Source organism: Pseudorhizobium banfieldiae (assembly GCF_000967425.1).
Lineage (GTDB): Bacteria > Pseudomonadota > Alphaproteobacteria > Rhizobiales > Rhizobiaceae > Neorhizobium > Neorhizobium banfieldiae.
In genome coordinates this window covers 3,895,172-3,951,257 of record NZ_FO082820.1, presented here as the reverse complement: position 1 = coordinate 3,951,257, position 56,086 = coordinate 3,895,172, and the positions used below count along the sequence as shown (strand labels likewise).

Below are 56,086 nucleotides of genomic sequence, written 5' to 3'. Positions count from 1 at the left end.
GGGCGGTTTGTCCTGGGCTACAACATCCTCGGTTCCTATGCGGCCGACTGGGCCTCCCGACATCCGAATGTCGGCATCGTGCTTCCGAAGGACTATACCGTCGTCATGTCGCGGATCGGTCTCGTTCCCCAGGCCGCCGCCGCTCCCGAACTCGGGCGCCGCTACCTCTCGTTCTTCATGTCTCGCGAGGGCCAGACGATCATGGCGCGTGAACTGCAGATCCCAGCCGTCAGCCCGGAGGTCTCGGGCAACAATACCGCCACCACCATGCGGGAGATGCTGGGCGGGCAGCTCAAGCCCGTACCGGTCAGCCTCGGATTGATGGTCTATCTCGACCAGGTGAAGCGGGCGAGGCTCATTTCACGCTGGAACGAGGTGCTCCGGCTGCAGTGAACTCCCCTTGCCATTTACGCAGGAGAGGCGGAATGTCAGGTAGATGTCAGCTTGATATGATCGCTTATGGGCATTCGGCGCTCCTGGAGGGGACTGCCGATGCGGATGGGAGGAGCGCCCGGCGGCATGTGCCGCCAGCACGCCGTCCTCCTTGCCCAAACAAGATGATCGCGCCAGACGGCGCTTGTTGGAGGACAGACCCTTGAAACACTTCGTTCTTGCTTCGATTCTCGCCGGAGTTCTCGCTCTGCCGGCCGCAGCCGCCGACTACACCATCATGGCGCCTGCAGCGCCCGGCGGCGGCTGGGACCAAACCGCACGCTCGCTCCAGACGGCCCTTCAGGAAGAGGGCATCTCCGGCAACGTGCAGGTCGTCAACGTTCCGGGCGCCGGCGGCACGATTGGCCTCGCACAGTTCGCCAGCCAGCAGAAGGGCAACGCGAACGCCCTGATCGTCGGCGGCTATGTCATGGTCGGCGCCATCTTGACGAACCAGTCGCCGGTGACCCTGAAGGACGTCACGCCTATCGCCCGCCTGACCGGGGAATATGAGGCAATCGTCGTACCAGCGTCCTCCGACATTCAGTCGATCGACCAGCTCGTCGAGAAGCTGAAGGCGGATCCGGGTTCGGTTTCCTGGGCAGGCGGCTCTGCCGGCGGTACCGACCATATTGCCGTGGGGCTCCTCGCGAAGGCAGCCGGCGTCGATCCTACCAAGATCAACTACATCGCCTATTCGGGCGGCGGCGAGGCACTCGCAGCCATCCTCGGCAGCCAGGTAACTGCCGGCGTTTCCAGCTATGGCGAGTTCCAGTCGCAGGTCGAGGCCGGTACGCTGCGCCTGCTCGCCGTTTCCAGCGATGAGCGCATCGAGGGCGTTGACGCTCCGACACTGAAGGAGGCCGGCTATGACGTCGTGCTGCAGAACTGGCGCATGGTAGCGGCAGCTCCCGGCCTGTCCGACGAGCAGAAGGCTGCCGTGCTCGCCGACATCGAGAAGCTCGCCAAGTCGGCAACCTGGCAGGAGACGCTGAAGACCAAGGGCTGGGCCGATACCTACCTTGCAGGCGATGAGTTCGATGCGCAGCTCGAGAAGGACATCAGCGCGACGGAAACCGTGCTGAAGGATATCGGGCTGGTGAAATGAGCCTCGACCAAACGACTCCCGCAAACGAGCAGCGCCGCCCCGATTGGGCGGCGCTTGCCATCGCCGTCGTCCTCGTCGCGATTGCGGCAGTGATCTTCTTCGACGTCGCCCGCGTGAAGGGTGCCGCCGGCTATTCGCAGGTCGGGCCAGCAACAGTTCCGGAATGGATCTCCTTCGGCTTGATCGGGCTGGCGATCTGGACTGCCATCGAGGCGTTTCGCGGCGATTTTCCGCAGCGGGAGAAACAAGAGCTCGGCCCGGTATTCTGGGTGGTGGGCGGTCTTGCGGCGCAGATGCTGCTCCTCAACCGCACAGGCTTTTCGATCGCTACGGGCGTGCTCTTCGGATTTGTCGCTGCCGGCTTCGGTCGCAGAAAGCTGTGGCTTACCATCCCCGTCGGCATCGCCATCTGCCTCGGAATCTACCTGATCTTCGCCGGACTGCTCCAGCTGTCCCTACCCGCCGGGCCACTGGAACAGCTGTTCCTCTGACGAGAGCACCGGATACCCTCATGACCACATTCGAGTTTCTCTTGCAGGGGTTGCTTTCGGCCATGGAGCCGATGAACCTCCTTTACGCCCTGATCGGCGTGACGCTCGGCACGGCCGTCGGCGTTCTGCCTGGAATTGGCCCTGCGCTGACCGTCGCTCTGCTACTGCCGGTCACTTACCGGCTTGACCCGACCGGTTCCCTCATCATGTTTGCCGGCATCTACTACGGTGGCATGTACGGCGGCTCGACCACGTCCATCCTCCTCAATACACCCGGGGAAAGCGCGTCCATCGTCACTGCGCTGGAGGGCAACAAGATGGCCAAGGCGGGCCGTGGCGGACCTGCACTGGCGACCTCTGCCATAGGCTCCTTCGTTGCCGGTCTTGTCGCCACGCTGCTGCTGGCCTTCCTCGCACCCTACGTCGTCCAGATCGCCATCCAGTTCGGGCCGCGGGAATACTTCGCGCTGATGGTGCTCGCCTTCGTCACCGTTTCCTCAGCCTTCGGGGATTCCGCGCTTCGTGGCCTGACCGCGCTTTTCGTGGGTCTGGCCTTTTCGATCGTCGGCATCGACCAGTTGACCGGCCAGACCCGCCTTTCGTTTGGCGTTCCAGACTTGCTGGACGGCATCGAAGTGACCACGATGGCGGTCGCCATGTTCGCCATCGGCGAAACGCTCTTCGTCGCCGCGCAGGGGATGCGGGGGCCGGAGACGGTCGAGGCAGTTAAGGGCTCCGTTTGGATGAGCGCGCAGGACTGGGCCCGCTCCTGGAAGCCTTGGCTTCGCGGCACCGTGATCGGCTTCCCGATCGGCGCCATGCCCGCCGGCGGTGCGGAGATCGGCACCTTCCTCTCCTATGCGACGGAAAAACGACTGACGAAGCATCCGGAGGAATTCGGCAACGGCGCCATCGAAGGCGTCGCAGGACCTGAGGCAGCCAACAACGCATCGGCCGCCGGCACGCTCGTGCCGCTCCTGACGCTCGGCCTGCCGACCACCGCGACGGCGGCGATCATGCTTGCCGGCTTCCAGCAATATGGCCTGCAACCAGGCCCGTTGCTGTTCGCCACCAATCCGCAGCTCGTCTGGGGCCTGATCGCTTCGCTCCTCATTGCAAATGCCATGCTGCTCGTTCTCAACCTGCCGCTGATCGGCCTGTGGGTGAAGCTGCTGACCATCCCCAAGCCCTGGCTCTATGCCGGTATCCTGGTCTTCGCGACGCTCGGAACGATCGGGGCAAACCCTTCCGTGTTTGAACTCGGCATGCTCCTGACCTTCGGGCTGCTCGGCTATGTCATGCGGGTCTTCGGCTACCCGATTGCACCGGTCGTGGTCGGCCTTATCCTCGGGCCGCTGGCTGAACAGCAACTACGTCGCGCTCTGGCGATCAGCCAGGGCGACGTCACCTATCTCTTCACTTCGCCCATCGCAGCCGTGCTCTTGGTGGTGGCGGCGCTCGCCTTCATCGTTCCGCTGATCCTTCGGATCCGCGGCCGGGGTGCGATGCTGTCGCAGATGGCCGCGAACGAAGACTGAGCTAGTCCTCCCAGGACGGAGGGGGTGCGGCTTCGCTGCGCCCCCTTTTTTGCCTATCAGGGTCCGAAGACGGACCAGCCGGTGCGATGCGCCAGCATTTCCAGCGCGAGCGAGCCGACCAGCGAATTTCCGTTGTGGTTGAGGCCGGGAGACCAGACGGCGATGGACGCCTTGCCCGGCGCAACGGCAAGAATGCCGCCACCCACTCCGCTCTTCCCCGGAAGGCCCACGCGGTAGGCGAAATCGCCCGAGCCGTCGTAGTGGCCACAGGTCAGCATCAGCGCGTTGATCCTCCGAGCCCGTTGGCGTGATACCACCGTATGGCCCGTCAGCGGGTTGCGCCCGGCTGCCGCAAGGAAAAGTCCGGAATGCGCGAGTTGCGTGCAGGTCATGGCCAGCGCGCAGTGGTGGAAGTAGACGCCGAGGACGTGGTCGACCGGATGGTCGAGCTTCCCGAAGCCCCGCATGAAGTTGGCGAGAGCGATGTTGCGATACCCTGTCGCCGCCTCGGACTTGGCAACGGCAGGGTCTATCGCGATGCCATCATCGTCCGCGAGGTACTGGACGAAGCGAACAATCTCGCCGATCGCCTCCCTTGGCGTATGGCCGGCGAGGATCAGGTCACTGACCGCGATTGCGCCCGCATTGATGAACGGATTGCGCGGCTTGCCTTCCTCGTGCTCCAGCTGGACAATGGAATTGAAGGCCGATCCGGACGGCTCCCGCCCCACCCGCTTCCAGACGTTTTCACCGTGCTTGCCGAGTGCCAGCGTCAGGGTGAAGACCTTGGATATGCTCTGGATCGAGAAGGGCTCATCGCAATCGCCCGCCTTGGCGACCACCCCATCCACGTCCGTCACGGCGATCCCGAACTTTTTCGGATCGATATGAGCCAGTTGCGGGATGTAATCCGCGACCTTGCCTTCCCCAAGCCGCGGCAGGAGAGCGTGATGGATCTCGTCCACGATGGACTGCAGGTTTTCCATGGGGGCCGCTATTCGAATTCAGAGCCGGAGAGATGGTTGCGGACCGAAGTCTTGACCTTGCCGATATCCGACCACAGTTCGGCGACCATGGCGCGGTCGACATCGGCCATCAGGTCACGAAGCCACGCCTCGTGGGCGACGGCCATGGCCGCGAAGAGTTTTGCCCCCGCTGGCGTCAGCTGCGCGACCGTAACCCGCCGGTCACGATCCGGCGTGACGCGTTTGACCAGTCCGTCGGATTCAAGCCGCTCCACCAGCCCGGTTACATTGCCGTTGGTGACCATTGTCCGGCGGGACAGCTCCCCAAGACGCAGGCCGTTCTTCTCGCGGTAGAGCTGCGCCATGAGGTCGAATTGCGGCAGCGTCGCGCCGAACTCCGTTCTCAGCCGACGGCGGATTTCGGTGGTGATCAGCTTGGTGGTCGAGAGCATGCGAAGCCACAGCCTCGTCTCGGGCTTGGCCGCGCCCGCGGGACCATGCACGATCAGCTCCAGGTCCGCGCTCGCGGCATCGTTTTCCATGGTGTCCATCCGCGCCACATCCCCCTGTCTGAACAGTTACGAAGCGATATTTGAATTGTCAAAGGCTCCCTTGGTCGGGGTCTCCGTCCCGAAAGCGCTTGACGATCGCCTCACGCCACATATAGTTTAAACTTAAAATAATAAAGCGGAACATCAGGAGGAACAGCTTCATGCGCATCGTCTGCATCGGCGGCGGCCCGGCGGGGCTCTATTTCGCGCTCCTGATGAAGAAGCAGAACCCTGCGCACGAGATTTCGGTCGTCGAGCGCAATCGTCCCTATGACACGTTCGGCTGGGGTGTCGTGTTTTCCGATGCAACCATGGAGGCGATGCGCGCGTGGGATCCGGAGAGTGCGGCCGAGATCGAGGATGCCTTCAACCACTGGGACGACATCGAGGTCTGGTTCAAGGGTACCCGCCAGCGCACCTCCGGCCATGGCTTCGTTGGCATTGGCCGCAAGAAGCTCCTCAACATCCTGCAGCGCCGCTGCGAAGCGCTCGGCGTCGAACTGGTGTTCGAGACGGAGGTCGCGAGCGACCTCGACTATGCGGATGCGGATCTCATCATCGCCTCGGACGGCTTCAATTCGAAGATCCGCAACCGGTATCAGGAGGTTTTCGAACCCGACCTCGTGACACGGCCGAACCGCTATATCTGGCTCGGCACCAACAAGCTCTACGATGCCTTCACCTTCGATTTCCGCAAGACGGATCACGGCTGGTTCCAGGCGCACATCTACAAGTTCGACGACAAGACTTCGACCTTCATCGTCGAGACCACCGAGGATGCCTACGAAAAGCATGGTCTCGGCCAGATGGACCAGCAGGGGTCGATCGACTTCTGCCAGGATCTGTTTTCCGAGGTTCTGGACGGCGCCGAACTGATGACCAATGCCCGCCACCTGCGGGGTTCCGCGTGGTTGAACTTCAACCGCCTGATCTGCGGCAAGTGGAGCCACTTCAACGGCCACTCGCACGTCGTGCTGATGGGCGACGCCGCCCATACCGCCCACTTCGCCATAGGGTCGGGGACGAAGCTCGCCATCGATGATGCGATCGAGCTCACAAATCAGTTCAACCGGCACGGCCATGCGAAGGAGCATATCCCGGCGGTTCTGGAGGACTACGAGGAGATCCGCCGCGTCGACGTCGCCCGCATCCAGAACGCCGCGCGCAATGCAATGGAATGGTTCGAGGTCGTGGGCAGGCGCTATGCCGATACGCTGCCGCCCGAACAGTTCATGTATTCTATGCTGACCCGGTCGCAGCGCATCAGCCATGAGAACCTGCGGCTGCGCGACAAGGCCTGGCTCGAGGGCTACGAGCGCTGGTTCGCCGGTCAGGCAGGTGTCGAACCGTCAGCCGATGGCCGGGTGCCACCTCCGATGTTCACGCCTTATACGATGCGCGGGGTGACGCTGAAGAACCGCATCGTCATGTCGCCGATGGCGATGTATTCGGCCAAGGACGGCGTGTTCGACGATTTCCATCTCGTGCATCTGGGCGCCCGCGCGCTCGGCGGCGCAGCACTCGTCTTCGGCGAAATGACCTGCGTGTCGCCGGACGCCCGAATCACCCCCGGCTGCCTCGGCCTGTGGAACGACAAGCAGGCGGAGGGTTGGAAGCGATTTGTGGATTTCGTCCATGGCAACAGCACCGCGAAGGTGGGCATCCAGCTTGGCCATGCCGGGCGGAAGGGTGCCACGAAGCTGGCATGGGAAGGGATCGACCAGCCGCTTCAGACGGGCGACTGGCCGCTGATCTCCGCCTCCGCCCTGCCCTACCTGCAGAACAGCCAGGTTCCGAAAGCCATGGACCGTGCGGACATGGATCGGGTCAAGGCAGATTTCGTGCGCGCCACCGAGCTTGCCGTGACAACCGGCGCCGACTGGCTGGAGCTTCACTGCGCCCACGGCTACCTGCTCTCAAGCTTCCTGTCGCCGCTGACCAACCGTCGAGCCGACGAATATGGCGGCAGCCACGAGAACCGCGCCCGCTACCCGCTGGAGATCTTCAATGCCATTCGCGCCGTCTGGCCTGAGGATAAGCCAATCTCGGTGCGCCTCTCCTGCCACGACTGGTTCGAGGGCGGCAATACGCCAGACGACGCGGCAATCTTCGCGCAGATGTTCAAGGACGCCGGAGCCGACATGATCGACTGCTCGTCCGGCCAAGTCTGGAAGGAAGAAAAGCCGGTCTACGGCCGCCTTTTCCAGACGCCGTTCTCCGACAAGATCCGCAACGAGGTCGGCATTCCCACCATTGCCGTCGGCGCGATCTCGGAAGCGGACCACGCCAATTCGGTGATCGCCGCGGGCCGCGCCGATCTCTGCGCTGTCGCCCGTCCGCATCTCGCCGATCCGGCCTGGGTGCTGCACGAGGCAGCGCGCATCGGGCTCACCGACATCGCCTGGCCGAAGCAGTACTATTCCGGCAAACAGCAATACGAGACCAATCTGGCGCGTGCCGCAGCAACGAAGTGAGGATCGGCTGATGGATGCAGCGCGCAAGCTTGAAGGGCGTCATGCGCTGGTAACGGGTGCCGGCAGCGGCATCGGTGCTGCCATCGCGACCGCGCTCGTCGAGGCCGGTGCGAGGGTCACCCTGGCCGGACGCCGCGCAGAACCGCTGAAGGCGCTCGCCGAAAGACTCGGCGCCTCGCAGGTTCACGTGGCTCATGGCTTCGACGTCACAAGCGAGACGGCTGTTGCGGAGGGCATGATAACCGCCCGCGCCGCATTTGGTCCCGTCGACATCCTCATAAACAATGCCGGAGAGGCGCCCAGCGCTCCATTCGAGAAGACCTCGCTGGACATGTGGAACCACGTCCTCGCGGTCGACCTGACTGGAGCCTTCCTCGTCACGCAGGCTGCCCTTCCAGACCTGAAGTCGCGCGGCGACGGTGCCCGTATCATCAACGTCGCCTCCACCGCGGGCCTCACCGGCTATGCGTATGTTTCGGCCTATACCGCGGCAAAGCATGGCGTCATCGGCCTCACGCGTTCGTTGGCGCTGGAACTTGCGAAGACGGGTATCACCATTAACGCAGTCTGCCCCGGCTTTACCGATACGCCGCTGATCGCGCAGGCGATCGAAACAATCGTCGCGAAGACCGGCCGCAGCCGGGAAGACGCGATGAAGGGATTCACGAAAAGCAATCCGCAGGGACGGCTGATCCGGCCGGAAGAAGTCGCAGACGCGGTTCTGTGGCTGGCATCGCCCGCCGCGGCTTCGATCAACGGCCAGGCGATCGCAATCGCCGGCGGGGAGGTATTGGCAGGATGAGCACGGCTTCCATGGCAGGGCACCTTCGCCCGTTCAAGGATTATCAGGCGCAGCATTTCCTCTGGGAGGTCAGCACCGACGGGCGGGTCGCCACGATCCGGCTGAACCGGCCGGACCGTAAGAATCCGCTTACCTTCGAAAGCTATGCGGAGCTGCGAGACCTGTTCCGCGACCTTGCATATGCTTCGGATGTTCGCGCGGTGGTCCTGACCGGAGCCGGCGGCAATTTTTCGTCTGGCGGTGACGTGTTCGAGATCATCGAACCGCTGACGCAGATGGCGATGCCGGACCTTCTCGCCTTTACGCGGATGACCGGAGATCTGGTCAAGGCGATGAAGAAGTGCCCGCAGCCGATCGTCGCGGCGGTGGACGGCATCTGCGCCGGCGCTGGCGCCATCCTCGCCATGGCCTCCGACCTGCGGCTTGCGACGCCCGAGGCGAAGACCGCTTTCCTCTTTACCCGCGTGGGTCTTGCCGGTGCGGACATGGGCGCCTGTGGTATCCTGCCGCGCATCATCGGCCAGGGCCGTGCCGCCGAACTCCTCTTCACCGGCCGCGCCATGAGCGCCTCGGAAGGTCACGCCTGGGGCTTCTACAATGCGCTTCACGCGGCGGACGCCGTGGAGGCCGAGGCACTGAAACTGGCGCAGTCGCTGGCGGACGGACCGTGGTTCGCCCACACGATGACCAAGACCATGCTGAACCAGGAATGGGCGATGGGCATCGACGAGATGATCGAGTCGGAGGCGCAGGCGCAAGCCGTCTGCATGGCGACCAAGGATTTCCGCCGCGCCTTCGAAGCCTTTGCTGATAAGCGCAAGCCCGTCTTCGAGGGGAACTGACATGGCGGCACCGACCCGGCTAACCGGTCCGACCCGCGAGCATCTCGACTGGCCCTTCTTCGACGACAGCCACCGTACGCTGGCGGCACGGCTCGACGCCTATACTGCATCGGCTGCGCTTTCCGCCATCGACCATGCCGACACCGATCGCGCCTGCCGCAACCTCGTTCGCTCGCTCGGAGAGGCCGGGCTACTGGATGCGGCGACCGGCGCGGGTGGAACGCGCGCGATCGATTCCCGCGAAGCCTGCCTCACCCGCGAAACGCTTTCCTGGCATGACGGACTCGCCGATTTTGCCTTTGCGATGCAGGGGCTCGGCACCGGCGCGGTTGCGCTTTCCGGAACGGAGGAACTACGTCGCGCTGTGTTGCCGAAAGCGCAGAGCGGCGAATGGATCGCTGCCTTCGCGCTCTCCGAAAAGGACGCGGGCTCCGATGTCGCCGCCATGGCCTGCGCAGCGCGCCGCGATGGCGACCACTATGTTCTCGACGGCGAGAAGACCTGGATCTCCAATGGCGGCATTGCCGACGTCTACACCGTCTTCGCTCGTACGGGCGAAGCACCTGGAACGCGCGGCATCTCGACATTTGTCGTCTATGCCGATGATCCCGGCTTCTCGATCGCCGAACGAATTGACGTGATTGCGCCGCATCCGCTGGCGACCATCCGCTTCGAGAACTGCCGCATACCCGCTGATAGGCTGCTCGGCAGTCCCGGCGAGGGCTTCAAGATCGCCATGCGCACGCTCGACATCTTCCGCGCCTCCGTCGCTGCGGCCGCGATTGGCTTTGCCCGCCGGGCGCTGGACGAGGCGCTTGCCCATGCGACGGACCGTCCGATGTTCGGCGCCCGCCTTTCCGACCTTCAGCTGACCCAGGCTGCATTCGGCGACATGGCGGCACAGATCGATGCCGCGGCTCTCCTGACCTATCGTGCCGCCTGGCGCCGCGACGTTCAGGGCCTGCCGACCACCAAGGAAGCAGCCATGGCGAAGATGGTGGCGACGGAGAACGCCCAGCAGGTGATCGACCGCGCCCTGCAGATGTTCGGCGGACGGGGCGTGAAGAGCGGCGAGATCGTCGAGAGCCTTTATCGCGAAATCCGTGCGCTGCGGATCTACGAGGGCGCAACCGAAGTCCAGAAACTCATCATCGCGCGCGAACTCCTGAAGAGCGCGCCTCCGGAGAAGACGCATGCATGACATTCTTCAGCCCGAGGGCTGGGCGAAACCGATCGGCTATTCCAACGGCGTGGCGGCACGCGGCCGGCAGGTCTATGTCGGCGGCCAGATCGGCTGGAACGGCCAGTGCCAGTTCGAGACGGACGATTTCGTCGAGCAGGTCCGCCAGACGCTGAAGAACGTCGTCGCCGTCCTCGCAGCCGGCGGCGCAGGCCCCGAACATGTGACGACGATGACCTGGTATTTCACGGATAAGGCCGAATACCTCGCCAACCTGAAGGGCATCGGTCAGGCCTATCGCGAAATCATGGGCAGGAACTTTCCGGCCATGGCCGCCATGCAGGTGACGGCCCTCATCGAGGACCGCGCCAAGATCGAGATCCAGGCCATCGCCGTCGTGCCGGAGTAAGGCGATGGAAGCCGCCGCGATCCTTTTCTCCGACGCCGTACGCGGCGAGATCCATGACGGCGTCCTCGTCGTCACCATCGACAATCCGCCGGTCAACGCGCTCTCGGCCGATGTCCGCGCCGGCCTCGTGGCGGCACTGGACCGTGCCGGTGGTGACGCCGGTATTCTTGGGCTCCTCATCACGGGGGCCGGCAAGACCTTCATTGGCGGCGCCGACATCCGTGAATTCGGACAGCCGCCGGCGGAGCCGAACCTGCCGACGGTCATAGAGCGGATCGAACACTCTGCGAAACCAACCGTCGCGGCCATCAACGGCGCAGCCCTCGGAGGCGGCCTGGAGGTTGCGCTCGGCTGCCACTACAGGGTGGCGTCTTCGGCTACTCAGATGGGGCTCCCCGAAGTGAAGCTCGGCATCGTGCCGGGTGCGGGCGGTACCCAGCGCCTGCCCCGGCTGATCGGCATCCCTGCGTCAATCGACCTGATCGGCAGCGGCCGCAGCGTGAAGGCGAAGGAAGCGCACGAACTCGGCCTGATCGATGAAATCGCGGATGCCGGCCTGCAGGAGGCAGCCCTTGCGGCCGTTCGGCGAAATACCGGCCAAGACCCGCGCCGGACCGGCCAATTGGCGGTTCCGGCTACCGACAGCGCCGCCGTCGAAAAGGCGAAGACGAGGATCCTTGCCAAGGCACGCGGTCAACAGGCACCCGCCCAAGCCGTCCGCCTCGTGGAAGCGGCCGCGCGGCCGCTCGCCGAAGGCATGGCCGACGAGCGGGCCACCTTCCTCAAGCTCCGCGAGAGCAGCGAGGCGGCCGCATTGCGCCATGTATTCTTTGGGGAACGGCAGGCATCGAAGGTTGAGGATCTGGAGGGTGTTTCCCCTCGCCCCGTCGAGACCATCGGCATCGTCGGCCTCGGCCTAATGGGAAGCGGCATCGCAGTCGCCGCACTCGCTGCCGGCTATCGCGTGATCGGGCTTGACCGGGACGATGAGGCAGCGGCCAGGGGTGGCGAGCGCATTCTCGGGCTTCTGCAGAAGAACCTCTCCGCCAGACGGATCGATCAGACGGCCTTCGACGCACAGGAGACCCGCCTCTCGGTCACGGCAGCCGATGCCGATCTTGCTCTTTGCGATCTTGTCATCGAGGCGGTGTTCGACGATCTCGGCGTCAAGATCGATCTCTTCCGCCGCCTGGACAAGGTCATCCGGCCTGACGCCATCCTTGCCACCAATACGAGCTACCTCAACCCGGACGAGATCGCCGCTGCTACCGCTCACCCGGAGCGCGTGCTTGGTCTGCATTTCTTCTCGCCGGCCCATGTCATGCGGCTGCTGGAGGTCGTGCGCTGCGCCCGCACGGCGCCCGACGTTCTGGCGACCGGGCTTGCGGTGGCGAAGAGACTCCGAAAGCTCGCGATCGTCACCGGCGTCACCGAAGGTTTCATCGGCAACAGCATCTTCTCCGCCTATCGGCGCGAGGCCGAGTTCCTGCTGGAGGACGGCGCCCTGCCGCACGAGATCGACGCGGCGCTGGAAGACTATGGGTTCCCGATGGGTCTCTTCGCCGTCTATGACATGGCGGGACTGGATATCGCCTGGGCGCGACGCAAGCGACAGGCAGTAACGCGTGATCCGTCGGAGCGTTATGTCGAGATTGCGGATCGGCTCTGCGAAGCCGGCCGGCTCGGCCAGAAGGCCGGACGAGGCTGGTATGCCTATCCCGAGGGGAAGCGGCAGGTGGATCCGGTCGTGACCGAGATCATCGCGCAGTGCCGCGCAAGCAAGGGAATTACACCGCGCAGCTTCACTGCCACAGAGATCGTCGACCGTCTGCTTGCCGCAATGGCCGCTGAGGGCAGGAAGCTGCTTGAGGACGGTATCGCCGCTCGCGAGAGCGACATCGACCTCGTGATGATCAACGGCTACGGCTTTCCGGCCCACAAGGGCGGGCCGATGTTCGCGGCAGCTCAAACGCCGAGATAACGGTCCTGCAGGTCGGCGGACAGTTCCGCCGGCGTTCCATGCCAGGCGCTCCGTCCGTTCTCCAGGATGACGCAGCGGTCGGCGACCGGAAGCAGTTCTGACAGCGTCTTGTCGACGACCAGGATGGAGAGCCCCTCGGCCTTCAACTTGCGGATCGCCGCCCAGATGTCCTGTCGGATGACAGGCGCAAGGCCCTCCGTTGCTTCGTCGAGGATCAGCAGGCGCGGATTGGTCATCAGCGCACGGCCGATTGCCAGCATCTGCTGCTCACCGCCGGAGAGCGACCGCGCCATCTGGGCGTGACGCTCGGCAAGGCGGGGGAAGAGGTCGTTGACGCGCTCAAGGCTCCACGCCCCGGGACGCGCGGCAGCAACGAGGTTCTCGTGCACCGCGAGGTTTGGAAAGCACCGCCGCCCTTCCGGCACCAGACCGATGCCGAGCTTGGCGACGCGATGCGATGGCTTACCCTTGAGATCGGTCCCCGCAAGCCGGACGGATCCGGCACGTGGCGGGTTGAGGTTGCAGATCGCCCGGATCGTCGTCGTCTTGCCCATGCCATTGCGGCCCATGAGAGCGACGGCCTGGCCTTCCTCGACCGCCAGATCCACTCCGAACAGCGCCTGACTCGCGCCATACGAGGCTTCTATCCTGGAAACATCGAGCAGCATCAGGCATGGTCTCCCAGATAAGCGGTCCGCACAGCCGGATCGCGCCGGATCTCCTCGACCGTGCCGGTGGCGATGACCCGGCCGTAGACCAGCACCGAGATCCGATCCGCCAGCGCGAAGACGGCATCCATGTCGTGCTCCACGAGCAGGATCGGTGCTTCCTGCCGGAGGCTATGGAGAAAGCCGGTCAACGCCTTCGACCCTTCCGGTCCCATGCCGGCCATCGGCTCGTCGAGCAGGAAGGCCTTGGAATTGAGGGCAAGCGCAATGGCGATTTCCAGTTGCCGACGCTCGCCGTGCGACAGTTCGGCTGCGGGAATACGTGCCCTGTCCTGAAGGCCGACGCGCTCCAGCATGGCCATCGACCGGTCGATCAGCGACGCATCGCGCATCACCGGCTTGAAGAAACGGAAGCTCGAGCCCTGCTGCGCCTGCACCGCCAGCATGACATTGCGCAGCGCCGAGAAGTCGGGGGCCAGCGAGGATACCTGGAAGGTGCGGCCAAGCCCGAGCCGCGAGCGCTCTGCGACGCCGAGATGTCCGATATCCTTGCCGGCGAGGCGGATCGTCCCGGAATCCTGCCGCAGCGTACCGCAGATCTGGTGGATGAGCGTCGACTTGCCGGCGCCATTCGGCCCGATCAGCGCGTGGATTTCGCCGGGCTTCAGGTCGAGCGAAACATGATCCGTCGCCCTGAGCGCGCCAAAGCTCTTCACGAGATCGGAGAGTTCAAGAACCGGTTCAGCCATGACGTGCCTTTCCGGCCAGAAGCCCGAGGAGCCCGCCGCGCGCGAAGAGCACGGTGCCGAGCAGGATCAGGCCGAGGAAGAACTGCCAGCGCTCCGTCAAGCCACCGAGGACGTATTCGAAGATCACGAACAGAGCCGCACCCGCGAGCGGCCCGAACAACCGTCCCGTGCCTCCGAGGATGATCAGAACGATGAGCTCGCCGGACATGTGCCAGGACAGCATGGAGGGGCTGACGAAGCGGTTGAGATCCGCAAACAGGGCACCGGCCAGTCCCGTCAGGGCCGCGGAGATCGCGAAAGCCGTGAGGCGGATCCGATAGGGTGCGATGCCAACGGTCGCGACGCGCACCTCGTTCTGGCGGGCTGCCTGCAAGGCCGAGCCGAAGCGGGATCCGCGGATCACCACGAAGAGGCCGAGCGCGACGATCAGCACCGCATAGCAGATCAGGAAGAAGCTCACCGGCTTCATCGTATTGACGCCCGGGAACTGGTTGCGCACCAGGATCGAGAGGCCATCTTCGCCGCCATAGGCCGGCCAGGAGATCGCGAAATAGTAGACCATCTGCGCGAAGGCGAGCGTGATCATGATGAAGTAGACGCCGGACGTCCGAAGACTGATCAGGCCAATCAGGAGCCCCACAAGCCCCGCCACCAGCATCGCCACCAGCCAGATCACCGGCATCTGGTTGGTGCCGGACAGACCAAGCAGGAGCGGATCGCCGGAGAAGGCATGGGTCGCGAGGATGCCGGCGGCATATCCGCCAATCCCGAAGAAGGCCGCATGGCCGAAGGACACGAGGCCGCCGAGGCCAAGCGCGAGGTTGAGGCCGGTCGCCGCCAGCGCCAGGATGGCGACGCGGGTCGCGAGCGTGACGTAGAACGGCTGGCCAAAGGCATTGGCAATGAGCGGCACCGCAAGCAGCAGCGCAGCCAGGATCAGGTTGACGAGAATTTCCCGGGTCAGCATCGCGGCCTCACGCGTGGGCTGCGGGGAAAAGCCCGCGCGGCTTCATCGCCAGGATAAGCGCCATCATGACGTAGATGAGCATTGATGCCGCAGCACCGCCGATCATGCCTGCTTGCGCGGGCGGCAGGAAAATACCGACGAGCTGTGGAAGCAGCAACCGGCCCATCGTATCCACAACGCCGACCAGCAGCGCTCCAAGGAGCGCGCCCTTGATGGAGCCGATGCCGCCGATGACGATCACCACGAAGGCGAGGATGAGGACAGGCTCGCCCATGCCGACCTGCACGGATTGCAGCGCGCCGACCATGGCGCCGGCAAGGCCCGCAAGCGCTGCACCGAGGGCGAAGACGACCGTATAGAGCGTACGGATGTCGACGCCGAGGGCGCCGATCATCTCGCGGTCGCTTTCGCCCGCGCGGATGCGCATGCCCAGCCGCGTCTTGCCGATCAGGAGATAGAGTCCGAAGGCTACGAGTGCGCCGGCGGCGATGATCGCCAGTCGATAGACGGGGTATTGCGCACCACCGGGCAGCGCCACCGCGCCCTGCAGGAGCGGCGGAATGTTGAGATAGAGCGGGAACGAGCCGAACAGCCAGCGGGTCCCCTCCGAAAACATCAGGATCAGAGCGAAGGTCGCCAGAACCTGGTCCAGGTGGTCACGGTCGTAGAGCCGCCGGATGACGAGCAGCTCGACGATCGCTCCGGCCGCCGCCGCGCAGGCGAGGCTGGCGACGAGGCCGAGCCAGAAGGAGCCCGTTGCCGCAGCCACCGCCGCACAGGCGAACGCGCCGACCATGTAGAGAGAACCATGTGCGAGATTGATCAGCCCCATGACGCCGAAGATCAGCGTCAGCCCGGCAGCCATGAGAAACAACATGACGCCGAGCTGAAGGCCATTGAGCAACTGCTCAAGAGCAAGTGCGAAAGTCACCAGTCAACCTTACATCTTGCAGTCTTTGGCGTAGGCATCCTGGTGATCGGTGAAGACCGGCGCGAGGATCTTATTCGTAAGAACATCACCGTCCTTCACCACTTCGCGGACGTAGATGTCCTGGATCGGGTGCTGGTTGGTGTTGAACTTGAACTTACCACGCGGCGACTGGATGTCCGCCTTCAGGAGCTCCGCACGGAATGATTCCGTATCCTTCACATCGGCCTTGGCTGCTGCGGATGCAATCAGTTGGCCCGCATCATAAGCCTGCACGGCATAGATGGACGGCAGGCGACCGTATTCAGCCTGGAAAGCCTCCACGAACTTCTTGTTCGCCTCATTGTCCAGGTCCTTGGCCCAGTGGCCGGAATTCTTGACGCCGAGAGCAGCGTCGCCGATCGCCCCAAGAACATCCTGGCTGAAGGAGAAGCCCGGGCCCATGATCGGGATTTCGACGCCCGACTGGGCGTACTGCTTCATGAAGGCGATGCCCATGCCGCCCGGAAGGAAGGCGAAGACGCCGTCGGCACCGGAGGCACGGATTTGGGCGATCTCGGCCGCATAGTCGGTCTGGCCGACCTGGGTGTAGACTTCCGAAGCAACTTCGCCCTTGTAGAAGCGCTTGAACCCGGTCAGCGAATCCTTCCCCGCCGGATAGTTCGGCGCCATGATGAACATCTTCTTGTAGTCCTTGTTGGCGTATTCGCCCATGGCTTCATGAAGATTGTCGTTCTGGTAGGCGGCGTTGAAATAGAGCGGGTTGCAGTTCTCGCCGGCAAGTGCCGCCGGCGCGGCATTGGTGGAGACATAAAGCTTGCCCTGGGCGACTGCGCTCGGCGCGACCGCCATCAGCAGGTTCGACCAGACGATACCGGTCAGGATATCGACCTGGTCGCTCTGGATCATCTTGTCGGCGATCTGTACGGCCAGTTCCGGCTTCTGTCCATCGTCCTCGGTGATGACCTCGATCTCGCTATTGCCTGCCTGCTTGATGGCCAGCATGAAGCCGTCGCGCGTGTCGATGCCGAGGCCGGCACCGCCGCCCGAAAGCGTCGTGATCATGCCGATCTTCACAGGCTCGGCGAAGGCAAGGCCGGAAACGCTCATGCTGAGCGCCAGCGTGGCGGCGGAAACCAGTTTCTTCATTGTTTCGAACTCCCAGTTGTTCTTATGACCCCATCCCCAGGCGCGGACCCCTCGATCTCGCAGCCCGGATATCCGCCCGATGTCATCACCGACCGGTATTCCCGATACCTTCCATACTTGCAAAAGAACGTCCACTGGCGAAGCCGCTGGAATGCGCTTTTGCAGAATGTCGGTAAACGCTCATGCCGCACTCGCCTGCTTCAGCCGGAACCGCTGGATCTTCCCTGACTCCGTCTTCGGCAGTGCGTCGGTGAAGACGATGGAGCGCGGATACTTGTAGGGCGCGATGACATTCTTGACGTGCTCCTGCAGGAGCTTCGCCATGGCATCGCACGCCGCACGACGATCGACCAGCACGACATGCGCCTCGACGATATGGCCACGTTCCGTGTCCGGAACTCCGATCACCGCGCATTCGGCAACCGCCTCGTGCTTCAGCAGTGCCGCCTCGACCTCCGGACCGGCAATGTTGTAGCCGGCCGAGACGATCATGTCGTCGGAGCGGGCGGCGAAGTGGAAATAGCCTTCCTCGTCCTCCACAAAGGAATCGCCGGTAAGGTTCCAGCCGTCGCGCACGTAGTCGCGCTGCCTGTCGTCGGCGAGATAGCGGCAGCCGATGGGGCCCTTGACGGCGAGCTTGCCGATCGTTCCCCGCGGCACCTCGCGCATATCGTCATCCACGACGACGGCCTGGTAGCCGGTGAGCGGCTTGCCCGTGCAGGCAGGCTTGGAGTCGTCGAGCCGGTTGGAGATGAAGATGTGCAGCATCTCTGTCGAGCCTATGCCATCGACGATCGGCTTGCCGGTCTTCTGCACCCACTGGTCATAGACGGGAGCCGGCAGTGTTTCGCCCGCCGACACCGCGACGCGGAGTGAGGAAAGATCGGCGCCTTCATCCATGGCGGAAAGCATGGCGCGGTAGGCAGTGGGCGCGGTGAAGCAGATCGTCGCCTTATAGGTCTCGATGATCTCGATCATCTTCGGCGGCGTCGCCTGCTCGAGCAGCGTGGCTGCCGCGCCGAAGCGCAACGGGAAGACCGCAAGACCGCCGAGGCCGAAGGTAAAGGCGAGCGGCGGGGAGCCGACGAATACATCGTCCGGCGTGACCTTCAGCACTTCCTTCGCATAGGCATCGGCGATGATCAGGATGTCCCGGTGGAAGTGCATGGTCGCCTTCGGCACGCCGGTGGAGCCGGAGGTGAAGCCCAGCAGCGCGACATCGTCCCGTCCCGTTTTCACGGCCTCGAATTTGACCGGCTTGTCGAGGGCGGCGCGATCGAGTTCGGCATCGTGATTGGCCGTGCCGTCGAAGCCGATCACCTGCTCCAGAAACCGGCTCTCCTTGGCGACCGCCACCAGTTCGTCCATCAGCCGGGTGTCGCAAAGCGCCATGGTGACTTCGGCCTTGTCGACCACCTTGGCGATCTCTCCGGCGCGCAGCATCGGCATGGTGTTGACGACCACGGCGCCGGCCTTCGTCGCCGCAAGCCAGCAGGCAACCATGGCGGGGTTGTTCGCCGAGCGGATCAGGACCCGGTTACCGGGCTTCAGCCCGTAGTCTTCCGTCAGAGCCCGCGCGATGCGGTTCGTCCAGTCGGAAAGCTCCTTGTAGGTCCGGCGACGGCCGTTGCCAATCAGCGCGGTATGGTCGCCAAAGCCGCGCTCGACCATCCGGTCCGTCAACTCGACCCCGGCGTTCAGCCATTCGGGATAATCGAAGCCGTCGAGAAGAAGCTCCGGCCACTGGTCCGGCGGCGGGAGATGGTCGCGCGCAAACGTGTCCAGATGGCCTGTCGGTCCCAGTTTCATCATCGAGTTCCCATGCGTTCTTCTTGGTCCGCAACCCGAGGATATCCGGTGCTGCGGCCGTGGCATTTTTGCCTTTTCACCAGAAAAGCACCGCTCCCGCGCGCTGGCAAGAGAGAAATTTTAAGTTTGTAATAATTTTGGACCGGCAGCCATGCACCCCCTTCCTCTCATGACAGCCAGATGCAACTATGGATGCGACTGGATGATACTGAGGGCCACATGCGACACCGGATATCCGATTGGGACGATGCCTATGCCAACGGACCCAACATCCCCGGCGGGGATCGCTGGCCGGATCTCTGGGTGGGTCCGGCGCGGGAGTACCGGCATGCGCTGGAGGAAGCGGGGCATGCGAAGCTTGATCTTCGCTACGGCGACGGCGCGCGGAACAGGATGGATCTTTTCCTGCCAGCCACCGAACCTGCCGGCCTCGTCGTATTCATCCATGGCGGCTTCTGGCTGCGGCTCGACAAGTCCTACTGGTCCCATCTCGCCCGCGGCGCGGTGGAACTGGGCTATGCCGTCGCAATTCCCTCCTACACGCTATGCCCCGAGATCCGCATTGGCGGGATTACCCTTGAGGTGGCCAACGCGATCGAGCGGGCGGCAGAGCTCGTCGCCGGCCCCATACGGCTGATCGGGCACTCCGCCGGCGGCCATCTCGCGACGCGGATAATCACGGTGACCTCTCCCTTGCCGGAAGAGGTCCGCAGCCGCATTGTGCACACCGTATCGCTTTCCGGCCTGCATGACCTGCGGCCGCTGATGCACACGGCCATGAACAGGCAATTGAACATCGACCGGCAGGAGGCATGGCGCGAAAGCCCGGCACTTCTCGAGCCGATGCAGGCTGCCAGGCTGACCTGCTGGGTGGGCGGCGCGGAGCGATCGGAATTCCTCCGCCAGAACGCGCTGCTCGCCAATATCTGGAAGGGCCTTGGCGCCGAGACCGAAGTCGTCGAGGAACCGGACCGCCACCACTTCAACGTGATCGATGGGCTGGCCGATCCCCATCATCCGCTGACGCAGACGCTGCTCTCCTGACGCGCCTACAGCGAAGCCGCGGCGCGCGCCGCCTGGTCGTAGTGACCGGAGAGGGCTCGGAGCCGTGCAGCGACTTCCGAAAGACTATCAGCGGATACCTCGGTCGCCAGGACGGAGTTGACGAGCAGGCTCTCGCGCATCGCCTTGTAGCGTGCACAGGATTGCGCACCTGCTTCGGTCACCATGACCAGCTTTTCCTTGCCGCGCCGACCGGACTTGATGAGCTTCATCCGCTCCAGCTTCTTCAGTGCATAGGTCACGACGTGAGTGTCCTCGATGTTCAGCACGAGGCAGATGTCGGCAAGCGTCTTCGGCTTGTTGCGGCTGTTGATGTTATGAAGCACCAGGATGTCGACAGGCGAAAGGTCCGGCACGCCGGCCGCCGCCATGCAGCGCACCATCCATCGGTTGAAGGCGTGGTTCAGCATGATCAGCCCGAATTCGATCTCCGACAGTGCGGGCAGGGCTCCGCTGGCAAGGTGGCCCGAGGATACGATAGGGCCCAGATCATCCTTCTTGGCTGGCATGATGTCTCCTCCCGAAAATCAAAGCGCCGCCGGTAAACCCGGCGGCGCTTCTTGCATCACATCTTCTTGTAGGCGTCTACGATGGCCTTGCCCTCGTCGCCGGCCTTGGACAGCCAGTCTTCAGTCAGCTGGGCACCGACTTCCGCCAAGCCGCTCTTCAGTTCCTCGCTGGGAGCAAGAACCTGCATGCCGTTCGACTTCAGCGTCTCCATGTATGCCGCCGTCTTCTCGACACCGAGTTTCCAGCCGCGCTCTTCGGCTGCTGCCGCAGCTTCCGTGACCGCTGTCTGCACGGCCGGATCCAGCGCCTCGAACGCGCCCTTGTTCACGAAGATGACGTTCTTCGGGATCCAGGCCTGCGTGTCATAGTAGTGGGTGAGCGATTCCCAGATCTTGGAATCGACGCCGGTGGCGCTGGAGGTCATCAGGCCGTCGACCACGCCGGTCGCCAGTGCCTGCGGAAGCTCGGCAGCCTGGACCGTCACCGGCTGTGCGCCGACGAGTTCGGCGATGCGCGACGTGCCGACGTTATAGGCGCGCCACTTCAGGCCCTTGAGGTCTTCGACGGTGTTGACGTCCTTCTTGGTGTAGATGCCCTGGGGCGGCCAGGGCGTCGTGTATAGCAGCTTCAGCCCCTGCTCGTCGAGCGCCTTCTCCACCGTCGGCTTCGACGCTTCCCACAGCTTTTTCGACTCCTCGAAGCTGGTGGCGAGGAAAGGCACGACGTCGATCCCGAAGACCGGGTTCTCGTTTTCGTGCAGCGAGATCAGCACCTCGCCTGCCTGAGCCTGGCCCGTCTGCACCGCACGCTTGATTTCCGGTGCCTTGAAGAGTGCGGCGCCTGGGTGCACGGTGATCTTGAGTTCACCCTTCGTCGCTGCGTCGACGTCGGAGGCGAACTGCATGAGGTTTTCGGTATGATAGTTCGCCGGCGGATAGGCGGAAGGCAGGACCCATTCCGTCTGGGCCAGTGCCGCGCCCGCTCCCAGGGCGAGTGCCGCTGCCGTCATGCCCCAGCGGGCGATCGATCGCATGTGCAAGTTCATTGTCATTCCCCTTTGCGTTACCCCGGAAATGCCATTCGCGGCAGGACCATCACGATGTCCGGGAAGACCGTGATGATGGCGACAGTCGCCACAAGCAGGAAGAAGAAAGGAAGCGCGGCGCGGGCAACCGTCAGGCTGTCGCGGCCGCTCATCGTCTGCAGCACGAAGAGATTGAACCCCACGGGCGGCGTGATCTGCGCCATCTCGACCATCAGGACCAGGAAGACACCGAACCAGATGAGGTCGAAGCCCGCCTGCTGGATCATTGGAAGCACCACGACCGTGGTGAGCACGATCATCGACAGTCCGTCGATGGCGCAGCCGAGGAGGATGTACATGATCGTCAGGACCGCAATCAGCGCATAGGGGCTGAGGCCGAAGCCGTCCACCCAACTCGCCAGCGCGGCCGGAATGCCGGTATAGCCCATGGCGATCGACATATAGCCGGCGCCGGTGAGGATCAGCATGATCATCGCCGTCATGCGGGTCGCCCCCATGACGCTTTCCTTGAAGCTCTTCCAGGTAAGCGCGCGCTGCCAAGCGGCAATCACCAGCGACCCGAGCACGCCCCAGGCGGCACATTCGGTTGCCGTGGCCCAGCCCATGAGCAGGGCCGAGAAGACAGTCATGATCAGGAGAGCCAGCGGGATAAGGTTCAGACTTTCCCTGAGCTTGCTGGCCAGACTGGTCTTCGGCGCCGGCGGCGGGCTTCTGTCCGGGTTCATCAGCGACCAGACGACGATGGCGGTCATGTAGAGCACCATGACGATGGCAGCCGGAATGAGGCCGGCAATGAACATCTGGATGATGGAAACATTCGCCGCAACCGCATAGACGATCATGGTGATCGACGGCGGGACCAGGAAGCCGAGGGTTCCGGCACCGGCGAGCGAACCAAGGCTGATCATGTCGTCATAGCCACGCTTCTTGAGTTCCGGCAGCGTGATCTTGGCGACCATGGCCGTCGTGGCCGCGGAGGAGCCGGAGACGGCGCCGAAAAGCCCGCAGCCAAGGACGTTGACGTGGATCAGGCGCCCGGGAAGCCAGTTCAGCCAAGGCGACAGGCCGCGGAACATTTCGTCCGAGAGCCGCGTCCGGTAGAGAATCTCGCCCATCCAGACGAAGAGCGGCAAGGCGGCAAGGCTCCAGGAGGCGGTCCCGCTCCAGGCATTGGTGGCGAGTGCCGCACCGATCTGAATGCCGGCGGGCGCGAACTGCATGGCGACGAAGCCGCAGACGAGCAGCGCGATACCGATCCAGACGCCGCCGACAAGGAGGAAAAGGAGGGCGCCAAGGATAAGCCCGGAGACTTCGATCAGAGACAGGGCATCCATGATCAGACCCCGCTTTCCATGACGCGCTCGATGATCTCGTCCGGGCTTTCCGCCTTCGGTTTTTCGTAGCGCGGAGCACCGCCAAACAGCAGGTGGATAAGTTCATCGACGAAGGCGATCGCGAGAATGGTAAGGCCAGCCGACATGCCGAACTGCGGGATCCACAGCGGCACCGCAATCACGCCCATCGAGACGTCGTTGAAACGCCAGGAGAACAGGGTCATCTCGATCGCGTACCAGGCGAAATAGGAAACCGCGGCGGCACCGATGGCCGTGCAGGCGATCTCGATCATCTTCCGCGGCAGCCCGCTGATCCGGTCGATCAGCAATCCCATGCGGATGAGTTCCGCCGATCTGAACGTGTGTGCCAGGCCAAGAAATGCGGTCGCGGCCATGCACCAGGCCGTAAAGTCGTCCCCGGCCGGGACATCTATCCCGAGAGGCCGTCCGGCGGACAGCGACAGCATGATCAGGAAGATTGCGATGAGAAAGATGCCGGCGAGCCAGCCCGCGGCGAGGTAGAGACCGTCGAGCGCCTTCCTCAGCCACTCGGGGAAAATGCTATGGCGCGGATCAATGGAGGACACAGATGGCCCTCCCGTGTGGAATACGGCAGTCAAACATGGTCGGCTCCCCTCGGTTGCCGTGGCCGGGCGAAGCTCTGGCGGCTTCTTTGCCCGTTGTGGCGGCATGATGCAGCAACGAGCATTTTGCTGTCAATCAATCATTGACGTTTTATCGACGAAATGTATTCGTAAGGGAAAAGCAATCAACGAGGGGCTCGTCATGACCAGCGGCAAGTGGGATTTCTGGATCGATCGCGGCGGCACGTTCACCGACATCGTCGGGCGCAGGCCGGATGGTTCGCTGATCGCGCACAAGCTCCTCTCTGAGAATCCTGAGGCCTACCGGGATGCTGCCGTCCAGGGAATCCGGGAACTCCTGGAGCTAAAGCCGGGCGAACCTGTCCCTGCCGGCGCGATCGGTGCGGTGAAGATGGGGACCACGGTTGCGACCAATGCCCTCCTCGAACGCAAGGGCGAGCGAACACTGCTCGTGACGACGCGCGGCTTCCGCGATGCGCTGGCGATCGGCTACCAGGCGCGGGCCGACATCTTCGCCAAGAGGATCATCAAGCCGGAGCTGCTCTACAGCGCCGTGGTGGAAGTCGACGAACGCGTGCGGGCCGATGGCGAGATCGAGGCAGCCCCCGACGAAGCCGTCATCCGCCGCGACCTGCAGGCGCAGTTCGATGCCGGATTCCGCGCCGTCGCGATCGTCTTCATGCACGCCTACCGGTACCCGCAGCACGAGCAATCGGCCGCCAAGGTGGCACGCGAGATCGGATTTACCCAGGTCTCTGTCAGCCACGAGGTCTCGCCGCTGATCAAGCTGGTGGGCCGTGGCGACACGACGGTCGTCGACGCCTATCTCTCGCCGATCCTGCGCCGTTACGTGGAGCAGGTAGCATCCGAACTCGGTGCCGACGCCGAAGGCGGGGCGCGTCTGATGTTCATGCAGTCCTCGGGTGGCCTCACGGCTGCCGACCTTTTCCAGGGCAAGGACGCCATCCTCTCCGGCCCCGCCGGCGGTGTCGTCGGCGCGGTGGAGACGTCAAGGCTCGCCGGCTTTGACCGCATGATCGGCTTCGACATGGGCGGCACGTCGACGGACGTCTCCCACTACGATGGCGAGCTGGAGCGGTCCTTCGAGACGGAAGTTGCCGGCGTTCGGATGCGCGCGCCGATGATGTCCATCCACACCGTTGCGGCCGGCGGCGGCTCCATCCTCCACTTCGAGAACGGGCGCTTCCGCGTCGGGCCGGATTCCGCCGGCGCCAATCCCGGCCCGAAAGCCTATCGCCGCGGCGGGCCCCTCACCGTCACCGATGCCAACGTCATGCTCGGAAAGCTTTCGCCTGAGCTCTTCCCGAAGATCTTCGGCCCGAACCGCGACCAGCCGCTCGACGCAGTTGCCGTTCGCGCTGCCTTCGAGGACATGGCCATGACCATCGGCGACGGGCGTATGCCGGAAGAAGTCGCAGATGGCTTCCTGGCGATCGCCGTCGAGAACATGGCGAATGCGGTGAAGAAGATCAGCGTCCAACGCGGTTACGACGTCACCAATTACGTGCTGACCTGCTTCGGCGGTGCCGGCGGCCAGCATGCCTGCCTCACGGCCGATGCGCTCGGCATCTCGACCGTCATGATCCACCCCTTCTCCGGCATCCTGTCCGCATACGGTATGGGACTTGCAGACATTCGCGCCACCCGCCAGAAGACCGTTTCCGTCGCTCTCGGCGAGGCTCTGGATGCGCTGCCGCCAGTGCGCGACGAGCTAACAGCGAGCGTGCTGCAGGAGATGGCTGCGCAAGGCGTGATCGAAGCCGACACCGATGTCCTGCATCGCGCCCACCTGCGCTACCAGGGCACCGATACGACGCTTGCGGTCCCCGTGTCCTCAGTCTCGGAAATGACCGAGGTCTTTGAGGCGCTTCATCGCAAACAGTTCGGCTTCATCTTCGAGAACCGCGAGATCATCTTCGAATCCTATGAAGTCGAAGCCATCGGCGGCGGTGCAGAATCCACCGAACCGACCCATGCCATCGACGACGCCGCTCCCACTGCCACAGAGGAAACGCGTTTCTTCTCTGGCGGAGAATGGCGCCAGGCGCCGGTCTACCGCCGCGCCGACATCCGTCCGGGCGCGAGAGCCGCCGGCCCATGCCTTATCGTCGAGCCGCACCAGACGATCGTGGTCGAGGATGGCTGGGCGTTCGGGATCACCGCGCTCGACCATGTCGTGCTGAAGCGGGTCAAGGCGCTCGCGCGCAGCAAGGCGGTCGGCACGGAAGCCGATCCGGTGCTGCTCGAGGTCTTCAACAACCTCTTCATGTCGATTGCCGAGCAGATGGGCGTGACGCTCCAGAACACGGCGTCGTCCGTAAACATCAAGGAGCGGCTGGACTTCTCCTGCGCCATCTTCGACGAGAACGGTGCGCTGGTCGCCAATGCGCCGCACATGCCGGTGCATCTGGGATCCATGGATCGTTCTGTGGAGTCGATCATCGCCCAGAACAAGGGCCGGATTCGTCCCGGTGACGTCTTCGCCCTGAACGCTCCATATAACGGCGGCACGCACCTTCCGGACATCACGGTGGTAACGCCGGTCTTCGATGGCGAGGGCAAGAATATCCTCTTCTACGTCGCCTCGCGCGGCCACCATGCGGATGTCGGCGGCACCGCCCCCGGTTCCATGACGCCGCTCGCCACCACCGTCGACGAGGAAGGGGTACTCTTCGACAACGTGCTCCTGGTCGATCGGGGACGCTTCGACGAGGACGGCATCACCCGTCTTCTTTCCGATCACCCCCATCCGGCCCGCAACGTGGCCCAGAACGTCGGGGACCTGCGCGCCCAGATCGCCGCCAACGAGAAGGGCGTGCATGAGATGCGCAAGATGATCGCGCAGTTCGGGCTCGACGTGGTGCAGGCCTATATGGGCCATGTGCAGGACAATGCGGAGGAGAGCGTGCGCCGCGTCGTCGAGAAGCTCGGAGATTCCGAATTCTCCTACGACACCGACCAGGGTAGCACGATCAAGGTGAAGATCACCGTCGACAAGGAAAAGCGAGAGGCAACGGTCGACTTTGCCGGCACCAGTCCGCAGAAGCCGAACAACTTCAATGCACCGGAGCCCGTCACCCGCGCCGCCGTGCTCTATGTCTTCCGCGTGATGGTCGAAAGCTCGATCCCGATGAACGCCGGCTGCCTGCGGCCGATCCGCATCATCGTGCCGGAGGGTTCGATGCTGAAGCCGCAATATCCGGCCGCGGTCGTTGCCGGCAACGTCGAGACCAGCCAGCACGTCACGAATGCCCTGTTCGGCGCTCTCGGTGCGATCGCCGCGAGCCAGGGCACGATGAACAACCTGACCTTCGGCAACGAAACCTACCAGTACTATGAAACGCTCTGCTCCGGCTCGCCCGCTGGCGTCTTCAATGATGGGACGGGCTTCGACGGCACAGATGCGGTGCATGTCCACATGACCAATTCGCGCCTCACCGATCCCGAAATCCTGGAGACGCGCTATCCCGTGTTGCTCGAGGACTTCCACATCCGGAAGAACTCCGGCGGCAAGGGCAGGTGGTCGGCCGGCAATGGGACGAAGCGAACCATCCGCTTCCTGGAGAGGATGGACTGCGCGATTCTTTCTTCCCACCGCACCATTCGGCCGCATGGCCTTGAGGGAGGCGAGGCCGGTGAGCTTGGCCAGACCATCGTCCGTCGGCTCGATGGGCGGCTCGAAGACCTCGGCGGCTGCGGCCAGACGATCCTCGAGGCCGGCGAAGCGGTGACCGTCGTCACGCCCACCGGCGGCGGCTATCGAACCCGCAACTGACGTTAAGGCTGAGCGGGCGGCGGCACGACGCCGCCCGTTTCCGTTTTCCGGTCGCTCCGGGAACCCATTGGTCGTCCGCGTGTTTCCTCACGGGGGCGTGCGGGTATCGTCGCGCCCTCCTAAATTCCAAGAAAACAGGAGGGAAGACGATGGACGAGAAGAACATGTCCGGCGGCGACAGGGTCCTCACCAACCGTCAGGGCCATCCGATCGCCAATAACCAGTCGCAGCGCACGGTAGGCTCACGTGGTCCGGCGACGCTCGAGAACTACCAGTTCCTCGAAAAGATCACCCATTTCGACCGCGAGCGCATTCCGGAGCGGGTTGTCCACGCACGCGGCTTCGTCTGCTACGGCGAATTCGAGGCGACCGGCAAGATCGGCGACGAGCCTGCGTCGAAATACACGCGCGCCAAGCTGTTCCAGCAGGCGGGCAAGAAGACGCCGCTGGCGATCCGCTTCTCCACCGTGATCGGCGGCCGCGATTCATCAGAGGTTGCGCGTGACCCCCGCGGCTTTGCCGTCAAGTTCTATACCGAAGACGGCAACTGGGACCTTGTCGGTAACAATCTTGCAATCTTCTTCATCCGCGACGCCATCAAGTTCCCGGACGTGATTCACTCGCTGAAGCCCGATCCGGTGACCTTCCGGCAGGAGCCGAACCGCATCTTCGACTTCATGTCTCAGACGCCCGAATCCATGCACATGCTGACGCACCTGTTCTCACCGCGCGGCATTCCGGCGAGCTATCGCCACATGGAGGGTTTCGGCGTCAACACCTACAAGATGGTCAATGCCCAGGGCGAGACCTGTCTGGTGAAGTATCACTTCCATCCGCGCTGCGGCATTGCGAGCCTCACCGCAGAGGAAGCGGCCAAGGTGCAGGGCCAGGATTTCGGCTCGGCCTCCAAGGATCTCTTCACCTCCATCGAAAGGGGCGAGTATCCGCAGTGGGACATGTATGTGCAGATCATGGAAGACCATGATCATCCTGAACTCGAATGGGATCCGCTCGACGATACGAAGATCTGGCCGGAGAAGGATTTCCCGCTCCGCCACATCGGCACCATGACGCTCAACCGCAATGTCGAGGACTTCTTCAACGAGAACGAACAGATCGCCATGGGCACCGGCGTGCTCGTCGATGGTCTCGACTTCTCCGACGACAAGATGCTGGTCGGGCGGACCTTCTCCTATTCCGACACGCAACGCTATCGCGTCGGAACGAACTACCTGCAGCTGCCAGTCAACCAGGCGAAGAACGCCAAGGTCGCGACCAACCTCTCCGGCGGTACGATGTCCTATCGCCGCGAGATGGCGCCGGGCCAGAACCCGCATGTCAACTACGAGCCCTCGATGCACAACGGCCTCACCGAGAGCCCGGTCGAGCAGCCGAACAATCCGCCCGAGATCCATGGCCGGCTGACGCGCAGCGTGCTGGAGCGCCGCAACGACTATGTCCAGGCGCGTGGCCGCTACTGCACGATGATGGACTGGGAACGCGATGACCTCGTCTTCAACATGGGCGACCTGCTCGGCCAGTGCGAGCGCGACATCCAGGAGCGCATGCTCTGGCACTTCTTCCTCGTCCATGACGACTACGGTCGTCGCGTCGGCGAGAAGCTCGGCATCAGTGCCGACGACGTCAGGAAGCTCGGTCCGCTGCCGAAGCAGATCCTCACGGACGAGGACCAGAGGCGCCTGCAGAACCTGGGCAACAATGGCGACAAGATCGATCCGACGGTCTGGGGCCAGTGGACGAGTTCGGTGAAGAACTACAAGGCCTCCGCCGAGGAAGTCCTTATGGGCAAGCTGCCGAACGAGGGCATGACCCGGAGCCAGGCGGCGGAATGACCCCTGCTGGCCGGCTCCACGAGGCCGGCCGCTTCTTCAACGGAAGGATCGATCATGAGTGATAGCGAGCCTCGCGACGCGAACCATAGAAATTCCGATGCGGTGCCACCCGGCACACCCAATGCGGCGGAGAATACGTGCCGCCGCTGCTCGGGCTCCGGCCGGATCGATGGGGCCGAATGCCCGGACTGCGGCGGGACCGGCAAGGTGCTGACGCCGGTTGGCGGCGCCGGCTGACAAACCACCTCCCCTTGCCGCGCCGGCCATGCTAGACGGCGCGAATGAAAGGCAAGACGATCGCAATCATCGGCGGCGGACCCGCGGGGCTCATGGCCGCCGAGGTATTGTCGGCTGGCGGCTGCGACGTCACGGTCTATGATGCCATGCCGACCTTCGGCCGCAAGTTCCTGCTCGCTGGCAAGTCCGGTCTCAACATCACCCACTCGGAAGAATACGATACGTTCCGAACCCGCTTCGACAGCGCCAACGCGCGGCTGCGCCCGGCACTGGATGAGTTTCCCCCGCAGGACATCCGCAACTGGGCCCAAGGTCTCGGTACGGAAACCTTCGTGGGAAGCTCGGGGCGTGTATTCCCGAGGGTCATGAAGGCTTCGCCGCTGCTGCGGTCCTGGCTGCGCCGGCTGGAGCACCAGGGGGGCCGGCTCATGCCGCGCCACCGCTGGATCGGGTTCGAGAATGGCGGATATGCGTTCGACACCGCGGCCGGCCCCTTGCTCGTTCGCGCGGACGCATGCGTGCTCGCCCTCGGCGGCGCCAGCTGGCCACGTCTCGGCTCCGATGCCGCCTGGGTGCCGTGGCTGAAGGCGCGCAACGTCCGGATCAATCCCTTCCGTCCCGCCAATTGCGGTTTCGACGTCGCCTGGAGCGACGCCTTCCGCGAGCGGTTCGCTGGCGCCCCGGTCAAGTCGGTGACTGCGACATCAGATACCGGCACGATCCCGGGAGAGTTCGTGATTTCGCGGCACGGCATCGAAGGCAGCCTCGTCTATGCCCATGCCGCAGCGCTGCGCGACCGGCTGGAGCTGACAGGCGAAGCAGCGCTCGTAGTCGATCTCGCGCCCGGTCGAACAGAGGCACGGCTTGCCCGCGATCTCGCTCGACAGGACCGCAAGGCAAGCTTCGCCAACCGGCTGCGCAAGGCAAGTGGGCTGGAAGGCGTGAAGGCCGCGCTGCTACGGGAGTGCGTTCCGAACGCCGCCCTTCTCGACGCCGAGACAGTTGCTGCCCGCATCAAGGCGCTGCCGATCCCGCTCCTGCGGCCACGACCGATCGAGGAGGCTATCTCGTCTGCGGGTGGCATCGCTTGGTCCGCGATCGATGAGACGTTCATGCTGAAGCAGCTTCCGGGCGTGTTCGTCGCCGGCGAGATGATCGACTGGGAGGCGCCGACCGGCGGCTACCTTCTCACCGCCTGCCTTGCCACCGGACGGGCTGCGGCGCGCGGTATCGAGGAGTGGCTCGCCGGTCGCTGAGGAAGCGGCCGGTATCCGCGGCAACAGGTCATAGACGAAGCGGCTTCCATCCAGCCTCGATGCGAGGCTAGGGTACAACGACTACCGCTTTCTGACGCTCCAGGGCCGCCTGCACATGACGCTTACCCGACGCCGACATATCGTCAGCACCAGACGCACCGTAACCGGGCTGATCCTCGTTGCGGCCATTTCCTTCATTGCAGGAATGACCGATGCCGTCGGTCTTATGCTTACCGGCGACTTCGTATCCTTCATGACGGGCAACACGACGCGCGCCGCGCTCTCCTTCGCCGACGGCAACTATGGGCACGCGATCGTGCTGCTCGCGGCACTCTGGGTCTTCATCATCGGCAATGCGCTGGGCATCATCATTGCCCACACGCTCTCCAGCCGCCGGACCTTCGCCGTCCTCGCCAGCGTCGCTCTTGTCGTCGCGATTGCGGCCCTGATCCCGGACGAAGGTTATCGTCGCATCCAGTTCTACCTCATCATCCTGGCAATGGGCATGATCAACGCCACGGTCGAGCATATCGAGGGCCTGCCGATCGGCCTGACCTATATCACCGGGGCGCTGTCCCGTTTCGGGCGAGGCGTGGGCCGGTGGATCGTCGGCGACCGCAATCCGACAGGTTGGGTCATACAGACGATCCCGTGGAGCGGCATGGCCTCCGGTGCGGTCTCAGGCGCTTTCCTGACCCATTGGCTCGGCAAGGATGCATTGTGGGCCGTGGTGATCGGCATCGTGACCATCGCCATCGCGACCGTCTTCCTGCCGCGCCCGCTTCATCTCCATTTCCAGCAAGCGATCGTGCCGAAAGGTCGGCGGCGGCGTTGACAGCGCTGATCAAATGCGGCGACAGATGTTATCATGTTCATCTTCTCCAAGCTCTTCTGGCTCGCAGTCCAGCCGCTCTCCCTTGCCTTCCTGCTCGCGACCTTCGGTGCCTTGCTGGCGTTTACCGGGTTTCGCCGTACCGGCGGGATTGCGGCAGCGCTCGCCGCTCTCATCCTTTTCGTGACCCTCTATACGACGGCAGGCGGCGTTGCCCTGCAGGTGCTGGAAGCGAGATTTTCGAAGCCGCCTGAGGAGCCGCAGGAGGTGGGCTGTATCCTCATCCTCGGCGGCGCCATGGAAAACGAGGTCACAACCAGCCGCGGTGGCGTGGAGTTCAACCAGGCGGCCGAACGATTCGTCGAGCCGCTTCGGCTTGCGCTTCGTCATCCTGGAGCCCGCATCCTGGTGTCTGGCGGCGACGGGTCGATCAGCGGCGCCTACGAGGGCGAGGCCAGTGCATCGGAGCGTCTGTTCTCTGCGTTCGGCATCCCGCCGGACCGGCTGGTGAAGGAAAACGCCTCGCGCACGACCTATGAGAATGCGCAGCAGACAAAGGATGTTCTGGCGCGAGAGGGCATCACGGACTGCCTCATGGTGACCTCCGCCTTTCACATGCCGCGGTCCATGGGGCTCTTCCGAAGGGCAGGCATACCCGTCACACCCTGGCCGGTCGACTACCGAACGAGCGGCATCTTGCACCTCGGCTTCGACTTCACCCAGCCGACCTCGAACGCACAGCTGACATCGACTGCGGTGCGTGAGTGGCTGGGCTTGGTCGGCTACTATGCCACCGGGCGCATCGACAACGTATTCCCAGCCGAATGACTGCTATTTCCGCGAGATTGTCACGAAGCGTCCGCCGCGCACGCGGACGGTCATCTCGCAGGGCTTGTCGTCCGTGCGCTCGCAGAAGCGCGGGTGCATCTTCATCACGAAGACCATGTTGCCGAAGCGCTTGATGAAATCGTAGCCGTAGACGCGGGCGGTGGCGATCATGAAGTAGCCGCCCTCCTTGGCCCGCAGATAGAAGTTGTAGGGGCAGCCGTCTTCATTGCAGTCCGGGCCGCGCGTCCCGTCGCAGGTGATCTCGCCGTGATTGCTGACAGCATCGACGATGCCATCATTGTTGATGTCCAGCCGGGTCATGAAGCCGCTGCCGAACTGGGCGATCTTGCACTGTTTGCGGAAATGATCCTTCTCGTAGATCTCCGGATCGTTCAACAACTGCTGCTGCGTCGGTGCTGCCGTCGGTACGAGCGCCAGCCCCAGGACCTGCGCGGCGATGATCAGATGCTTTTTCACGGGCATTGGCTCCTAACCCCTTCGCCTCCTCGCGCGACGCGCGTAAGAAGACCGAATACATGAAGTCGTGCTAACGCATGGCACTTGCGCGACGCTGGAGGGTGAGACGTGCTCTACATACTGGACTACGCCGGTGTGGTGGTCTTTGCCGCGACAGGCGCACTGGCAGCCTCGCGCAAGCAGCTCGACATCATCGGCTTCCTCTTCTTCGCGGCGCTGACCGGCGTCGGCGGCGGAACGCTCCGGGACCTTGTTCTGGGACGAACGCCCGTCTTCTGGGTCATCGATCCGGCCTACATCCTCGCCTGCGTCGCCACCGGCGTCGTCGTGTTCTTCGCAGCCCATCTCGTCGAGTGGCGATACCGGCTGCTGCTCTGGCTCGACGCCGTCGGACTTGCGGCCTACAGCGTGATGGGTGCCGCCATAGGGCTTGCCTCGACGAGCTCGGCATCGATCGCCATCGTGACAGGCGTCCTGACGGCCACATGCGGCGGGATCCTCCGCGACACGCTGGCCGACGAGGCTTCCGTTCTCCTGCGATCCGAAGTCTATATTTCCGCCGCACTTGCCGGCGCCGGGGCCTTCACCCTGCTCGAAGTCCTGGGCATGCCGTCGCTCGCAAGCTCGGCCGCGGGTTTCGTCGTTGCATTTGGGCTGCGTGGCGGAGGGATCCGCTACGGGTGGACCATCCCGCGGTACCGGCCGAGAGCCGGGCGCGATCCAGAAGATGCCATTGGCAAACGCTGAAAAACCTAGCTCTTCTTCTCGCGGAGCCGGATCACGACGTCGACATAGGAGATTTCCATCCCTTCCGGAGCGGGCGGCAGGTTGCCGATCTCGATATTGCTGACGGGGATATCCAGGACCTTGTTGCGGCCCTCTATGAAGAAGTGATGGTGGTCGGAGACGTTGGTGTCGAAGTAGGTCTTGGCGCCCTCCACCGCCAGCACGCGGATCATCCCGGCTTCGGTGAACTGGTGCAGTGTATTGTAGACCGTGGCGAGCGAGACCGGCACATCGGCGGCGATTGCCTCCTCGTGCAGCTCTTCCACCGTCAGGTGACGGTCGCCCTTGGCGAAAAGCAGCTCGGCGAGGGCGATGCGCTGGCGCGTCGGCCGCAAGCCGCAATCGCGCAACTTCGTCTCTATGCTGAACAAAGCCCCTGCCATACTGCCAACACGCCCCATCACTGTCTGTGACATACTATCTTGAGTTTCGGATATAACTTTTGCCGGCCCCGCTTTCAATAGGGTGCGCAGTGCTTGGACCCCGGGCAGGAGCTTCCCAAAAACGAGCATTTTCGTCGTCGACCTCTGGCTTGCGGGCCAAGCTTCCTATATGCGGTCCCATGAATGCTGTCCGCCGAGATCGTCCGGTCAACCGTATACGCTTTCGCTACGGACATGGTTGTGCTTCAATTTCCGCCGTCCCTGTCATAATGATCTGGCTCGGCACGAGGGAACCAAACTTTGATGACGGAAAGACAGTCAAGCTTCTCTTACGATGAAATCCTCGCCTGCGGCCGGGGGGAATTGTTCGGGCCGGGCAATGCCCAGCTACCCCTGCCCCCCATGCTGATGGTGCACCGGATCACCGATGTTTCGGAGACCGGGGGCGAGTTCGGCAAGGGATATATTCGCGCCGAGTATGACGTCCATCCGGACGACTGGTACTTCCCGGTCCACTTCCAGGGCAACCCGATCATGCCGGGCTGCCTCGGCCTGGATGGCATGTGGCAACTCACGGGTTTCTACCTTGGCTGGCTGGGCGAGGAAGGTCGCGGCATGGCTCTGTCCACCGGTGAGGTGAAGTTCAAGGGCATGGTTCGTCCGCACACGAAGCTTCTGGAATACGGCATCGACTTCAAGCGCGTCATGCGCGGTCGTTTGGTGCTCGGCATCGCCGACGGCTGGGTCAAGGCGGACGGGGAAACCATCTATCAGGCAACCGACCTGCGTGTCGGTCTGTCGAAGGAAAAGGCCGCCTGAGCTACGGCACCGGCGCGGCATCAAGCAGAAAAGGTCATCAAGATGAGACGGGTTGTTGTCACGGGTCTCGGCATCGTGTCCTCCATCGGAAACGACGCTTCCCAAGTCACCGAATCTCTCCGCCAGGCAAAGTCGGGCATCTCCTTCTCGCAGGATTTCGCCGACCACGGCTTCCGCTGCCAGGTGTGGGGCCGGCCCGACCTCGATCCGACCGATCTCGTCGACCGTCGCGCCATGCGCTTCCTGTCTCAGGGCGGTGCCTGGAACCACGTCGCCATGAAGCAGGCGATTGCGGATTCCGGTCTCGATGAGAAGGACTACAGCGAGAACGAGCGCGCGGGCATCATCATGGGGTCAGGCGGCCCGTCGACCCGCACCCTCATCGAAGCGGCCGACATCACCATCAAGAACGGCAGCCCGAAGCGGATCGGCCCGTTTGCCGTGCCGAAGGCCATGTCCTCGACGGCATCGGCGACGCTTGCTACCTGGTTCAAGATCCATGGCGTGAACTATTCAATCTCGTCGGCCTGCTCCACCTCGGCCCACTGCATCGGCAATGCCGCGGAGATGATCCAGTGGGGCAAGCAGGACCTGATGTTCGCCGGCGGCCACGAAGACCTCGACTGGACCATGTCGAACCTCTTCGACGCGATGGGCGCGATGTCCACGAAGTACAATGACCAGCCGGCAAGTGCCTCGCGTGCCTATGACGTCGACCGTGACGGCTTTGTCATCGCAGGGGGTGCAGGGGTCCTCGTGCTCGAGGAACTGGAGCATGCCAAGGCGCGCGGCGCCAGGATCTATGCCGAGATCGTCGGCTATGGCGCGACCTCCGACGGCTACGACATGGTGGCTCCTTCAGGCGAAGGCGCTGTCCGCTGCATGCGGCAGGCGCTGTCCACGGTGAAGGGAGACGTCGACTACATCAACACCCACGGCACCTCGACGCCCGTCGGTGATTCCAAGGAGATCGGCGCCATCCGCGAGGTCTTCGGCGACCGCATCCCGCACATCCAGTCCACCAAGTCGCTGACGGGCCATTCGCTCGGTGCCGCCGGCGTACAGGAATCGATCTATGGCCTGTTGATGATGCAGGAGAAGTTCATCGGTGAGAGCGCGCATATCCAGACGCTCGACCCGGAATTCGAAGGCGTTCCGATCGTGCGCCAGCGCATCGACGATGCGAAGATCGACACGGTGCTTTCCAATTCCTTCGGCTTCGGCGGCACCAACGCCACGCTCGTCTTCCAGCGCTACAACGGGTAGAATTCATGACAGGGTTCATGCAGGGGAAGCGCGGCCTGATCATGGGGGTCGCGAACAATCACTCCATCGCCTGGGGTATCTCGAAGGCAGTTGCGTCCCAGGGCGCCGAACTCGCCTTCACCTATCAGGGCGAGGCCCTTGGCAAGCGGGTGAAGCCGCTCGCCGCGGAAGTCGGCTCTGATTTCCTGCTGCCGTGCGACGTGGAAGACATCGCCTCCGTTGACGCTACCTTCGAGGCCATCCGCGAGCGCTGGGGCAAGCTCGACTTCCTCGTCCACGCGATCGGCTTTTCAGACAAGAACGAGCTCAAGGGGCTCTATGCCGATACCACGCGGGACAATTTCACGCGCACCATGGTCATCTCCTGCTTCTCCTTCACGGAGGTCGCCAAACGCGCCGCGGGTCTGATGACCGAGGGTGGCTCGATGCTGACGCTGACCTATGGCGGCTCCACGCGCGTCATTCCCAACTATAACGTCATGGGTGTGGCCAAGGCTGCGCTTGAGGCCTCGGTGCGCTATCTGGCGGCTGACTACGGTCCGCAAGACATCCGCGTCAACGCGATTTCCGCCGGCCCCGTCCGCACCCTCGCCGGCGCCGGTATTTCCGACGCCCGCGCCATGTACTCGTGGAACCAGAAGAACGCGCCCCTGCGGCGCACGGCGACCATCGAGGACATCGGTGGATCGGCGCTCTACCTGCTGTCGGATCTCTCGCGCGGCGTGACGGGGGAAATCCATTTCGTCGACGCGGGTTACAACATCACGTCGCTGCCGACTCTCGAGCGGCTCCGCAAGGCGGACGTAGAATAATACTGATGCGCATTATAATGCGCATCTTGCTAGGACGGGTCTACTAAGCTATCTTTCAAAGAAGCTAAGGTGGCCCCATGGAGCGAAACAGTCAGAAGATTCTCTCCCGCTTGAAACGGGAAGGATTTGAGCTGGTTTCAGTCAAGGGATCTCATCACAAGCTGCGGAAGGGGACGGTGACAATCATTGTTCCCCATCCGAAGAAGGATTTGCCGCTGGGCACTGCAAAGGCTATCGCCAAACAGGCCGGCTGGGTGTGAGACGGACAGGATGAAGCACTTCATAGCGCTTGTTCACAAGGACCACGACAGCGCCTTCGGCGTCAGCTTCCCCGATCTGCCATCGGTCTTTTCCGCCGCGGATGGAGAGGATGATCTGGTTGCCAATGCAACGGAGGCGCTGAGGCTCTGGTCGGAAGACGAGGTGTTGCCGGTACCATCAAGCTATGAAGAGATTGTCTCGCGGGACACCGTCCGAGATGAGTTGGCTCAGGGTGCGTTCCTGATCCGCGTACCCTTCATAGAGGATGATTCACGCGTCGTGCGGGCGAATGTAACCTTCGAGAAGGGCATGCTGGATGCCATCGACGCTGCAGCAAGAGAGCGAGGCCTGACTCGCTCGGCGTTTCTCGCGAGTGCCGCCAGAAAAGAGATCGAGGCCGCCTGAGAGGTCTCTACTTCCTCGCCCACAGCACCTTGAAGCGCGCGTTGCGGCAGGTTTCGCCACTCTCCCTGAACTCTTCCTTCAGCACCGGCTCGTAAGGCAGGCCGCGATTGGCGACCAGCATCAGCCTTCCATTGCCCCTGAGCGCCGACGCGGCGGTGCGGATCAGTGCCTTGCCCAGTTCCGGATCGGCCGCCTGCGCCTCGTGGAAGGGCGGGTTCATGATCACCAGGTCGTATTTCTCCTTGGGCGGCTCCACGGCGAGATCCTGCCAGAAGAACCGCGCGTTGAGGTTCGGACAATTGCGGGCGACGTTGCCCTTCGCGAACTCCAGCGCCTTGTAGTCCGCCTCGAAGAGATCGACGCGGTTGACCCGCGGTGCCTGTTCCGCCAAGCGCACGGTCAGGTAGCCCCAGCCTGCGCCGAAATCCGCGGCATTGCCGTCGAAGTCGGTCGGCAGCCGCTCCGCGAGAAGCTCGGAGCCCGGATCAACGCGGTCATGGGAGAACATCCCCGGTGCGGCCTGGAAGCGGCCTTCCACCGTGACCGGCAGCTTCTTCAGCGCCTGAATGGCAGCCGTCGCATCCTGCGGTCGCGCCAGCCAGATCGCCACGCCATGATACTTCGGGGTGTAATCGAGCTGTATGCCGAGCTTGAGCAGCGTGTTTCGCAAGGGCTGGATACCGTCCTCCTTGCCGCCGGCAACGATGATCATCCCGCCTTGCCTGACGCGCTCCAGCGCTTCCGCCACACGGTTCTCGTTCTCGCCCTTGTGCTTGCCGCACAGGACAAGAGCCATGTCATAGTCGTGCCCCTCGGCTTCGGGAAGGGTCCCTTCCGGCAGGAAGCGGAACATCGGCCGGAACGGCTGTACCGCCGTCACCTTTGCCGCGAAGCCTTCCGGAAAGCCCAGCCCGGCTTCCGCCCCCAGGAAGAGAACACGCTCGCCCGCCAGCGGGACCGGGACTGCTCCGGTGGCGAAAGGATGGAAGAGTGTCTTCAGGGCATCTCGGCTCATCGCGGCTGACCTTCGAAAATGGATAAAGAAAAGGCGCGGAAACCATCCCGCGCCTCGATGCTTCAGGAAAGAAGAACCTTACTCGGCAGCTTCGCCGCCTTCGCTCTTCTTTTCCTTCTTCTCCTGCGGGATCTCCTGACCGGTCGCTTGGTCGACGACCTTCATGGACAGGCGAACCTTGCCGCGCTCGTCGAAGCCCATCAGCTTCACCCAGACCTTGTCGCCTTCCTTGACGACGTCGGTCGTCTTTGCAACGCGGTCGGCTGCGAGCTGCGAGATATGCACGAGGCCGTCACGCGCACCGAAGAAGTTGACGAAGGCGCCGAAATCGGCGGTCTTGACGACCGTTCCTTCGTAGACGGCGCCGACTTCCGGTTCCGCAACGATCGAATGGATCCACTTGCGGGCTGCCTCGATCTCCTTGCCGGAGGACGAGGCGATCTTGACGGTGCCGTCGTCCTCGATGTTGATCTTGGCGCCGGTCTTTTCCACGATTTCGCGGATGACCTTGCCGCCCGAGCCGATGACTTCGCGGATCTTGTCGACCGGGATGTTCATCACTTCGATGCGTGGAGCGAATTCGCCCAGCTGCCCACGGCTTTCCGTGATGGCGTTGGCCATTTCGTTGAGGATGTGCTTGCGGCCACCCTGCGCCTGGCCGAGTGCGACCTTCATGATCTCTTCGGTGATGCCGGCGATCTTGATGTCCATCTGCAGCGAGGTGATGCCGTCGGCCGTACCCGCCACCTTGAAGTCCATGTCGCCGAGATGGTCCTCGTCGCCGAGAATGTCGGAGAGAACGGCGAAGCGTTCACCTTCGAGGATCAGACCCATGGCGATACCGGCCACCGGCTTTGCGATCGGAACGCCGGCATCCATCAGCGCAAGCGAGGTGCCGCAGACGGTTGCCATGGAGGACGACCCGTTGGATTCGGTGATCTCCGAAACCACGCGCAGCGTGTAGGGGAACTGCTCGGCGGTCGGCAGCATCGGGCGGATGGCGCGCCATGCGAGCTTGCCGTGGCCGATCTCGCGACGACCCGGGGAACCCATGCGGCCCGTCTCACCAACCGAGTAGGGCGGGAAGTTGTAGTGGAGCAGGAAGCGCTCCTTGTACATGCCGGTCAGTGAGTCGACATACTGCTCGTCTTCGCCGGTGCCCAGCGTCGCAACCACGATCGCCTGGGTTTCGCCGCGGGTGAACAGGGCGGAGCCGTGCGTGCGGGGCAGGATACCGACTTCCGAAACGATCGGACGGACGGTTTCCAGGTCACGGCCGTCGATGCGGTTCTTGGTGTCGAGGATGTTCCAACGAACGATCTTTGCCTGCAGGTGCTTGAAGACGGCACCGATGACTTCCGGTGTATACTTCGGCTCCATGCCTTCCGGGAAGAAGTGCGCCTTCACCTTGGCCTTGACGGCGTCGACGGCGGCGTAGCGGTCGGCCTTCTGGGTGATCTTGTAGGCGTCGCGCAGTTCCGCCTCAAAGTGCTGCAGCATTTCGGCTTCAAGTGCCGAGTGATCTTCGGGCTGGAAGTCGCGCGGCTCCTTGGCAGCCACTTCTGCGAGCTTGATGATCGCGTCGATGACCGGCTGGAAGCCCTTATGGCCGAACATGACGGCGCCGAGCATCACATCTTCCGGCAGTTCCTTGGCTTCAGACTCGACCATCAGGACGGCGTCCTGGGTGCCGGCAACGACGAGGTCGAGTGTCGACTCGTCCATCTCGTCGAGATGCGGGTTCAGCACGTATTCGCCATTGATGTAGCCGACGCGCGCGCCGCCGATCGGGCCCATGAAGGGAACGCCGGAAAGCGTCAGGGCTGCCGAGGTGGCAACCATGGAGAGGATGTCGGGGTTGTTTTCCAGATCATGCTGGATGACCGTGACGACGACCTGCGTGTCGTTCTTGTAACCTTCCGGAAAGAGCGGACGGATCGGGCGGTCGATCAGGCGGGAAACGAGGGTCTCGTTCTCCGACGGGCGGCCTTCACGCTTGAAGTAGCCGCCAGGAATCTTGCCGGCGGCATAGGTCTTTTCCTGATAGTTGACGGTCAGCGGGAAGAAGTCCTGGCCCGGCTTCGGCGATTTGGCCGAAACAACGGTCGCAAGAACGACGGTCTCGCCGTAGGTGGCGAGGACGGCACCGTCCGCCTGGCGGGCGATCTTGCCGGTTTCCAGCTTGAGCGGACGTCCGGCCCACTCGATTTCAACAGAATGCGTATCGAACATTATTCGTGTCCTTCGTGGCGCGGCCTCGAAGCGTCCGAGGACGGTACGGCCGGCGCGTGTGGTGACGTGACACGGGCAAGACAACGGGAGGCTTTCGGTCCGGCGGATCATCTCGATCCTGACGAGCCAGGCGATGTGCCTGGCGAAAGCATCCGGCAATCCTGCCCCATGGCAGGTCATCGGTTGATTTGGCGGGTCCGGCCCATCCGGCCTGCCAGTCTGACCCCTTCGGGGCCAGCATTTCCGATCATGCGGAAATAGGCATGGCGGGCGTCTCCTGCGAGGCGCCCGCCATGAAGCGTCTTAGCGGCGGATACCCAGGCTGGCGATCAGCTTGGTGTAGCGGCCTTCGTCCTTCTTCTTGAGGTAGTCAAGAAGCGAGCGGCGGCTGGAAACCATCGCGAGCAGACCACGGCGGGAATGGTTATCCTTCTTGTGGCCCTTGAAGTGTTCGGTCAGGTTGTTGATGCGCTCCGTCAGGATCGCAACCTGGACTTCCGGAGAACCGGTGTCGCCTTCGACGGTGGCGTATTCCTTGATCAGCGCAGCCTTGCGCTCGGCAGTAATCGACATCGGACAGGTCCTTTCTTGGTGAGGATCATGGGGTCGCCTGTGGCCGGGATGTCGTCCAGCCATGGCCGTGAAAGCAAAAGGGATGCCTGTGGCACCCGATGCTGGCGGTGCCTATACTCCATATGCCCCGCAAATGGAAGGGCCCAGCATCATCTCAGCCGAAGACGCGCTTGGGCCGGAACTCACCCTGCCCGATCTCGCCGATCGCAACCAGCCGTCCCCGGGCGGTCGCATAAGCTTCCGGCTCGGCAAGCGGGGCATCACGTCCCCGAACGATCACCGGATTCCCCATCCGCAGGCGATGCGCCTGGTCGTCCGTCACCGCAAGATGCGGAAGGTTGGAGAGTGCCTCGGCAGTATCGATCAAGTGGGCGTCGAGCGCTGCGAGACGTTCCTCCCGGTCCTCGATCTTCTCGAGCGCCACGAGGTCGGCGAGCGGCACCATGCGATCTTCCCCAAACGGTGCGACGAAGGTGCGCCGCAAGCCGGAGATATGGCCGAAGCATCCGAGATCACGGCCGAAGTCGCGTGCCAGCGCCCGTACATAGGTCCCCTTGCCGCACTCGACTTCGAAATGGGCAGTATGCGCATCGGGGCAGCCAATGAGGGTGAGGCGATGGATCTCCACCTCGCGGGAGGGGATTTCAACCACCTCCCCGTCGCGTGCAAGGTCGTAGGCCCGTTCGCCGGCGATCTTGATCGCCGAGAACTGCGGCGGAACCTGGCTGATCGTGCCCGTATAGCGTGGCAACAGGGCGAGGATATCCTCCTCGGTCGGCCGCTTTTCGGACGTGTGGGTGACCTCGCCTTCGAGGTCGTCCGTCAGCCGCTCCTCGCCCCAGGTCACGGTGAACTCGTAGACCTTGCGACCATCCATGACATAGGGAACGGTCTTGGTGGCGTCGCCGAGCGCAATGGGCAGCATCCCCGACGCCAATGGGTCAAGCGTTCCCGCATGACCACACTTCTGGGCATTAAAAAGCCACTTGATCTTGGAGACGGCTTCGGTCGAACCGAAGTCAACGGGCTTGTCGAGGATGAGCCAGCCCGATACCGGGCGGCCCTTGGGCTTGCGAGGCTTTGACATGGATAACTTTTCTTATTCTTCGTCTTCGGAGGCCGGAGCATCGAGGTCGCGCCTCACCTCGGGGGACCGCAACAGCTGGTCGATCTTCTTGTAGTTGTCGAAGCTGGTATCGTCCCGGAACCGTACTTCCGGCATGTATTTCATCTGCCGCAGCTGGCCACCGAGCCGGCCACGGATGAATTTCGCATTGCGGTTCAACGCGTCGATGACCGCCTGGTGATCCGGCAGGCCGAGGGGCGTCACATAGGCGGTGGCGATCTTGAGGTCGGGCGACATCCGCACTTCGGAAACCGAAATCACGGTCTTCTCCAGAAGATCGTCGCGCACCTCGCCCCGCTGCAGCACCTGGGTGATTGCGGCGCGCACCTGCTCACCAACGCGAAGCATGCGCTGGGACGGCGCCGAGGAGGTTGCTTTTGCCATTCTTGTATCTCTTTCGCGCGGCTCTGGCGTCTGGCTCCTGGCCTGTCGCGCCGCGCTTCACGGTTTTCACGGCTCAAATGCATCGTCAGGCCGCAAAGGTCAAGGACTGCGCGTCCGCTCCGCCCTTGACGTGGCGCAAGAAATGTCCAACTACGTCTGCTTCTCCGTGCCGGCAGAAAAGCCGCGCGGATCAGAACCCGGTGCCGGGCCCCTCTGGCGAGAGTACTACGGCGCTCTCGCGATGTCGGTACCGCCTGCAATTAAGCCGGCGGATTTTTTATGTCCATGACACATGTGCTTCTAGCCTGCAGCGATGCCGGAATGGTTTCGGCTGCTCGAGTGCCTTCTTACGCGGCCCTCCAAAAGGAGGCCGGGAAATGAACCAGGCGCAATCCCATACCTCCCTGTTCGGCTATCTGAAGTGGTCGATCATCGTCACCGTTGTCGGCCTTCTTCTTGGCGGCGTGCTTGGATGGCAGACGACGGGGACCGTCAGCGGCATGCTGACCGTCTTCTTCATCTGTGCCGTTCTGGCGGTGCTGGAAATCTCGCTCTCCTTCGACAATGCGATCGTCAACGCCAACAAGCTGAAGGACATGACCCCCGTCTGGCAGCAGCGCTTCCTGACCTGGGGTATCCTGATCGCGGTCTTTGGCATGCGCATCGTCTTCCCGCTGCTGATCGTGGTGATCGCCGCGGGCATCGGACCGATCGATGCAATCGTGCTGGCAGCCGCCCAACCGGACGAATATGCCCGCATCATGCATGACGCGCACCTGCCCATCGCGGCCTTCGGCGGCACCTTCCTGATGATGGTCGGCCTCACCTACTTCTTCAACCACGAGAAAGACATCCACTGGGTGGTGGTGCTGGAGAAGTACATGTCGCGTTACGCGACCATCAAGGGCGTGGAAATCGCCTTCGTGCTGGCGCTGATCCTGATCTTCTCGAACATTCTCGACGGGGAAGCCTCCTACACTTTCCTGACCTCGGCAATCTACGGCCTGATCACCTTTCTGGCCGTAGAACTGCTGGGCGGGCTGCTCGATGCCTCCCAGCGAGCCATGTCTGAAGCGGCAAGGGGCGGCCTCGGCGCCTTCATCTATCTTGAGGTGCTCGACGCCAGCTTCTCGTTCGACGGAGTGATCGGTGCGTTTGCGCTGACGCAGAACCTCTTCATCATCGCGATCGGCCTCGGCATCGGCGCCATGTACGTCCGCTCGATGACCATCATGCTCGTGGAGAAGCAGACGCTCACACACTACCGCTACCTCGAGCATGGCGCGTTCTACGCCATCCTCATTCTTTCGGTGATCATGTATGTGCAGACGCTGTACCACATCCCGGAAGCGATCACCGGTCTCGGCGGCGCAAGCCTCATAGGCCTGTCGCTCTGGTCCTCGATCCGGCACAACCGGCAGGAACGTGTCCGGGATGTGGATTTGGCAAGCGGCGAAATCTGACGGCGAAGGCGTGAAGCAAAGGACCTCCGCCTTTGCTTCACGCAGCTGTGACAACTATTGGTTTGACAGGGCCCGGCGGATTACGGCACTAGAGGTCGCAAGTTCCTCCCAAAGGGCTCGGATGCGTCAGCTGAAGTTGTTTTCCATGTCCCTTGCCTGCCTCATCGCCGCATTGGGGAGCCTTGCCATATTCTCGCAGGAGATCGATGTCCTCCTGCAGCCGCAGCGGACAGAGCCGAGCTTCTTCAATCAGATGGCTTCGCGGCCCCCGCCATACGGCCCGTCGAGCTACTCCAAGAAGATCACGCTTATCGACTGTACCTACGCCTTGCTGAACCTTCGCCGGGTCGAAACACCGGAGAAGGCCGCTGCCGTCGCGCAATCCTGCGAAAGGCTCAGCGACAGCATGACGGCGACCATGCCGACCAATGCACATGCGTGGTACGTAAATGCGCTTGCCCATGCCCGGCTGGGCGAAACGGACGCGTTCCTCGCAAGCTATCGCAAGTCTCGCGAACTTGGGCCGAACGAGCAGTGGCTGGCGGAGAACCGCACACGCCTGGCGGAAGAAATGTACGCGGAACTCGACGAGGAAAGCCGCCGCCTTCATGAGGCCGACCTGACACTGCTGGCGAACAGCCCCCGCGGCACGCGAACGCTCGCAGCGCGCTATGCGAGGAACGAGGAATTCAGGGAACGGATCATCCAGATAGTCGAGCGCCTGCCTCCCGATCGGCAGCGGGCGTTCCTCCAAAACGTGCGCAGCGTGCTGCGCTAGGTTCGGGAGGACTGATCGTGAAGCAACTGTTCCGGCGTCTTCTTCCTACCAGGAACGATCGATCACAAGGACGGCAGAAGCTCTTCTTCGACCAGCGTCCGGAGTTGATCTACGTGATCGGCGATGTCCATGGCTGCATGTCGCTCCTGCGCAAGATGGAAAGGATCATCGCCGCAGATGCCGAGGCGTGTGAAGGAGAGAAGTGGATCGTCCTGCTTGGAGACTATGTCGACCGCGGACCGGAAAGCGCCGCGGTGCTCGACCACCTGCTGGCTCGGCCACCCGCCGGCTTCAGGCGCTTCTGCCTCGCAGGCAATCATGAACAACTCATGCTGTCCTATCTGGGGGCTCCCGATCCCAACCACTTCTGGCTGGGCCTTGGCGGGCATGACACACTTCGCTCCTACGGCCTCTACGAGATGGCAGAGCGATCCACCTCGATGAAGGCACTGCTGGAAAGCCATGTGCCGTCCGAGCATGTCGACTTTCTCCAGACGGCGCCATCGCTGCTAGCCGTCCCCGGCTTCGTTTTCGTCCACGGCGGCATCAGGTCCGGTGTAGCGCTGGAACAGCAGGCCGAGGAGGATCTCCTGTGGCTTCGGCCGTCGCGCGATACCACATCGCCCGCAGACGTCATCGTAGTGCACGGACATACGCCCGTCGATGACGTGGAGATCTTGCCGGGCAGGATTAATGTCGACACCGGAGCTTACGCCAGTGGTCTATTGTCCTGCGTTAGAATTGATCGTAACAACCATATAGTTAAGCTTGCGGCGGGTTAACTAAACCAGGCGAGTGAGCATGGTGCTGTTTTCTCTTTCCTGTATTGATAACGCCTGAAAAGCCATTCGATTCGATGACACATATTCATCGCGCATTCGGGAAAGAGCATGCAAAGCGATATTGATCTCCGTAGCCTCCTCGGCATCGTTCGCCGACAGCTCTGGCTCATCCTCTCGATCGTGGTGGGCCTGACCGCACTGGCGGCCATCATCACCTATTCGCTCGAGCCGCGTTACTCGGCGTCGGCACAGGTCTTCGTCGATACGGCGGCCAAAGGAATTCTAGATGCTGAAGAGCCTACTCGAAACTCGGGCTCCGACAATGCTCGGGTGGATACCGAAGTGGTCATCACCCGCACTGACGAAATCCTCCTTTCCGTCATCAACAGCGAAAATCTCGTGGCCGACGACGAGTTCGGCGTGAAGATCTCCTTGACCGACCGAGCCCTGCAGTTGCTCAGGCTCAAGTCCGCCGCGGCGCCTGCACCGGAGGAGGCCGCGGCCGACGTTCTGGACAATTTTCGCGACTCCGTCAGGGTGAGCCGGCGTGGCATGACCTATGTCATCGATGTCACCGTGACGTCCGAGGACCCGGCAAAGGCAGCGCGGCTCGCCAATGCGGTCGCGAAAGCTTCGATCCAGAAGCAGATGGACACCAAGGTCGCGGCCATCCGGGAGGCGCGCGATCGCGTCCAGCCGGCCCTCGAGCAGGCAAGGCAGACGCTTACATCCACCTCCCGCAGCATCGACACTTTCATTGATCGGAACATCGAACTTCTGCGAGAGCAGGGGTCGCCCAGCGTCGGCATGTTCTACGATGAGCTTACCCGTATCCGGAACCAGCGCGAGCGGGATTTCCAGCGACTTCAGACGCTGGACCAGACCATCCGGCAGAACGATTACGCTTCGCTTTTCCAGAACCTTCAATCCGACGCCGCAAGGGAGTTGCAGCAGCGCCAGGAAGAGCTTGCGGGACAAATCGCGCAGGCGGAAGCCAACGAGGCGATCGAACTGCGTGCTGAACTGCAGCGCGTCACCGAGTCCATTCGCAACGAGGCCGCCCGCGCAATGGATCAGTATCGCGGCCAGCTCGCCACGGCTGAGCAGCAGGAGACGTCGATCCGCTCAAACCTGCTGAACGCCGTCATGGGAAGCAATCTGCCCGACGCTGCTGTCGGGGATCTATACAGCCTTGCCAACCAGGTGCAGAGTGCAAAGAAGAACTTCGACGACCTGTCGATGCAGGCCGGGCGAATGGACATCCTGGCAGCCCTCCAACTCCCCGATAGCGGCGTCATCTCCAATGCTACGCCGCCCCGCGAACCGTCCTATCCGAGGAAGGGCGTGATCCTGCCCCTCGTCTTCATGACGGCGCTTGGCCTAGGCGTCGGCCTCGCATTCGTTCGCGAATACTTTGTGGGCGGATTGACGAGTGAGGACCAGGTGGAGACGGTCCTGCGGCTGCCACTCGTCTCCATCACCCCGCGAGAAGCGGAGGAAACAAATGCGGAGACGGGCGCCCAGACCCTCTCCGACATCATCATCCGATCACCCCTCTCGATGTTCGCGGAGTCGGTGCGACGTATCCGGGTCGCGATCGACCAGCACCTGTTCAAGAAGCAGGGGATCCGCGAGGAGGGCAGCGGTGGCACGGTGATCATGGTCTCCTCTGCGCTTCCCAATGAAGGCAAGTCGACCATGGCGCTTTCGCTGGCGCGGACCTATGCGCTGTCAGGCAAGCGGACGCTGCTCATCGATTGTGATCTTCGAAAGCCCAGCCTGCACCGTCACCTCGGGCTGGAGCCGAGCACCGGCTTCGTCGAGTTTCTTCGGGGTGCCGAAACCGGCGCCTCGCTGCCCAAGCTCACGGTCACGGATCAGCCGACGGGCCTGACCGTGCTGCTGTCCGGGCGACGCAGCAGTTTCCCGACGGACGACCTGTTCATGGGCCCGGAGATTGCACGCCTGATCGCCGTCGCACGCCGCAACTTCGACTACATCATCCTCGACACCCCGCCGGTTGAGCCGGTCGTCGACGGGCTCTACCTCGCGCGGCATGCCGATGTCATCACGTTCATTGTTCGGTGGGCCGTCACGCCTCAGGCCAGCGCCAAACATGCCGTGGCAGCGCTGCGCGAGAGTGCGCCTGAAGGGACTCCCATCCTTGCCGTCCTGAACCAGCAGGAGCGCGCCAAGCTCTTCGGCTACTATTCCTATTCCGACTATTACGTGGACTAGAACTTCTCCAAGTAGGGAAGATCCTCCGGGTGAACCTCCTGGGTCACCCTGTGGATCCGATCGATGGCGCGGTCACGCGAGACCTGCAGATGCCTGCGAAGCGCGTCTGCTGCAGCGGTAACGTGACCGGCCTCCAGCTTCTGGACGATATCGAGATGTTCGGGCAGGAATGGCTCGGCGCCGAACAGTCGCGGCATCCACCGATAAAGGAACCTGTGCGCGATCAGCAAGGCCTGCGGCAGGCTGATCGCCTGCATCATCGGACCGTTTTCGCAGTGGCCAAGCAACGTGACGTGCAGGTCCTCCTCCAGCCGGTCCAGGTCCGGGCCGGTCAGGGTCTCCGCGCTGCTGATCGCGGCTTCCAGCCGTTTCCGGATCTCCGGAAGAAGCTCTGGAGGCAGGCGGGATGCCGCCTTTTCCAGGGCAACCGGCTCGAGCAGCCAGCGTAGCTCGTACAGTTCACCCACATGCTCCGGTGTCATCGCCGGCGCGATCCACCGGGAGCGATCGTCCTTTCGCACCAGGCCCCGCTGTTGCAGCCGCGCGACCACGTCCCGTGCGACGGTACGGCTGACGTCATAGTAACGGGCAAGTTCCGTCTCGTTGACTCGCCACCCGGCGAACGACGTCCGGGCCGCGATCTCGCTCTCTACCTCACCATAGATCCGCTCCCAGGTCGCCAGCTGCGTCAGGCGCATCTCGTCACCCGAGCCAGGGACAGCCGCCCCGTCACGAGGTCTTGTCCTTCGGCTTCGCAACCCGATAACCACGCCCGGACGACTTCAGCAGCAAACCCTCCCGTTCCAGTTCGCAAAGCGCCTGGCGGGCGGGTGCGCGGCTGATGCCGAACTGCTCCGCAAGGCCCGATTCGCTGAGCCGTGTGCCCTCCTCCAGCACGCCCTGCACAATCTGTCCTGCGACGATCTCAAACACCTGCTGGTAAAGGCGGGGGACTGTCCCGGCCACCGCCTTTGCCCCCTGGCCCTGCGAGCCCAACTCGCGCTCCGAAGCCATGTCCCCTCCTCCGGATCGTTCAAGCTGCGGTTGTCTAGGCATCAAGCTTAGCAGCTTGCGCGACGGCCATCAAACGGCAAGCGCTCGCAAACACACGAGCGGGGTTGATAAAATCCGGATCTAATGTATAGTGTACACAAAGTACGTTAGGAGGAGAATACATGGGCGACCGCCTCGCGGGCAAGAATGCTCTCGTGACCGGGGCCGGACAGGGTATCGGCCGGGCGATTGCCATTCGATTTGCTGAGGAGGGAGCGAGCGTCGTGGCGACCAGCCGCAGCATCGCCAAGATGGAAGACCTGCCAGAGATCTCTTCTCGCATCACGATTGCAGAACTCGACGTCACCGACGCTTCGGCGATCCGGGAAGTCTTCGGCGTTGCCGGCCCCCTGGACATCCTCGTCAACTGCGCCGGCTGGGTCCACAATGGTTCGATCCTCGACTGCGACGAGGACGCCTGGCAGAGAAGCCTGGACCAGAACGCGACTGCGGCCTTTCGCACGATCAAGGCGACATTGCCGTCGATGGTCGAGCGTGGCTGTGGGTCGATCATCAACGTTGCCTCCGTGGCATCCAGCATTACCGGCGTCGCCAATCGGGCTGCATACGGTGCAAGCAAGGCCGCGATGATCGGCTTGACCAAGGCCGTGGCGCGCGACGTGATCGCCACCGGCGTTCGCTGCAATGCGCTCTGCCCCGGCACGACGCATTCGCCCTCCCTGCAGGACCGCATCGACGCCAGCGACGACCCCGCGGAAATGCACCGGACATTCATCGCCCGTCAGCCGATGGGCCGATTGGGAACAGTGGAGGAGATGGCGGCGGCCGCGGTCTACCTCGCGAGCGACGAAACCGCATACATGACCGGCCAGCTTCTGGTCATCGATGGAGGCCAGACACTATGAATTCGCCAGTCAGAACGACAGGGAGCGACGTCGTCCATGCCTCCATCGAGGCAACCGACGGCTTCTGCCGGAAGGTGTTTGCCGCGATCGGCGCCGACGAAGCCACGGCGGATGCAGCCACCCGGGCCATGATGCATGGGTCGCGGCTGGGCGTTGACAGCCATGGCGTCAGGCTTCTCGCTCACTACGTGAAGGTCATGGAGGCCGGGCGGGTCAACCGGCGGCCGAATGTCCGGATCGCGCAGTCCTTCGGCGCGGTCGCCTCTCTTGATGCCGATCACGGTCACGGCGCTCTCGGCGCCTATCGCGGAATGGACCATGCCGTCGCTCTTGCCGAACAGTTCGGCGTCGGCGCCGTCTCGATCCGCAACGGCTCGCATTTCGGGCCCGCCGGGGCCTATGCCATGGCGGCTGCGGAACACGGCTATATAGGCCTTGCAGTCTGCAATTCCGACAGTTTCGTCCGTCTTCATGATGGGGCGATGCGCTTCCATGGCACGAATCCCATCGCCTTTGCCGTTCCGGTGGAAAACGACCAGCCATGGCTTCTCGACATGGCGACGAGTGCCATTCCCTACAATCGCGTGCAGCTTTACCGAAGCCTCGGCGTGCAACTGCCGCAGGGTGTTGCATCGGATGAAGCCGGGCGGGATGTCCGGGATCCGGAACAGGTCGAAATGCTCGCGCCGGTCGGGGGCGAATTCGGCTTCAAGGGCGCCGGGCTTGCCGGAGTTGCCGAGATCCTCAGCGCGGTCATCTCCGGGATGGGCCTGAGCTTCGATCTCCTGCCGATGAACGGCCCCGACCTGTCGACGCCCCGCAGTCTTGGCGCCTTCGTGCTGGCACTCAAGCCGGGTGCCTTCGTTGATCGGCCGGTATTCGAAGCCGGCATGAAGCGGTACGTCGAGGTGCTCCGGTCGTCGCCGGCCCGTGAGGGCACCACCGTCATGGCGCCGGGCGATCGCGAATGGAAGGTCGCGGAGGAGCGGCGCCGGACAGGCCTGCCGCTCGATCCTGCGACACGCCAGGCCTTTGCCGAACTTGCCGAAAAACATGGACTGACGCCGCCCTTCGACAGGTGAAGGAGTTTCCGGCAGGCGGACAAGGCCGGCCGGTTCTGCCGGCATCCGGGAGAGGGTGCCGGAACACGACAACAAGTGGAGGAGAGAGCATGAACAGGATAGCCAAGAAACTGCTGCCGCTGCTCGCAGCGACAGGCCTCGCTGCCATCACCACACAGGTGGCAACGGCGCAGGACACTTTCACCTTGCGGTTCAACCACGTCCTTGGACCGAGCGAGCCCTTCCACGAGGGGTTCATGAACTGGGCCAAGAAGATGGAGGAACGCACCAATGGCGGACTGAAGATGGAGGTCTATCACAGCGCCCAGCTGGGTGTCGAAGAAGACATCATCGAGCAGATCCGCCAGGGGGCGAACGTCGGCCAGAACACGGACTCGGCGCGTCTCGGCAACTACGTGCCCAGTATCGCGGTGATGAACGGCCCCTATTTCGTCGATTCGCTGGAGGAGGTCTGGAAGCTCTCGGATTCCCCGACGCTCGCGAAATGGCAGGATGAGCTTGCGAGGCAGCACGGGCTCAAGGTCGTCTGCTTCGACTGGGTCCAGGGTTTCAGGCATTTCTTCACCAACAAGCCGATCAGGAAGCCGGAAGATCTCTCTGGGCTGCGTATCCGCACTCCGCCGGCGCCCATATGGCAGGAGTCGGTCCGTGCACTCGGTGCGGCACCCACCGCCATGGCCTTCGGCGACATGTACCCCGCCCTGCAGCAGCAGGCGATCGATGGCGTGGAACTCGTCTATGCCAACATTCCCGGCGGCCGTTTCTACGAGGTGCTGAAATACGCCAATGAATCGAAGCACATCATGCTGATCAACTTCCAGGTGGTCAGCGCGCAATGGTTCGATCAGCTGCCTGCGGAGTACCAGACGGCGCTGGTCGAGGAATGCAGGGCGGCAGGCCGTGAAACATCGCAAAAGATCGCCGACATGGCTGAAACCATCAAGGCAGACCTGCAATCCAAGGGAATGGAGGTCGTGAGCGACGTCGACATCGAGGCATTCAAGGCGGCAGGCGAGAAGGCATACGAGGTGCTGGGCATTACCGACGCCAAGAATGCCGTTCAGGCCGAACTCGGCCGGTAACGACAGGGAAGCCGGCCACAGGAGACTCCATGCGAACGCTCTACGACATGATCGGAAAAGTCGAGGCAGTGGTGGGCGGCATCCTGCTGATCCTCATGGTCCTGCTAATCTTTTCGGGCGGCCTGGCGCGGCTGGCCGCCCATCCCCTCAACTGGACCATCGATTTCGCGACATGCTTCTTTGCCTGGGCCTGCTTCATCTGTGCCGACATCGCCTGGCGCCGGGACAGTCTCATGTCCATCGACCTTCTGACCGACCGGCTTCCCGCCCATGCACGGCGGGCCCTGACCTACCTCAACTACATGATCCTTCTGGCCTTCCTGGCGTTCGTGATCATCTACGGCACTCAGCTTGCCTGGACGAGCCGTGCCCGCAGTTTCCAGGGCATTCCCTGGATCAGCTATTCGTGGGTGACGGCAAGCCTGCCATCCGGTGCGCTGCTGCTCATGCTGACCACCGTGGTCAAGACCCTCGACCTCCGGAATGGTCGCCGCGTCAACCTATCTGCTGGCTGAGGTGATCGGATGCTTCTCGTCACCATCGCATTCATCGTCCTCATGCTCATCGGCATGCCGGTCGCCTTCGCGATCGGGATCTCCGGGGTCGTCTTCTTCCTGCAGCACCCGGAACTGCCGATCACCATCCCGCTGCAGCAGACGATCTCGACCACCCAGAACTTCGCGCTCCTGGCCATCCCACTGTTCATCATGGCGGGCAACCTGATGAACGCCTCCGGAATCACCGAGAAGCTGCTCGATCTGGCGTCGGTCATTGCCGGTCGCATGAAGGGTGGCTTGGCGCAGATGTCGCTCGCGCTCTCCGCGCTGATGGGAGGCGTCTCGGGATCGGCCATCGCCGATGCCGCTATGCAGAGCCGGATGCTCGGCAACGAGATGATCAACCGGGGCATGTCGAAAGGCTTCACCGCCGGCGTCCTGTCCTTCGGGGCCATCCTGACGCCGATCATCCCTCCGGGCCTCGGCTTCATCATCTACGGCACGATCGGGCAGGTCTCGATTGGTCGGCTGTTCGCGGCCGGCATCGTCCCTGCCTTCCTGCTCTGGGCGGCGCTTGCAATCACAGTCTCGATCGTCGCCAACCGGCGTGGATATCCGGCAGCCCGTACCACGCGCGCCTCCCTTCCGGAGATTGGCAGCGCACTTCGCGGCGGCATATGGGCGATCCTCTTCCCGGTCATCCTGCTCGCAGGGCTGCGTTTCGGAATTTTCACGCCGTCCGAGATCGGGGCCTTCGCCGTCATCTACGCCGTCCTGATCGGCGTGCTCGCCTATCGCAAGCTCAAGACCGAGTCCTTCCGCCAGGCTCTCGAGGGCAGCCTCGCCGATATCGGCGCGGTGATGTTCCTGATCGCACTCTCGGCCATCTTCAGCTACGGCATCGTCCTGGAGCGGGTTCCCGAACTCATCTCCGGTGCCATCCTGTCGGTGACCGACAGCTTCTACGGCGTGCTGACCCTCATCGTGCTGTTCATCATTGCCTGCGGCTTCTTCATCGATGCAACGGTCCTCATCATCATGCTGACGCCGATCTTCCTGCCGCTGGTGCGCAGCCTCGGCGGTGACCCGGTCCATTTCGGCGTCGTCTTCGTCGTCGCCGCAACCATTGGCAACTTCACGCCGCCGGTCGGTGCGGCCATGTATGCCGTCTGCTCGATCCTCAAGGTCCGGATCGGCGACTACACGCGGGAATCTGTGCCCCTTATGATCGCCATTGGCCTTGTCGCCCTGCTGCTGGTGTTCGTTCCGGAGGCCGTTCTCTTCCTGCCAAACATGCTCTTCGCACGCTGATCATGCCAATCCACTGCCAGCTATGCTCCGGACCGCCTGCGGATCAGCCCGAGCATTTAGGTATTCACTTGCAGAATCTGAGCAGGGGCCGGGTTAATACTATGTAAAGTTAGTGGACCTACAGTATTGAGTTTTACTATGGCGTGTGTCATTGATTAGGTCAAGTTGACGAACAGCGCCTGGAACCTTCCATGGTCCGCGACCGTTCTCAACGGCGTTGAAGTTTTTTCGGCTCCCTTGGGAAGCCAGTTAAGGATGTAACAATGAGCGCCTTCTCGAAATCCACGCTTTCATTGTCGGCGGCGGTGCTTGCTCTGTCCCTGAGCCTCTCTGCTCCGGCAATTGCGCAGGTACCTTCGACGCCTGCAGAAGTAACCATCGCAATCGAGGCCGCTGTTGCCCGCGGTGCCTCGGATGACGAGATCGCCGAAATTGTGCGCCTTGCGATCCTCGCCAATCCGGCAGCAGCGGATGATATCCTAGCCGCCGCCCTCGCCGCGGCGCCGGGCTCGGCGGCCGACGAGATTGCTGCCGCAGCCGAGGCGGCAGGTACTGGCGGCACCGCCGCTGGCGGTGGCGGTGGCGGTGGCGGAGCAGGCGGTGGCGAGGGCAGCGACCCTGGCGCAGACGGCATCGCTCCCAATCCGGCCTCCCCGACCTGATCCGACCGGGAAGACAAACGGTACCGATTTGTCAAGGGCCGACTGCTAAATCTCGCGGCCGGCCCTTGCCGGCTGCCATACCTTCGGGTTGCTGGTTGCTACCTTGAGGTAGCGGTATCCCGATTGCCCCCTCAGCACGATCGACTTGCGGATATTGTCCAGGACGTAATCGCCCTTGTCGGTTTTGACGATGAGCACGGCATGCAGTTCCCCGCGGCTGGTGCGTGCCGTCGCGAGGCGAAGCGCTCCTGCGGGAATGCCGGCACGAATGAGACGGCTGCGTTTCGTCAGCGCGAAGTCCTCGCAGTCGCCTGACGTTCCGCCAACGGTCCATCTCTCGGCGCTCTCCGAACGATAGCGGATCGAATTGTTGACGGCGTCGTTCACCCGGCGCAAGAGCGCCGCCGTGCCTGACGTGTAAGCAACCTTGGACGCACCCCCGCCTCGGCATTCCGACTGGTTGCGAATGCAGAAAATCTGATATCCGGCAGGCGCAGCAACGGTCCGCGATGCTTGCGGTTTGGCAGTGCGCGCGGCGCCGAGACTGATTGCTTCTGCAGAGGTTGCCATGGCGGCGAGCGCCGCAAATGCGATTGCGAACTTCCTGAGCATGATGCTTCCTTGCCTGTCTGAGCCGTTCTTTTGTTCTTCAGCCGGCTCATCCGGCGGCAAGGGCATGATGCCATGAGGTCGCGCCTCATCCATGCCGATACTATTAGCCGATGCTCATCTGCATCCGCTTAAGCTGATTGCTAAACTTGTTTCGAAATGGCTCTTTTTGAGCCGGTCGACGCGAGAACTATGCCTCGTCTGCCAGCCGGATCTGCAGCTTGACGTCCGAGGCTTTACCTGCCGCCGCCCGTTCGAAGGCCGCGATGGAGTCCGCGAAGTCGAAGGTCTCGGTAATCAGCGGCTTCAGGTCGACCTTGCCCGATGCAATCACTTCCAGGGCACGGTCGAAGATGTTGGCGTAGCGGAAGACCGTCTCGATCCGCACCTCCTTCGAGATCGCCCCGGCCACGTCGAAGGCGACCTTCTCGACCGGCAGCCCGACCAGCACCACTGCGCCGCCGGGGCGGACAAGATCGAAGAGGCCATCGAAGGCCCGCGGACTGCCGCTTGCTTCGAACACCACGTCGGCACCCCAGCCGCCGGTCGCTTCCGTGATGACCCCGGCAAACGGGCGCTCCCTGATGTTCACCGGCAAGATGCCCGGATACTGCTCTGCGACCGCCAGCTTTTCGCTGCTGAGGTCTGAGATGAACACGCGGGCGCAGCCGGCCGCGAGTGCCGCCAGCGCCACCATGATGCCGATCGGACCGCAGCCGATCA

At 63.1% G+C, this 56,086-nt stretch carries 56 protein-coding genes (2 of these 56 cut by a window edge); 33 read left to right on the top strand and 23 right to left on the bottom strand.

Annotated elements, in window-relative coordinates; translation table 11 throughout:
- The 4 genes from NT26_RS19050 to NT26_RS19035 form a co-directional block, all read left to right on the top strand.
- Positions 1–393: the end of an ABC transporter substrate-binding protein gene (locus NT26_RS19050; RefSeq protein ID WP_052642390.1), read on the top strand. The gene continues 678 nt to the left of window position 1, outside the view; only the last 393 of its 1,071 coding nucleotides appear in the window; its start codon lies beyond the left edge, outside the window; it ends in the stop codon at positions 391–393.
- Positions 394–595: 202 nt separating this feature from the next.
- Positions 596–1,540 (top strand): Bug family tripartite tricarboxylate transporter substrate binding protein, encoded by a 945-nt coding sequence (locus NT26_RS19045; RefSeq protein WP_052641083.1) that lies wholly within the window; start codon positions 596–598, stop codon positions 1,538–1,540.
- Positions 1,537–2,031, top strand: a complete 495-nt coding sequence (locus tag NT26_RS19040) for a tripartite tricarboxylate transporter TctB family protein (protein WP_052641081.1) — start codon at positions 1,537–1,539, stop codon at positions 2,029–2,031. Before NT26_RS19045 ends, NT26_RS19040 begins: the two co-directional genes overlap by 4 nt.
- A gap of 20 nt (positions 2,032–2,051) precedes the next feature.
- Complete coding sequence (locus tag NT26_RS19035) at positions 2,052–3,569, top strand: tripartite tricarboxylate transporter permease (RefSeq protein ID WP_052641079.1); 1,518 nt, start codon at positions 2,052–2,054, stop codon at positions 3,567–3,569.
- Between the two features lie 56 nt (positions 3,570–3,625).
- Here NT26_RS19035 and NT26_RS19030 read toward each other — a convergent pair whose 3' ends face one another.
- The gene (locus NT26_RS19030) at positions 3,626–4,555 is read right to left on the bottom strand and encodes a glutaminase (RefSeq protein WP_052641077.1); all 930 of its coding nucleotides are present in this window, start codon (positions 4,553–4,555) and stop codon (positions 3,626–3,628) included.
- A gap of 8 nt (positions 4,556–4,563) precedes the next feature.
- The gene (locus NT26_RS19025) at positions 4,564–5,076 is read right to left on the bottom strand and encodes a MarR family winged helix-turn-helix transcriptional regulator (RefSeq protein ID WP_052642388.1); all 513 of its coding nucleotides are present in this window, start codon (positions 5,074–5,076) and stop codon (positions 4,564–4,566) included.
- A 170-nt stretch (positions 5,077–5,246) separates the two neighbouring features.
- On the opposite strand from NT26_RS19025, the gene NT26_RS19020 reads away from it, so the two are divergent.
- The 6 genes from NT26_RS19020 to NT26_RS18995 are packed head-to-tail and all read left to right on the top strand — an operon-like array spanning position 5,247 to position 12,773.
- A complete protein-coding gene (locus NT26_RS19020) occupies positions 5,247–7,559 on the top strand; it encodes a bifunctional salicylyl-CoA 5-hydroxylase/oxidoreductase (protein ID WP_052641075.1) in 2,313 nt (770 codons plus the stop codon).
- Positions 7,560–7,569: 10 nt separating this feature from the next.
- On the top strand, positions 7,570–8,361 hold the full coding sequence (locus tag NT26_RS19015) for an SDR family NAD(P)-dependent oxidoreductase (RefSeq protein WP_052641073.1): 792 nt from the start codon (positions 7,570–7,572) through the stop codon (positions 8,359–8,361).
- Positions 8,358–9,203 carry an enoyl-CoA hydratase family protein gene (locus NT26_RS19010; protein ID WP_052641071.1) on the top strand — a complete coding sequence of 282 codons (846 nt, stop codon included), beginning with the start codon at positions 8,358–8,360 and terminating at the stop codon, positions 9,201–9,203. The genes NT26_RS19015 and NT26_RS19010 overlap by 4 nt, the downstream gene beginning before the upstream one ends.
- A gap of 1 nt (position 9,204) precedes the next feature.
- Positions 9,205–10,404, top strand: coding sequence for an acyl-CoA dehydrogenase family protein (locus NT26_RS19005; protein WP_052641069.1), 1,200 nt, complete (start codon positions 9,205–9,207; stop codon positions 10,402–10,404).
- A complete protein-coding gene (locus NT26_RS19000) occupies positions 10,397–10,792 on the top strand; it encodes a RidA family protein (protein ID WP_052641067.1) in 396 nt (131 codons plus the stop codon). The genes NT26_RS19005 and NT26_RS19000 overlap by 8 nt, the downstream gene beginning before the upstream one ends.
- Before the next feature lie 4 nt (positions 10,793–10,796).
- A complete protein-coding gene (locus NT26_RS18995) occupies positions 10,797–12,773 on the top strand; it encodes a 3-hydroxyacyl-CoA dehydrogenase NAD-binding domain-containing protein (protein ID WP_052641065.1) in 1,977 nt (658 codons plus the stop codon).
- Here NT26_RS18995 and NT26_RS18990 read toward each other — a convergent pair.
- The 6 genes from NT26_RS18990 to NT26_RS18965 form a co-directional block, all read right to left on the bottom strand.
- A complete protein-coding gene (locus tag NT26_RS18990; protein ID WP_172974111.1) occupies positions 12,758–13,441 on the bottom strand; it encodes an ABC transporter ATP-binding protein in 684 nt (227 codons plus the stop codon). The genes NT26_RS18995 and NT26_RS18990 overlap by 16 nt on opposite strands.
- Positions 13,441–14,190 carry an ABC transporter ATP-binding protein gene (locus NT26_RS18985; protein WP_052641063.1) on the bottom strand — a complete coding sequence of 250 codons (750 nt, stop codon included), beginning with the start codon at positions 14,188–14,190 and terminating at the stop codon, positions 13,441–13,443. Before NT26_RS18985 ends, NT26_RS18990 begins: the two co-directional genes overlap by 1 nt.
- Positions 14,183–15,157, bottom strand: a complete 975-nt coding sequence (locus NT26_RS18980) for a branched-chain amino acid ABC transporter permease (RefSeq protein ID WP_052641061.1) — start codon at positions 15,155–15,157, stop codon at positions 14,183–14,185. Before NT26_RS18980 ends, NT26_RS18985 begins: the two co-directional genes overlap by 8 nt.
- A 7-nt stretch (positions 15,158–15,164) precedes the next feature.
- The gene (locus tag NT26_RS18975) at positions 15,165–16,088 is read right to left on the bottom strand and encodes a branched-chain amino acid ABC transporter permease (RefSeq protein ID WP_052641059.1); all 924 of its coding nucleotides are present in this window, start codon (positions 16,086–16,088) and stop codon (positions 15,165–15,167) included.
- Positions 16,089–16,097: 9 nt separating this feature from the next.
- Positions 16,098–17,234, bottom strand: coding sequence for an ABC transporter substrate-binding protein (locus NT26_RS18970; protein ID WP_052641057.1), 1,137 nt, complete (start codon positions 17,232–17,234; stop codon positions 16,098–16,100).
- A 180-nt stretch (positions 17,235–17,414) separates the two neighbouring features.
- A complete protein-coding gene (locus tag NT26_RS18965) occupies positions 17,415–19,046 on the bottom strand; it encodes an AMP-binding protein (RefSeq protein ID WP_244467644.1) in 1,632 nt (543 codons plus the stop codon).
- 216 nt (positions 19,047–19,262) lie between these two features.
- Here NT26_RS18965 and NT26_RS18960 point away from each other — a divergent pair, with 216 nt between their 5' ends.
- Positions 19,263–20,087, top strand: a complete 825-nt coding sequence (locus NT26_RS18960) for an alpha/beta hydrolase (protein ID WP_052641055.1) — start codon at positions 19,263–19,265, stop codon at positions 20,085–20,087.
- A 5-nt stretch (positions 20,088–20,092) separates the two neighbouring features.
- On the opposite strand, the gene NT26_RS18955 is transcribed toward NT26_RS18960, so the two are convergent.
- Genes NT26_RS18955 through NT26_RS18940 form a run of 4 tightly spaced genes read right to left on the bottom strand, consistent with a single transcriptional unit; the run spans position 20,093 to position 23,581 of the window.
- Positions 20,093–20,614, bottom strand: coding sequence for a winged helix DNA-binding protein (locus tag NT26_RS18955; RefSeq protein WP_052641053.1), 522 nt, complete (start codon positions 20,612–20,614; stop codon positions 20,093–20,095).
- 56 nt (positions 20,615–20,670) lie between these two features.
- A complete protein-coding gene (locus NT26_RS18950; RefSeq protein WP_244467643.1) occupies positions 20,671–21,660 on the bottom strand; it encodes a TRAP transporter substrate-binding protein in 990 nt (329 codons plus the stop codon).
- A gap of 17 nt (positions 21,661–21,677) precedes the next feature.
- The gene (locus NT26_RS18945; protein ID WP_052641051.1) at positions 21,678–22,994 is read right to left on the bottom strand and encodes a TRAP transporter large permease; all 1,317 of its coding nucleotides are present in this window, start codon (positions 22,992–22,994) and stop codon (positions 21,678–21,680) included.
- A gap of 2 nt (positions 22,995–22,996) precedes the next feature.
- Positions 22,997–23,581: a TRAP transporter small permease gene (locus NT26_RS18940; RefSeq protein WP_052641048.1), complete on the bottom strand. Its 585-nt coding sequence runs from the start codon at positions 23,579–23,581 to the stop codon at positions 22,997–22,999.
- Positions 23,582–23,780: 199 nt separating this feature from the next.
- On the opposite strand from NT26_RS18940, the gene NT26_RS18935 reads away from it, so the two are divergent.
- From NT26_RS18935 to NT26_RS18910, 6 genes are all read left to right on the top strand, one after another.
- Entirely contained in the window at positions 23,781–27,395 is a 3,615-nt protein-coding gene (locus NT26_RS18935) for a hydantoinase B/oxoprolinase family protein (RefSeq protein WP_052641046.1), read from the top strand.
- Positions 27,396–27,544: 149 nt separating this feature from the next.
- Positions 27,545–29,248: a catalase gene (locus tag NT26_RS18930; protein ID WP_052641044.1), complete on the top strand. Its 1,704-nt coding sequence runs from the start codon at positions 27,545–27,547 to the stop codon at positions 29,246–29,248.
- Between the two features lie 54 nt (positions 29,249–29,302).
- Positions 29,303–29,485: a hypothetical protein gene (locus NT26_RS18925; protein ID WP_052641043.1), complete on the top strand. Its 183-nt coding sequence runs from the start codon at positions 29,303–29,305 to the stop codon at positions 29,483–29,485.
- 44 nt (positions 29,486–29,529) lie between these two features.
- Entirely contained in the window at positions 29,530–30,741 is a 1,212-nt protein-coding gene (locus NT26_RS18920) for a TIGR03862 family flavoprotein (protein WP_052641041.1), read from the top strand.
- A 115-nt stretch (positions 30,742–30,856) separates the two neighbouring features.
- Positions 30,857–31,576, top strand: a complete 720-nt coding sequence (locus NT26_RS18915; RefSeq protein WP_052641039.1) for a YoaK family protein — start codon at positions 30,857–30,859, stop codon at positions 31,574–31,576.
- Between the two features lie 33 nt (positions 31,577–31,609).
- Positions 31,610–32,401, top strand: coding sequence for a YdcF family protein (locus NT26_RS18910; protein WP_052641037.1), 792 nt, complete (start codon positions 31,610–31,612; stop codon positions 32,399–32,401).
- A 3-nt stretch (positions 32,402–32,404) separates the two neighbouring features.
- Here the strand turns inward: NT26_RS18910 and NT26_RS18905 are convergent, their stop codons facing one another.
- On the bottom strand, positions 32,405–32,878 hold the full coding sequence (locus tag NT26_RS18905) for a hypothetical protein (protein ID WP_425287719.1): 474 nt from the start codon (positions 32,876–32,878) through the stop codon (positions 32,405–32,407).
- Positions 32,879–32,986: 108 nt separating this feature from the next.
- On the opposite strand from NT26_RS18905, the gene NT26_RS18900 reads away from it, so the two are divergent.
- Positions 32,987–33,625: a trimeric intracellular cation channel family protein gene (locus NT26_RS18900; protein ID WP_052641034.1), complete on the top strand. Its 639-nt coding sequence runs from the start codon at positions 32,987–32,989 to the stop codon at positions 33,623–33,625.
- A 5-nt stretch (positions 33,626–33,630) separates the two neighbouring features.
- On the opposite strand, the gene irrA is transcribed toward NT26_RS18900, so the two are convergent.
- Positions 33,631–34,047, bottom strand: a complete 417-nt coding sequence (gene irrA / locus NT26_RS18895) for an iron response transcriptional regulator IrrA (RefSeq protein WP_052641032.1) — start codon at positions 34,045–34,047, stop codon at positions 33,631–33,633.
- Between the two features lie 303 nt (positions 34,048–34,350).
- Here irrA and fabA point away from each other — a divergent pair, with 303 nt between their 5' ends.
- The 5 genes from fabA to NT26_RS18870 all read left to right on the top strand — a co-directional run bounded on the left by fabA (position 34,351) and on the right by NT26_RS18870 (position 37,610).
- Positions 34,351–34,866 carry a 3-hydroxyacyl-[acyl-carrier-protein] dehydratase FabA gene (gene fabA / locus NT26_RS18890; RefSeq protein WP_052641030.1) on the top strand — a complete coding sequence of 172 codons (516 nt, stop codon included), beginning with the start codon at positions 34,351–34,353 and terminating at the stop codon, positions 34,864–34,866.
- A 42-nt stretch (positions 34,867–34,908) separates the two neighbouring features.
- A complete protein-coding gene (gene fabB, locus NT26_RS18885) occupies positions 34,909–36,132 on the top strand; it encodes a beta-ketoacyl-ACP synthase I (protein WP_052641028.1) in 1,224 nt (407 codons plus the stop codon).
- Positions 36,133–36,137: 5 nt separating this feature from the next.
- Positions 36,138–36,944 (top strand): enoyl-ACP reductase FabI, encoded by an 807-nt coding sequence (fabI, locus tag NT26_RS18880; protein WP_052641026.1) that lies wholly within the window; start codon positions 36,138–36,140, stop codon positions 36,942–36,944.
- A 77-nt stretch (positions 36,945–37,021) separates the two neighbouring features.
- Positions 37,022–37,204, top strand: a complete 183-nt coding sequence (locus NT26_RS18875) for a type II toxin-antitoxin system HicA family toxin (RefSeq protein ID WP_052641024.1) — start codon at positions 37,022–37,024, stop codon at positions 37,202–37,204.
- A gap of 10 nt (positions 37,205–37,214) precedes the next feature.
- Positions 37,215–37,610 (top strand): type II toxin-antitoxin system HicB family antitoxin, encoded by a 396-nt coding sequence (locus NT26_RS18870; protein WP_052641022.1) that lies wholly within the window; start codon positions 37,215–37,217, stop codon positions 37,608–37,610.
- A 7-nt stretch (positions 37,611–37,617) separates the two neighbouring features.
- Here NT26_RS18870 and NT26_RS18865 read toward each other — a convergent pair whose 3' ends face one another.
- From NT26_RS18865 to rbfA, 5 genes are all read right to left on the bottom strand, one after another.
- A complete protein-coding gene (locus NT26_RS18865; RefSeq protein ID WP_052641020.1) occupies positions 37,618–38,625 on the bottom strand; it encodes a class I SAM-dependent methyltransferase in 1,008 nt (335 codons plus the stop codon).
- Positions 38,626–38,703: 78 nt separating this feature from the next.
- Positions 38,704–40,857, bottom strand: coding sequence for a polyribonucleotide nucleotidyltransferase (gene pnp / locus NT26_RS18860; RefSeq protein ID WP_052641018.1), 2,154 nt, complete (start codon positions 40,855–40,857; stop codon positions 38,704–38,706).
- 303 nt (positions 40,858–41,160) lie between these two features.
- Entirely contained in the window at positions 41,161–41,430 is a 270-nt protein-coding gene (gene rpsO / locus NT26_RS18855) for a 30S ribosomal protein S15 (protein ID WP_052641016.1), read from the bottom strand.
- 154 nt (positions 41,431–41,584) lie between these two features.
- Positions 41,585–42,517: a tRNA pseudouridine(55) synthase TruB gene (gene truB, locus NT26_RS18850; RefSeq protein ID WP_052641014.1), complete on the bottom strand. Its 933-nt coding sequence runs from the start codon at positions 42,515–42,517 to the stop codon at positions 41,585–41,587.
- Between the two features lie 12 nt (positions 42,518–42,529).
- Complete coding sequence (rbfA, locus tag NT26_RS18845; RefSeq protein ID WP_052641012.1) at positions 42,530–42,940, bottom strand: 30S ribosome-binding factor RbfA; 411 nt, start codon at positions 42,938–42,940, stop codon at positions 42,530–42,532.
- Between the two features lie 377 nt (positions 42,941–43,317).
- Here rbfA and NT26_RS18840 point away from each other — a divergent pair, with 377 nt between their 5' ends.
- The 4 genes from NT26_RS18840 to NT26_RS18825 all read left to right on the top strand — a co-directional run bounded on the left by NT26_RS18840 (position 43,318) and on the right by NT26_RS18825 (position 48,201).
- On the top strand, positions 43,318–44,403 hold the full coding sequence (locus tag NT26_RS18840; protein WP_052641010.1) for a DUF475 domain-containing protein: 1,086 nt from the start codon (positions 43,318–43,320) through the stop codon (positions 44,401–44,403).
- A gap of 121 nt (positions 44,404–44,524) precedes the next feature.
- Positions 44,525–45,181 (top strand): tetratricopeptide repeat protein, encoded by a 657-nt coding sequence (locus NT26_RS18835; protein WP_052641008.1) that lies wholly within the window; start codon positions 44,525–44,527, stop codon positions 45,179–45,181.
- A 17-nt stretch (positions 45,182–45,198) separates the two neighbouring features.
- Complete coding sequence (locus NT26_RS18830; protein WP_052641006.1) at positions 45,199–45,963, top strand: metallophosphoesterase family protein; 765 nt, start codon at positions 45,199–45,201, stop codon at positions 45,961–45,963.
- A gap of 108 nt (positions 45,964–46,071) precedes the next feature.
- The gene (locus NT26_RS18825) at positions 46,072–48,201 is read left to right on the top strand and encodes a Wzz/FepE/Etk N-terminal domain-containing protein (protein WP_052641004.1); all 2,130 of its coding nucleotides are present in this window, start codon (positions 46,072–46,074) and stop codon (positions 48,199–48,201) included.
- Here NT26_RS18825 and NT26_RS18820 read toward each other — a convergent pair.
- Complete coding sequence (locus NT26_RS18820; protein WP_052641002.1) at positions 48,198–48,899, bottom strand: GntR family transcriptional regulator; 702 nt, start codon at positions 48,897–48,899, stop codon at positions 48,198–48,200. The genes NT26_RS18825 and NT26_RS18820 overlap by 4 nt on opposite strands.
- A gap of 31 nt (positions 48,900–48,930) precedes the next feature.
- Positions 48,931–49,215, bottom strand: a complete 285-nt coding sequence (locus tag NT26_RS18815; RefSeq protein ID WP_052641000.1) for a winged helix-turn-helix domain-containing protein — start codon at positions 49,213–49,215, stop codon at positions 48,931–48,933.
- A gap of 161 nt (positions 49,216–49,376) precedes the next feature.
- Here NT26_RS18815 and NT26_RS18810 point away from each other — a divergent pair, with 161 nt between their 5' ends.
- From NT26_RS18810 to NT26_RS18785, 6 genes are all read left to right on the top strand, one after another.
- Complete coding sequence (locus NT26_RS18810; protein WP_052640998.1) at positions 49,377–50,120, top strand: SDR family oxidoreductase; 744 nt, start codon at positions 49,377–49,379, stop codon at positions 50,118–50,120.
- A complete protein-coding gene (locus NT26_RS18805; protein ID WP_052640996.1) occupies positions 50,117–51,202 on the top strand; it encodes an Ldh family oxidoreductase in 1,086 nt (361 codons plus the stop codon). The genes NT26_RS18810 and NT26_RS18805 overlap by 4 nt, the downstream gene beginning before the upstream one ends.
- A gap of 89 nt (positions 51,203–51,291) precedes the next feature.
- Complete coding sequence (locus tag NT26_RS18800) at positions 51,292–52,284, top strand: C4-dicarboxylate TRAP transporter substrate-binding protein (protein WP_052640994.1); 993 nt, start codon at positions 51,292–51,294, stop codon at positions 52,282–52,284.
- Between the two features lie 29 nt (positions 52,285–52,313).
- Positions 52,314–52,799 (top strand): TRAP transporter small permease, encoded by a 486-nt coding sequence (locus NT26_RS18795; protein WP_052640992.1) that lies wholly within the window; start codon positions 52,314–52,316, stop codon positions 52,797–52,799.
- Between the two features lie 9 nt (positions 52,800–52,808).
- Positions 52,809–54,092: a TRAP transporter large permease gene (locus tag NT26_RS18790; protein ID WP_052640990.1), complete on the top strand. Its 1,284-nt coding sequence runs from the start codon at positions 52,809–52,811 to the stop codon at positions 54,090–54,092.
- 263 nt (positions 54,093–54,355) lie between these two features.
- Positions 54,356–54,754 (top strand): hypothetical protein, encoded by a 399-nt coding sequence (locus NT26_RS18785; RefSeq protein WP_052640988.1) that lies wholly within the window; start codon positions 54,356–54,358, stop codon positions 54,752–54,754.
- A gap of 45 nt (positions 54,755–54,799) precedes the next feature.
- Here the strand turns inward: NT26_RS18785 and NT26_RS18780 are convergent, their stop codons facing one another.
- Positions 54,800–55,366 carry a transglutaminase-like cysteine peptidase gene (locus tag NT26_RS18780; protein WP_065814602.1) on the bottom strand — a complete coding sequence of 189 codons (567 nt, stop codon included), beginning with the start codon at positions 55,364–55,366 and terminating at the stop codon, positions 54,800–54,802.
- A 187-nt stretch (positions 55,367–55,553) separates the two neighbouring features.
- Positions 55,554–56,086, bottom strand: partial view of an NAD(P)-dependent alcohol dehydrogenase gene (locus tag NT26_RS18775; RefSeq protein ID WP_172974110.1) — the 3' portion only. 511 nt of this gene lie beyond the right edge of the window; the window shows 533 of its 1,044 coding nt (coding positions 512–1,044); the start codon falls outside the window, past its right edge; it ends in the stop codon at positions 55,554–55,556.

Excerpts from the sequence above, each read along its gene's own strand:
- NT26_RS19040 (WP_052641081.1), top strand. The coding sequence starts at position 1,537 with ATGAGCCTCGACCAAACGACTCCCGCAAACGAGCAGCGCCGCCCCGAT.
- NT26_RS19035 (WP_052641079.1), top strand. The coding sequence starts at position 2,052 with ATGACCACATTCGAGTTTCTCTTGCAGGGGTTGCTTTCGGCCATGGAG.
- NT26_RS19030 (WP_052641077.1), bottom strand. The coding sequence starts at position 4,555 with ATGGAAAACCTGCAGTCCATCGTGGACGAGATCCATCACGCTCTCCTG.
- NT26_RS19025 (WP_052642388.1), bottom strand. The coding sequence starts at position 5,076 with ATGGAAAACGATGCCGCGAGCGCGGACCTGGAGCTGATCGTGCATGGT.
- NT26_RS19020 (WP_052641075.1), top strand. The coding sequence starts at position 5,247 with ATGCGCATCGTCTGCATCGGCGGCGGCCCGGCGGGGCTCTATTTCGCG.
- NT26_RS19015 (WP_052641073.1), top strand. The coding sequence starts at position 7,570 with ATGGATGCAGCGCGCAAGCTTGAAGGGCGTCATGCGCTGGTAACGGGT.
- NT26_RS19010 (WP_052641071.1), top strand. The coding sequence starts at position 8,358 with ATGAGCACGGCTTCCATGGCAGGGCACCTTCGCCCGTTCAAGGATTAT.
- NT26_RS19005 (WP_052641069.1), top strand. The coding sequence starts at position 9,205 with ATGGCGGCACCGACCCGGCTAACCGGTCCGACCCGCGAGCATCTCGAC.
- NT26_RS19000 (WP_052641067.1), top strand. The coding sequence starts at position 10,397 with ATGCATGACATTCTTCAGCCCGAGGGCTGGGCGAAACCGATCGGCTAT.
- NT26_RS18995 (WP_052641065.1), top strand. The coding sequence starts at position 10,797 with ATGGAAGCCGCCGCGATCCTTTTCTCCGACGCCGTACGCGGCGAGATC.
- NT26_RS18990 (WP_172974111.1), bottom strand. The coding sequence starts at position 13,441 with ATGCTGCTCGATGTTTCCAGGATAGAAGCCTCGTATGGCGCGAGTCAG.
- NT26_RS18985 (WP_052641063.1), bottom strand. The coding sequence starts at position 14,190 with ATGGCTGAACCGGTTCTTGAACTCTCCGATCTCGTGAAGAGCTTTGGC.
- NT26_RS18980 (WP_052641061.1), bottom strand. The coding sequence starts at position 15,157 with ATGCTGACCCGGGAAATTCTCGTCAACCTGATCCTGGCTGCGCTGCTG.
- NT26_RS18970 (WP_052641057.1), bottom strand. The coding sequence starts at position 17,234 with ATGAAGAAACTGGTTTCCGCCGCCACGCTGGCGCTCAGCATGAGCGTT.
- NT26_RS18965 (WP_244467644.1), bottom strand. The coding sequence starts at position 19,046 with ATGATGAAACTGGGACCGACAGGCCATCTGGACACGTTTGCGCGCGAC.
- NT26_RS18960 (WP_052641055.1), top strand. The coding sequence starts at position 19,263 with ATGCGACACCGGATATCCGATTGGGACGATGCCTATGCCAACGGACCC.
- NT26_RS18955 (WP_052641053.1), bottom strand. The coding sequence starts at position 20,614 with ATGCCAGCCAAGAAGGATGATCTGGGCCCTATCGTATCCTCGGGCCAC.
- NT26_RS18950 (WP_244467643.1), bottom strand. The coding sequence starts at position 21,660 with ATGAACTTGCACATGCGATCGATCGCCCGCTGGGGCATGACGGCAGCG.
- NT26_RS18945 (WP_052641051.1), bottom strand. The coding sequence starts at position 22,994 with ATGGATGCCCTGTCTCTGATCGAAGTCTCCGGGCTTATCCTTGGCGCC.
- NT26_RS18935 (WP_052641046.1), top strand. The coding sequence starts at position 23,781 with ATGACCAGCGGCAAGTGGGATTTCTGGATCGATCGCGGCGGCACGTTC.
- NT26_RS18930 (WP_052641044.1), top strand. The coding sequence starts at position 27,545 with ATGGACGAGAAGAACATGTCCGGCGGCGACAGGGTCCTCACCAACCGT.
- NT26_RS18925 (WP_052641043.1), top strand. The coding sequence starts at position 29,303 with ATGAGTGATAGCGAGCCTCGCGACGCGAACCATAGAAATTCCGATGCG.
- NT26_RS18920 (WP_052641041.1), top strand. The coding sequence starts at position 29,530 with ATGAAAGGCAAGACGATCGCAATCATCGGCGGCGGACCCGCGGGGCTC.
- NT26_RS18915 (WP_052641039.1), top strand. The coding sequence starts at position 30,857 with ATGACGCTTACCCGACGCCGACATATCGTCAGCACCAGACGCACCGTA.
- NT26_RS18910 (WP_052641037.1), top strand. The coding sequence starts at position 31,610 with ATGTTCATCTTCTCCAAGCTCTTCTGGCTCGCAGTCCAGCCGCTCTCC.
- irrA (WP_052641032.1), bottom strand. The coding sequence starts at position 34,047 with ATGGCAGGGGCTTTGTTCAGCATAGAGACGAAGTTGCGCGATTGCGGC.
- fabA (WP_052641030.1), top strand. The coding sequence starts at position 34,351 with ATGACGGAAAGACAGTCAAGCTTCTCTTACGATGAAATCCTCGCCTGC.
- fabB (WP_052641028.1), top strand. The coding sequence starts at position 34,909 with ATGAGACGGGTTGTTGTCACGGGTCTCGGCATCGTGTCCTCCATCGGA.
- fabI (WP_052641026.1), top strand. The coding sequence starts at position 36,138 with ATGACAGGGTTCATGCAGGGGAAGCGCGGCCTGATCATGGGGGTCGCG.
- NT26_RS18875 (WP_052641024.1), top strand. The coding sequence starts at position 37,022 with ATGGAGCGAAACAGTCAGAAGATTCTCTCCCGCTTGAAACGGGAAGGA.
- NT26_RS18870 (WP_052641022.1), top strand. The coding sequence starts at position 37,215 with ATGAAGCACTTCATAGCGCTTGTTCACAAGGACCACGACAGCGCCTTC.
- NT26_RS18865 (WP_052641020.1), bottom strand. The coding sequence starts at position 38,625 with ATGAGCCGAGATGCCCTGAAGACACTCTTCCATCCTTTCGCCACCGGA.
- pnp (WP_052641018.1), bottom strand. The coding sequence starts at position 40,857 with ATGTTCGATACGCATTCTGTTGAAATCGAGTGGGCCGGACGTCCGCTC.
- rpsO (WP_052641016.1), bottom strand. The coding sequence starts at position 41,430 with ATGTCGATTACTGCCGAGCGCAAGGCTGCGCTGATCAAGGAATACGCC.
- truB (WP_052641014.1), bottom strand. The coding sequence starts at position 42,517 with ATGTCAAAGCCTCGCAAGCCCAAGGGCCGCCCGGTATCGGGCTGGCTC.
- rbfA (WP_052641012.1), bottom strand. The coding sequence starts at position 42,940 with ATGGCAAAAGCAACCTCCTCGGCGCCGTCCCAGCGCATGCTTCGCGTT.
- NT26_RS18840 (WP_052641010.1), top strand. The coding sequence starts at position 43,318 with ATGAACCAGGCGCAATCCCATACCTCCCTGTTCGGCTATCTGAAGTGG.
- NT26_RS18835 (WP_052641008.1), top strand. The coding sequence starts at position 44,525 with ATGCGTCAGCTGAAGTTGTTTTCCATGTCCCTTGCCTGCCTCATCGCC.
- NT26_RS18825 (WP_052641004.1), top strand. The coding sequence starts at position 46,072 with ATGCAAAGCGATATTGATCTCCGTAGCCTCCTCGGCATCGTTCGCCGA.
- NT26_RS18820 (WP_052641002.1), bottom strand. The coding sequence starts at position 48,899 with ATGCGCCTGACGCAGCTGGCGACCTGGGAGCGGATCTATGGTGAGGTA.
- NT26_RS18815 (WP_052641000.1), bottom strand. The coding sequence starts at position 49,215 with ATGGCTTCGGAGCGCGAGTTGGGCTCGCAGGGCCAGGGGGCAAAGGCG.
- NT26_RS18810 (WP_052640998.1), top strand. The coding sequence starts at position 49,377 with ATGGGCGACCGCCTCGCGGGCAAGAATGCTCTCGTGACCGGGGCCGGA.
- NT26_RS18805 (WP_052640996.1), top strand. The coding sequence starts at position 50,117 with ATGAATTCGCCAGTCAGAACGACAGGGAGCGACGTCGTCCATGCCTCC.
- NT26_RS18800 (WP_052640994.1), top strand. The coding sequence starts at position 51,292 with ATGAACAGGATAGCCAAGAAACTGCTGCCGCTGCTCGCAGCGACAGGC.
- NT26_RS18795 (WP_052640992.1), top strand. The coding sequence starts at position 52,314 with ATGCGAACGCTCTACGACATGATCGGAAAAGTCGAGGCAGTGGTGGGC.
- NT26_RS18790 (WP_052640990.1), top strand. The coding sequence starts at position 52,809 with ATGCTTCTCGTCACCATCGCATTCATCGTCCTCATGCTCATCGGCATG.
- NT26_RS18785 (WP_052640988.1), top strand. The coding sequence starts at position 54,356 with ATGAGCGCCTTCTCGAAATCCACGCTTTCATTGTCGGCGGCGGTGCTT.
- NT26_RS18780 (WP_065814602.1), bottom strand. The coding sequence starts at position 55,366 with ATGCTCAGGAAGTTCGCAATCGCATTTGCGGCGCTCGCCGCCATGGCA.